The 57,671-nt window shown below is 39.1% G+C and carries 56 protein-coding genes, 1 other RNA gene, 1 pseudogene and 2 other annotated features (1 of these 60 running past the window's edge); of the genes and pseudogenes, 5 read left to right on the top strand and 53 right to left on the bottom strand.

Features of this window, described 5'->3' with window-relative positions:
- The 4 genes in view from CHI06_RS18445 to CHI06_RS18430 are tightly spaced (at most 23 nt apart) and all read right to left on the bottom strand, a layout consistent with a single transcriptional unit that may run on beyond the window.
- Nucleotides 1-838, bottom strand: the 5' portion of a protein-coding gene (locus CHI06_RS18445; RefSeq protein WP_095250088.1) for a bifunctional cystathionine gamma-lyase/homocysteine desulfhydrase. The gene continues 296 nt to the left of window position 1, outside the view; 838 of the gene's 1,134 nt are visible here — the first part of the coding sequence; the start codon lies at nt 836-838; the stop codon falls past the left edge of the window.
- Nucleotides 839-1,762 (bottom strand): PLP-dependent cysteine synthase family protein, encoded by a 924-nt coding sequence (locus CHI06_RS18440; RefSeq protein WP_095250098.1) that lies wholly within the window; start codon nt 1,760-1,762, stop codon nt 839-841.
- 23 nt (nt 1,763-1,785) lie between these two features.
- Complete coding sequence (gene mtnN / locus CHI06_RS18435) at nt 1,786-2,481, bottom strand: 5'-methylthioadenosine/S-adenosylhomocysteine nucleosidase (RefSeq protein WP_095250087.1); 696 nt, start codon at nt 2,479-2,481, stop codon at nt 1,786-1,788.
- 16 nt (nt 2,482-2,497) lie between these two features.
- Nucleotides 2,498-3,136, bottom strand: a complete 639-nt coding sequence (locus CHI06_RS18430) for a class I SAM-dependent methyltransferase (RefSeq protein ID WP_095250086.1) — start codon at nt 3,134-3,136, stop codon at nt 2,498-2,500.
- 139 nt (nt 3,137-3,275) lie between these two features.
- On the opposite strand from CHI06_RS18430, the gene CHI06_RS18425 reads away from it, so the two are divergent.
- On the top strand, nt 3,276-3,485 hold the full coding sequence (locus CHI06_RS18425; protein WP_179292681.1) for a DUF2536 family protein: 210 nt from the start codon (nt 3,276-3,278) through the stop codon (nt 3,483-3,485).
- A 25-nt stretch (nt 3,486-3,510) separates the two neighbouring features.
- On the opposite strand, the gene CHI06_RS18420 is transcribed toward CHI06_RS18425, so the two are convergent.
- From CHI06_RS18420 to cymR, 21 genes are all read right to left on the bottom strand, one after another.
- Entirely contained in the window at nt 3,511-4,176 is a 666-nt protein-coding gene (locus CHI06_RS18420) for a YrrS family protein (protein WP_095250085.1), read from the bottom strand.
- A gap of 111 nt (nt 4,177-4,287) precedes the next feature.
- Nucleotides 4,288-6,048 (bottom strand): peptidoglycan D,D-transpeptidase FtsI family protein, encoded by a 1,761-nt coding sequence (locus tag CHI06_RS18415; RefSeq protein ID WP_095250084.1) that lies wholly within the window; start codon nt 6,046-6,048, stop codon nt 4,288-4,290.
- Nucleotides 6,049-6,115: 67 nt separating this feature from the next.
- Nucleotides 6,116-6,592 carry a transcription elongation factor GreA gene (gene greA, locus CHI06_RS18410; RefSeq protein WP_095250083.1) on the bottom strand — a complete coding sequence of 159 codons (477 nt, stop codon included), beginning with the start codon at nt 6,590-6,592 and terminating at the stop codon, nt 6,116-6,118.
- 161 nt (nt 6,593-6,753) lie between these two features.
- A complete protein-coding gene (udk, locus tag CHI06_RS18405) occupies nt 6,754-7,389 on the bottom strand; it encodes a uridine kinase (protein WP_095250082.1) in 636 nt (211 codons plus the stop codon).
- Nucleotide 7,390: 1 nt separating this feature from the next.
- On the bottom strand, nt 7,391-8,662 hold the full coding sequence (locus tag CHI06_RS18400; protein WP_095250081.1) for a peptidase U32 family protein: 1,272 nt from the start codon (nt 8,660-8,662) through the stop codon (nt 7,391-7,393).
- A gap of 17 nt (nt 8,663-8,679) precedes the next feature.
- Entirely contained in the window at nt 8,680-9,609 is a 930-nt protein-coding gene (locus CHI06_RS18395) for a peptidase U32 family protein (protein ID WP_095250080.1), read from the bottom strand.
- A gap of 5 nt (nt 9,610-9,614) precedes the next feature.
- Nucleotides 9,615-10,256 carry an O-methyltransferase gene (locus CHI06_RS18390; RefSeq protein ID WP_095250079.1) on the bottom strand — a complete coding sequence of 214 codons (642 nt, stop codon included), beginning with the start codon at nt 10,254-10,256 and terminating at the stop codon, nt 9,615-9,617.
- Nucleotides 10,257-10,422: 166 nt separating this feature from the next.
- A complete protein-coding gene (mltG, locus tag CHI06_RS18385) occupies nt 10,423-11,559 on the bottom strand; it encodes an endolytic transglycosylase MltG (protein ID WP_095250078.1) in 1,137 nt (378 codons plus the stop codon).
- 191 nt (nt 11,560-11,750) lie between these two features.
- Nucleotides 11,751-12,041 carry a DUF1292 domain-containing protein gene (locus CHI06_RS18380; RefSeq protein ID WP_063251383.1) on the bottom strand — a complete coding sequence of 97 codons (291 nt, stop codon included), beginning with the start codon at nt 12,039-12,041 and terminating at the stop codon, nt 11,751-11,753.
- A 12-nt stretch (nt 12,042-12,053) separates the two neighbouring features.
- Entirely contained in the window at nt 12,054-12,470 is a 417-nt protein-coding gene (gene ruvX, locus CHI06_RS18375) for a Holliday junction resolvase RuvX (RefSeq protein WP_095250077.1), read from the bottom strand.
- Nucleotides 12,471-12,473: 3 nt separating this feature from the next.
- A complete protein-coding gene (locus CHI06_RS18370) occupies nt 12,474-12,740 on the bottom strand; it encodes an IreB family regulatory phosphoprotein (RefSeq protein ID WP_095250076.1) in 267 nt (88 codons plus the stop codon).
- A gap of 226 nt (nt 12,741-12,966) precedes the next feature.
- Nucleotides 12,967-15,600, bottom strand: a complete 2,634-nt coding sequence (gene alaS / locus CHI06_RS18365; RefSeq protein WP_095250075.1) for an alanine--tRNA ligase — start codon at nt 15,598-15,600, stop codon at nt 12,967-12,969.
- Between the two features lie 187 nt (nt 15,601-15,787).
- Nucleotides 15,788-16,004, bottom strand: a binding site (T-box leader).
- A gap of 45 nt (nt 16,005-16,049) precedes the next feature.
- The gene (locus CHI06_RS18360) at nt 16,050-17,135 is read right to left on the bottom strand and encodes an AI-2E family transporter (RefSeq protein WP_095250074.1); all 1,086 of its coding nucleotides are present in this window, start codon (nt 17,133-17,135) and stop codon (nt 16,050-16,052) included.
- Between the two features lie 96 nt (nt 17,136-17,231).
- Nucleotides 17,232-17,366: a YrzQ family protein gene (locus CHI06_RS18355; protein WP_095250073.1), complete on the bottom strand. Its 135-nt coding sequence runs from the start codon at nt 17,364-17,366 to the stop codon at nt 17,232-17,234.
- An 82-nt stretch (nt 17,367-17,448) separates the two neighbouring features.
- Entirely contained in the window at nt 17,449-17,640 is a 192-nt protein-coding gene (locus tag CHI06_RS18350; protein WP_045517826.1) for a hypothetical protein, read from the bottom strand.
- Between the two features lie 12 nt (nt 17,641-17,652).
- Entirely contained in the window at nt 17,653-18,168 is a 516-nt protein-coding gene (locus CHI06_RS18345) for a PRC-barrel domain-containing protein (RefSeq protein ID WP_306453821.1), read from the bottom strand.
- The gene (recD2, locus tag CHI06_RS18340) at nt 18,161-20,575 is read right to left on the bottom strand and encodes an SF1B family DNA helicase RecD2 (protein ID WP_095250072.1); all 2,415 of its coding nucleotides are present in this window, start codon (nt 20,573-20,575) and stop codon (nt 18,161-18,163) included. The genes CHI06_RS18345 and recD2 overlap by 8 nt, the downstream gene beginning before the upstream one ends.
- A 33-nt stretch (nt 20,576-20,608) precedes the next feature.
- Nucleotides 20,609-21,262: a tetratricopeptide repeat protein gene (locus CHI06_RS18335; protein WP_095250071.1), complete on the bottom strand. Its 654-nt coding sequence runs from the start codon at nt 21,260-21,262 to the stop codon at nt 20,609-20,611.
- 303 nt (nt 21,263-21,565) lie between these two features.
- Nucleotides 21,566-22,684 (bottom strand): tRNA 2-thiouridine(34) synthase MnmA, encoded by a 1,119-nt coding sequence (gene mnmA, locus CHI06_RS18330; RefSeq protein WP_095250070.1) that lies wholly within the window; start codon nt 22,682-22,684, stop codon nt 21,566-21,568.
- A 40-nt stretch (nt 22,685-22,724) separates the two neighbouring features.
- Nucleotides 22,725-23,867, bottom strand: coding sequence for a cysteine desulfurase family protein (locus tag CHI06_RS18325; RefSeq protein ID WP_095250069.1), 1,143 nt, complete (start codon nt 23,865-23,867; stop codon nt 22,725-22,727).
- Between the two features lie 44 nt (nt 23,868-23,911).
- Nucleotides 23,912-24,331, bottom strand: a complete 420-nt coding sequence (gene cymR / locus CHI06_RS18320) for a cysteine metabolism transcriptional regulator CymR (protein ID WP_095250068.1) — start codon at nt 24,329-24,331, stop codon at nt 23,912-23,914.
- Between the two features lie 150 nt (nt 24,332-24,481).
- On the opposite strand from cymR, the gene CHI06_RS18315 reads away from it, so the two are divergent.
- Entirely contained in the window at nt 24,482-25,753 is a 1,272-nt protein-coding gene (locus CHI06_RS18315) for a replication-associated recombination protein A (RefSeq protein WP_095250067.1), read from the top strand.
- A gap of 30 nt (nt 25,754-25,783) precedes the next feature.
- On the opposite strand, the gene CHI06_RS18310 is transcribed toward CHI06_RS18315, so the two are convergent.
- From CHI06_RS18310 to CHI06_RS29880, 7 genes are all read right to left on the bottom strand, one after another.
- Nucleotides 25,784-26,734 carry an ABC transporter permease gene (locus tag CHI06_RS18310; RefSeq protein ID WP_095250066.1) on the bottom strand — a complete coding sequence of 317 codons (951 nt, stop codon included), beginning with the start codon at nt 26,732-26,734 and terminating at the stop codon, nt 25,784-25,786.
- The gene (locus CHI06_RS18305) at nt 26,727-27,653 is read right to left on the bottom strand and encodes an ABC transporter ATP-binding protein (protein WP_095250065.1); all 927 of its coding nucleotides are present in this window, start codon (nt 27,651-27,653) and stop codon (nt 26,727-26,729) included. The genes CHI06_RS18310 and CHI06_RS18305 overlap by 8 nt, the downstream gene beginning before the upstream one ends.
- Before the next feature lie 99 nt (nt 27,654-27,752).
- Nucleotides 27,753-28,520: a tRNA threonylcarbamoyladenosine dehydratase gene (locus CHI06_RS18300; protein WP_095250064.1), complete on the bottom strand. Its 768-nt coding sequence runs from the start codon at nt 28,518-28,520 to the stop codon at nt 27,753-27,755.
- Between the two features lie 158 nt (nt 28,521-28,678).
- Nucleotides 28,679-28,874: non-coding RNA, 6S RNA (ssrS, locus tag CHI06_RS18295), on the bottom strand.
- Between the two features lie 61 nt (nt 28,875-28,935).
- Nucleotides 28,936-30,714: an aspartate--tRNA ligase gene (gene aspS, locus CHI06_RS18290; protein WP_095250063.1), complete on the bottom strand. Its 1,779-nt coding sequence runs from the start codon at nt 30,712-30,714 to the stop codon at nt 28,936-28,938.
- A 14-nt stretch (nt 30,715-30,728) separates the two neighbouring features.
- Nucleotides 30,729-32,000 (bottom strand): histidine--tRNA ligase, encoded by a 1,272-nt coding sequence (gene hisS / locus CHI06_RS18285; RefSeq protein ID WP_095250062.1) that lies wholly within the window; start codon nt 31,998-32,000, stop codon nt 30,729-30,731.
- A gap of 80 nt (nt 32,001-32,080) precedes the next feature.
- Nucleotides 32,081-32,362: a binding site (T-box leader), on the bottom strand.
- A gap of 56 nt (nt 32,363-32,418) precedes the next feature.
- Nucleotides 32,419-32,595: a hypothetical protein gene (locus CHI06_RS29880; RefSeq protein ID WP_165978987.1), complete on the bottom strand. Its 177-nt coding sequence runs from the start codon at nt 32,593-32,595 to the stop codon at nt 32,419-32,421.
- A 167-nt stretch (nt 32,596-32,762) separates the two neighbouring features.
- Between CHI06_RS29880 and CHI06_RS18280 the strand changes: the two genes are divergently transcribed.
- Nucleotides 32,763-34,508: an SH3 domain-containing protein gene (locus tag CHI06_RS18280; RefSeq protein ID WP_095250061.1), complete on the top strand. Its 1,746-nt coding sequence runs from the start codon at nt 32,763-32,765 to the stop codon at nt 34,506-34,508.
- Nucleotides 34,509-34,545: 37 nt separating this feature from the next.
- Here the strand turns inward: CHI06_RS18280 and dtd are convergent, their stop codons facing one another.
- From dtd to CHI06_RS18250, 6 genes are all read right to left on the bottom strand, one after another.
- Nucleotides 34,546-34,989 carry a D-aminoacyl-tRNA deacylase gene (gene dtd, locus CHI06_RS18275; RefSeq protein WP_095250060.1) on the bottom strand — a complete coding sequence of 148 codons (444 nt, stop codon included), beginning with the start codon at nt 34,987-34,989 and terminating at the stop codon, nt 34,546-34,548.
- Nucleotides 34,990-35,002: 13 nt separating this feature from the next.
- Nucleotides 35,003-37,198: a RelA/SpoT family protein gene (locus CHI06_RS18270; RefSeq protein WP_095250059.1), complete on the bottom strand. Its 2,196-nt coding sequence runs from the start codon at nt 37,196-37,198 to the stop codon at nt 35,003-35,005.
- A gap of 333 nt (nt 37,199-37,531) precedes the next feature.
- The gene (locus tag CHI06_RS18265) at nt 37,532-38,044 is read right to left on the bottom strand and encodes an adenine phosphoribosyltransferase (RefSeq protein ID WP_095250058.1); all 513 of its coding nucleotides are present in this window, start codon (nt 38,042-38,044) and stop codon (nt 37,532-37,534) included.
- Nucleotides 38,044-40,398 (bottom strand): single-stranded-DNA-specific exonuclease RecJ, encoded by a 2,355-nt coding sequence (gene recJ / locus CHI06_RS18260; RefSeq protein WP_095250057.1) that lies wholly within the window; start codon nt 40,396-40,398, stop codon nt 38,044-38,046. The genes CHI06_RS18265 and recJ overlap by 1 nt, the downstream gene beginning before the upstream one ends.
- Nucleotides 40,399-40,512: 114 nt before the next feature.
- Nucleotides 40,513-42,777: a protein translocase subunit SecDF gene (secDF, locus tag CHI06_RS18255; RefSeq protein ID WP_095250056.1), complete on the bottom strand. Its 2,265-nt coding sequence runs from the start codon at nt 42,775-42,777 to the stop codon at nt 40,513-40,515.
- Between the two features lie 149 nt (nt 42,778-42,926).
- Nucleotides 42,927-43,223 carry a post-transcriptional regulator gene (locus CHI06_RS18250; protein WP_095250055.1) on the bottom strand — a complete coding sequence of 99 codons (297 nt, stop codon included), beginning with the start codon at nt 43,221-43,223 and terminating at the stop codon, nt 42,927-42,929.
- Between the two features lie 136 nt (nt 43,224-43,359).
- Between CHI06_RS18250 and spoVB the strand changes: the two genes are divergently transcribed.
- On the top strand, nt 43,360-44,910 hold the full coding sequence (gene spoVB, locus CHI06_RS18245; protein WP_095250054.1) for a stage V sporulation protein B: 1,551 nt from the start codon (nt 43,360-43,362) through the stop codon (nt 44,908-44,910).
- A gap of 36 nt (nt 44,911-44,946) precedes the next feature.
- Here the strand turns inward: spoVB and CHI06_RS18240 are convergent, their stop codons facing one another.
- On the bottom strand, nt 44,947-45,609 hold the full coding sequence (locus tag CHI06_RS18240; RefSeq protein ID WP_095250053.1) for a DUF421 domain-containing protein: 663 nt from the start codon (nt 45,607-45,609) through the stop codon (nt 44,947-44,949).
- A 166-nt stretch (nt 45,610-45,775) separates the two neighbouring features.
- Here CHI06_RS18240 and CHI06_RS18235 point away from each other — a divergent pair, with 166 nt between their 5' ends.
- Complete coding sequence (locus CHI06_RS18235) at nt 45,776-46,183, top strand: TIGR04086 family membrane protein (protein WP_179292680.1); 408 nt, start codon at nt 45,776-45,778, stop codon at nt 46,181-46,183.
- A gap of 35 nt (nt 46,184-46,218) precedes the next feature.
- On the opposite strand, the gene yajC is transcribed toward CHI06_RS18235, so the two are convergent.
- From yajC to CHI06_RS29875, 14 genes and pseudogenes are all read right to left on the bottom strand, one after another.
- On the bottom strand, nt 46,219-46,518 hold the full coding sequence (gene yajC, locus CHI06_RS18230; RefSeq protein WP_095250052.1) for a preprotein translocase subunit YajC: 300 nt from the start codon (nt 46,516-46,518) through the stop codon (nt 46,219-46,221).
- A gap of 30 nt (nt 46,519-46,548) precedes the next feature.
- The gene (gene tgt / locus CHI06_RS18225; protein ID WP_095250051.1) at nt 46,549-47,688 is read right to left on the bottom strand and encodes a tRNA guanosine(34) transglycosylase Tgt; all 1,140 of its coding nucleotides are present in this window, start codon (nt 47,686-47,688) and stop codon (nt 46,549-46,551) included.
- 39 nt (nt 47,689-47,727) lie between these two features.
- A complete protein-coding gene (queA, locus tag CHI06_RS18220; protein WP_095250050.1) occupies nt 47,728-48,756 on the bottom strand; it encodes a tRNA preQ1(34) S-adenosylmethionine ribosyltransferase-isomerase QueA in 1,029 nt (342 codons plus the stop codon).
- A gap of 25 nt (nt 48,757-48,781) precedes the next feature.
- The gene (gene ruvB, locus CHI06_RS18215; protein ID WP_095250049.1) at nt 48,782-49,783 is read right to left on the bottom strand and encodes a Holliday junction branch migration DNA helicase RuvB; all 1,002 of its coding nucleotides are present in this window, start codon (nt 49,781-49,783) and stop codon (nt 48,782-48,784) included.
- 11 nt (nt 49,784-49,794) lie between these two features.
- Nucleotides 49,795-50,403 carry a Holliday junction branch migration protein RuvA gene (gene ruvA, locus CHI06_RS18210; RefSeq protein ID WP_095250048.1) on the bottom strand — a complete coding sequence of 203 codons (609 nt, stop codon included), beginning with the start codon at nt 50,401-50,403 and terminating at the stop codon, nt 49,795-49,797.
- Nucleotides 50,404-50,511: 108 nt separating this feature from the next.
- Complete coding sequence (locus tag CHI06_RS18205) at nt 50,512-51,156, bottom strand: response regulator (RefSeq protein WP_095250047.1); 645 nt, start codon at nt 51,154-51,156, stop codon at nt 50,512-50,514.
- A gap of 12 nt (nt 51,157-51,168) precedes the next feature.
- A complete protein-coding gene (locus CHI06_RS18200) occupies nt 51,169-52,278 on the bottom strand; it encodes a GAF domain-containing sensor histidine kinase (protein WP_095250046.1) in 1,110 nt (369 codons plus the stop codon).
- Between the two features lie 93 nt (nt 52,279-52,371).
- Nucleotides 52,372-52,737: a VOC family protein gene (locus CHI06_RS18195; RefSeq protein WP_095250045.1), complete on the bottom strand. Its 366-nt coding sequence runs from the start codon at nt 52,735-52,737 to the stop codon at nt 52,372-52,374.
- Between the two features lie 12 nt (nt 52,738-52,749).
- Entirely contained in the window at nt 52,750-53,778 is a 1,029-nt protein-coding gene (locus CHI06_RS18190) for an S-adenosylmethionine:tRNA ribosyltransferase-isomerase (protein WP_095250044.1), read from the bottom strand.
- Entirely contained in the window at nt 53,778-54,500 is a 723-nt protein-coding gene (locus CHI06_RS18185) for an SDR family NAD(P)-dependent oxidoreductase (RefSeq protein ID WP_095250043.1), read from the bottom strand. The genes CHI06_RS18190 and CHI06_RS18185 overlap by 1 nt, the downstream gene beginning before the upstream one ends.
- 305 nt (nt 54,501-54,805) lie before the next feature.
- Nucleotides 54,806-55,357, bottom strand: a complete 552-nt coding sequence (locus tag CHI06_RS18180; RefSeq protein WP_095250042.1) for an intercompartmental signaling factor BofC — start codon at nt 55,355-55,357, stop codon at nt 54,806-54,808.
- Between the two features lie 133 nt (nt 55,358-55,490).
- Complete coding sequence (locus tag CHI06_RS18175) at nt 55,491-56,198, bottom strand: YhcN/YlaJ family sporulation lipoprotein (protein ID WP_095250041.1); 708 nt, start codon at nt 56,196-56,198, stop codon at nt 55,491-55,493.
- Between the two features lie 100 nt (nt 56,199-56,298).
- Nucleotides 56,299-57,291: an aminoglycoside phosphotransferase family protein gene (locus tag CHI06_RS18170; RefSeq protein ID WP_257009357.1), complete on the bottom strand. Its 993-nt coding sequence runs from the start codon at nt 57,289-57,291 to the stop codon at nt 56,299-56,301.
- Nucleotides 57,263-57,671, bottom strand: a pseudogene (locus CHI06_RS29875) (hypothetical protein); the annotation flags it as partial. The pseudogene CHI06_RS29875 and the gene CHI06_RS18170, both read right to left, overlap by 29 nt.

The raw sequence follows: 57,671 nt of genomic DNA, 5'->3' as shown, positions 1-57,671 counted from the left end.
GTGTTTCCAATCCAGGATAAAATACTTTTTGTACCTTAGTGTGTTCATGTAAGAAGTGAACAATTGCAGCGGTATTTTTCTCCGTTTCCTCCATACGAATACCTAATGTCTTAATCCCTCGTATTAATAACCATGAGTCCTGTGGCCCTAATACGCCTCCAGTCGAGTTCTGGACAAAATGAAGGTCTTCAGCAAGCTTCTTACTGTTAACTACAGCTAAGCCTGCTACGACATCACTATGGCCTCCTAAATATTTTGTAGCACTATGAAGAACAATATCAGCACCAAGCTCAATAGGATTTTGCCAATAAGGTGTTGAGAACGTATTATCAACAATTGTTAATAAACCATGTTCTTTCGCAAGATTTGCTACTGCTTCAATATCAGTAATCTTCAAAAGCGGGTTTGTGGGTGTTTCTAAATGAATTGCCCTAGTATTTGGTTTTATCGCACTGACAATCGTATTGAGATTACTAGTATCAACAAAAGTTGAATCAATACCTAAACGGTTTAATACTTTAGTCATGACACGAAAAGAGCCGCCATACACATCATCGGTTAAAATCACATGATCTCCACTGTTAAAAAGCATCATTACAGCTGTCATAGCAGCCATTCCGGAACCAAAGGCAAATCCTGCTTGACCACCCTCAAGATCCTTAATTAGCTCTTCAAGCGCAAATCGCGTTGGATTTCCTGTTCTTGAATATTCATAGCCTTTATGTCCGCCCACACCTTCTTGTTTATAGGTACTTACTTGATAAATGGGAAATGAAACTGCTCCTGTTGCCGGGTCGGTACTTATACCACCATGAATTAATTTTGTTTTTCTTTTCACCTAAATCCCCCCTTCAAAAATCTTCTTACTTAGATAGCGTTCACTTCCATCTGGGAATATAACGACAATATTCGCTCCAGCTTTAGCACTTTCTGCTTCCAACATGGCAGCCTTAAAGGCAGCACCGGATGAACTGCCAACCAATAATCCTTCTTTTGCTGCTAATTCTTTTACAAACCAAAATGCATCATCGTCAGAAATTGTATGAATGGCATCAAAATAGTCTGGGTCCATATAACCGGGAAGAAATTCCATACCAATTCCCTCAGTTTTATGGGGACCTGATTCACCACCATTTAAAATGGAGCCTTCTGGTTCGACAATAACAGTCTTTATGTCTATATTTTGGTCTTTTAAATAACGAGCTGTACCCATAAAGGTTCCGCCTGTACCTGCGCCTGCAACAAATGTACTTATTTTCCCATCCATTTGTTCCCATAGCTCAGGTCCTAATGTTTTATAATACGTTTCAGGATTTGCAGAATTGCTAAATTGCTGTGGACAATAAGATCCAGGAATTTCCTTAAGGAGAGCCTCTGCTTTCGCAATGGCTCCTTTCATCCCTTTTTCAGTAGGAGTATGAACAATTTTTGCTCCAAGAGCTTTCATTAATTCTTGTTTTTCTATACTGAATTTCTCTGGGACACATAAAATAACCTGCACGCCTTTGTTTAAGGCAGCAAGCGCTAATCCGATCCCTGTATTCCCGGCTGTCGGTTCAATAACCGTTCCTCCTTCTTGAAGCTTTCCACTCTCGAAAGCCTCCCGCAAAAGTTCTACACCGAGTCGATCCTTAACACTGCCGCCTGGATTCATGAATTCCAGTTTAGCAAAAATACGTACATCTTTTGGGAGAGGAAACTGTGAAATTTCTACAATAGGTGTATGTCCTATTAATTCATGGACATTTTTAAATATTCTCATCATCCCACCAGCCTTCTTGCCTACTACCCTAACGCCGCCACCATTTTCATAACCAGTGTAGCGGAATGGGTTGCGGCCTGGTCTATAAATTGATCAAATGAAGTTTCCGATTCTTTTCCTGCAATATCAGATAAAGATCGAATGATCACAAATGGAACACCAAATCGATGGGCAACTTGCGCAATTGCAGCTGCTTCCATTTCAACTGCCTGTAATTTTTCAAATTTAGAACGTACAAACTTCACACGTTCTGGATCCTCCATGAAAGAATCACCTGTAACAATTAACCCTTTAACAATTTGGAATTTACTTAGTTCCTTTGCGGCATTTTCTGCTATAGAAATTAACTTTTCATCAGCCAAAAATGCAGCAGGAAGCTGTGGTACCTGCCCATATTCATATCCGAAGGCAGTTACATCCACATCATGATGGCGGACTTCCGTAGAAATGACGGCATCCCCTACATTTAATTCTGGGTTAAAACCTCCAGCTGATCCTGTATTGATAATGCAGTCTGGTTTATATTTTTCAAGTAAAATGGTTGTCGACATCGCTGCATTTACCTTTCCAATTCCTGAGCGAAGCAAAATCACTTCTGCTCCATTCATTTGTCCAAGGGTAAACTCACATCCGGCTATTGTTTCTTGTGTTTGCCCCTCAATATTGTCTCTTAGTAATTTTACTTCTTCTTCCATTGCTCCAATGATGGCAATTTTCATGTCTAAAACCTCTCTCTTATTGTTTTTCTGCTTCCATTAACCAGACAAAATTATTGCAACGTTTAAACCTAACGATAAACCCACTTTTTTCCAAAATAGTTCTTAAGTTAGGAATGGTTGTATAATATTCTGTTTCCAGATCTTTTGCCAGATTATGAAAGCCTTCTGCTTTTGCTTCTACGATTGCATTATTATAATCTTTTCCTGATTCAAACATCGTATCCGCAAACACTATTCTACCACCTTTCGAAAGCAGCTTTCCATATTTGGCAATCGCTTCATCTTTTTCCTCATCGGTGAGGTGATGAAATGCATATGTTGAAACAATAGTATCAATATTTATTATTTCAGGAAAATGAAGAAAGTCACCCTCAAGAATTTTCACATTTGTACCAAGCTTTGCTTCTGCAATTCTCCTCATTGGAACAGACGGCTCAATTCCAGTTACATTCAAACCCTTTTCAAATAATATTTTTGTCAAGTTACCCGTTCCAACACCAAACTCTACCACATGCCCCATTGAACGTTCTTTGACAGCTTCTAATATTTGCTCATATCCCGCAAAAACCTCTTTATATTCTTGATTATGTCCGCTAACACTTTCATCATAGGAATCTGCCCATTGTTCAAAAACATCTAAAAATTCACGTCCCAAACTGGAAACCTCCAGACCTCAAACTTATAATTCCTATAAGTATACTATGAATTTATTTTAAAAATGTTATCGCATCTTCCATCTCTTATTGCTTTAAAAAAAATTAATTACTAAAATGTACATAGGGGAAAGGGTGATAATGTTGAATTTTCAAATTGACTTTATTGAGGATAAGGTAGAGTTCTTTGAAGCTACTGATCTTAAAGTTTTGGAAAAGAAAATTGAAGGAAAAATTGAGGAAAATAAAGCGATTCTCTTAGGGGTACATTCCGTCTCTCACCAAATGTATGTTACCGAGAAGGGGCAAACTTTCTATACCGCAGTTGTCCACTTTAAAAGAAAAAAATAGGATGGATAGCCCATCCTATTTTTTATTATTCAATGGCAGAAAGCTCTTCTACTTTAACTGGCTTCCAGCCTTCACCATCTACCCATTCAAGGTAGACATTGTATTTTTGTGTTTTATCCTTAGATGCAACGGTACTAAACGATCCAGTTCCAGATGCTTTATCCCGCCCTAACCAATATAAAGTCATATTACTTTCTTCCAACCCAGTTGCATATGAAATTGCCTTTCGCATTTCCTGCCAATCTACATGTGATTCATCATAAACTGGGGCATGTTCACCCGTTTGCACGGTACCTACAGGCTTCCAGGTAGGGTTCTCGATGGTTCTAACTACATTGGTAGTTCCATCTCCCTCGGTAATAACTGCCTGTGAGTCATCTTCCTGTTCAGGTGCTGAAGCTTCTTCACTCTCTTCATCAGCATTTTCCTCAGAATCTGTATCTCCCTCAGTTTCCCGGGCGGCGTCATTTTTTTCAGTATCTTTATCCTCTTTTTCTGAGGCTTGATTTGCTGTTGTTTTGGTATCTTCCTTTTTGGGTGCTGCTTTATCGTCACCTGATAAGAAGATCGTATAGGCTACAAAGAAAATGAGTGCTAGCACAATGACAATAAGACTATTTAAGATAATGTTCGTTTTCTTCCTTTTAGCTCGATAACCAGAACGTGAACCAGATTGGAAATCGTTACTCATATTAAAATCCCTCCAAATAGAAAAGCGAAAGCGCCGCTAAACAATTATTATGGCTGTCAACATTCTAACATGAATCGAAAAGAACGTGAAGGATTTTTCCTTAAGTTAATACTATTGTAATCCTTTGTCATATTCATATAACATTTTTACCATATCGGCAAATAATAAATTCACACCGCCTTCTGTATCGAGAACATCTAGATTAACGGCGACAAGCGCGTATTTAGGATTTTGATAGGGAAAATAGCCCGCAAACCACTTATTATGCAATTGTTTATCATTCTCATATTTCCCTGTCTCCGCGGTTCCTGATTTCCCTGCAACCTCATAGGGAAGGTCTTGAAACCATTTTCCAGTTCCATTCGGATTTACAACAACATCTCTTAATAATTTCTGAAGCTTCATTGCACTGTAAGGTGAAATGGTATCTCCAGATAATGCTTTATTATCGAAGGTAACCATCGTTGTACCATTTTTATACTCAATTTTCGAAGCAGTTCGTACCATTTCTTTTTTACCGCCTCTTGCGATTGTGGCCATCATATTGACTACAGCCAGCGGCGTTGCCCGAACCTCATGCTGACCAATCCCTGACATAGCTGCATAATTTTGGTCCTTCTTAGCCTCTTCTGTTAAAAACACCCTGCCTTTATCTTCATCGACAAGCTGTTTAAAATTATCAGTATGATAAACTTCACCCTGCCAGCCTACCTTACCTGTTAACGACAATTTCTCAGCATAATCCTCCAACATATTTTTATCTATTTTTTGAAGTTCCTTTGCTAGTTCTCCAAAGGTCCGATTACAGCTTCTCGCAAAGCTATCCGTAAAAGAGAGCATTCCATAATTATATTTGAGTTCAGGATCGCCATTAATTTTTTTGCTGCAATCAAATAACCTTGTTGGGCCATCCAGATTATTATCAATGGCAGCTGCTGCTACCACGGTTTTAAAGATGGAACCCATTATTTCTTGCTTTAGCATTCGGTTCGTAATCCCAGAGCCGCTATAAGGATCACTTTGATTGATAGCTGGACGTGAAACGGATGCTAGGACACTATTGGTTTGAATATCAAGGAGCACTAACCCGCCCTTATTTATTGCATGCTGGTCCACTAATTCCTCCGATTTCTGCTGTAAACTTTTATCAATCGTTGTTCTAACGTTTACTGGGTAAAAAGGATTAGCAGGATCTACATACTTTACATTAATTCCGAATAACGGTGCCCCGTCACCATCAACGTGATAGACAAGTTTGGACTTTCCTTCTGGAAGTAAAAATTCATCAAAACTTTCTTCTAGACCTGAAACACCAATAAGTGTCTTCTCAGAGAGATCCTTATTTGAATAACGTTTTTTTAATTCTTCAGCGTTTTCTCCCGTTAACCCAATTAATTGCTCTGCGAGTATTTCGGTGCGTTCAAATTTCTTTTCAATGGCAAATACACCGGGTATTTCAAGCTTATTAATTTTTTCCATTTGTGAAGGTGTTAATTCCAGTGGCTGTGGTTCTCCATATGCAAAAGGTTTATTTGCATCCTCTAAGGCGTTTTTTAAACTATTTTCTGAAATACCAGAAATAGTTGATACTGCTTCCATATCCCATTCCATATTTTTTAAAAAAGGGAAGAGGACAAGAACAGATACTTTCTTATGGGTAAGCAAATCTCCATTCCGATCAAGAAAATTACCGCGCCCGTTATCGATGACTAATTCCTGTGTTCTTTGTTTCACACTTTCTTCCAAAAGATTTACATTATGCTTCGAAAAAGTCTCCGTTTGAACCAACTGAATCTGAATTAATCGCCCAGTGAGAATCAATAACCCAGCTATACAAAGGACGAGTAATCCTTTAATTCGTCTACGTATCATAAAAAAACACCTCGTCAAAAGTTTTGACGAGGTGCTTCTATTTCAAACATAAAGTTAAAAAAATCAATTACTTAATAGAGACAATACGGACGCTCATTTCACCGCCTGGTGTTTGAACGGATACTTGATCGCCTACTTTTTTGCCGATTAGACTTCTAGCTATTGGAGAATCGTTTGAAATTTTTCCTTCAAACGGATCTGCCTCTGCACTGCCAACGATGGTATAAGTTTCTTCATCGCCATTAGGAAGTTCCACAAATGTAACTGACCTTCCTAAAGTAACCGAGTCGGTAACTGTGTCGCCTTCCACAATTATCTTTGCATTGCGAATCATATTTTCTAAAGTTGTTATACGACCTTCTACAAATGCTTGTTCTTCCTTCGCAGAATCGTATTCAGAGTTTTCAGATAAATCTCCGAAACTTCTTGCAATTTTAATTCTTTCTACAACTTCTTTTCGCTTTACCGATTTTAAATGTTCAAGCTCCTGGACTAGTTTGTCTTTACCCGCCTGTGTCATTGGAAATACTTTTTCGATCGCCAAAACTTCTCACTCCTTCTAGTCTTCACAATCCCCCATAGATTGTGTTTGATAATGTTATGTAGGTATCACATAAATACATAGGAGCGCGTCCTCTAAAAAGGGCGCGCAGCTTGTATTCATCCAATATGGATTCATTTGAACCTAATCTTTAGGCTATTGTTTCATAAAATTGACTTTTGTTCAAGAATTGTTTGAATTTTTGTGACCATTAAATCTATCGCCACATGATTTTGACCGCCTTCAGGGATAATGACATCCGCATATCTCTTAGTAGGTTCAATAAATTGATTGTGCATCGGACGAACCACATTCGTATATTGCTCAATAACTGAGTCCAATGTCCGCCCACGCTCTTTAATGTCACGTGACATCCTTCTGATAATTCGAATATCTGCATCTGTATCAACAAACAGCTTAATATCCATCAAATTACGTAACCGCTCATCTTCAAGAACAAGTATTCCTTCTAGTATAATAACATCTTTTGGTTCAACTTCAATGATTTCTTTCGAACGGGTATGAAGCGAATAATCATAAACTGGTTTGTCAATAGGCTCATAACGTAACAGCTTTTCAATATGTTCGATAAGCAAATCATTATCAAAAGCCAATGGATGGTCATAATTCGTCTTTAAGCGTTCCTCAAAGGGTAAATCACTTTGGTCTTTATAATAATAATCCTGTTGAAGCATGGTTATGGAATGACCTTTAAAGCTTTCATAAATTGCCTTTGTTACACTTGTTTTTCCTGAGCCGGAACCTCCGGCAACACCAATAACAACCGGTTTGCGCATCAACCTAGTTCTCCTTTCGCATCATGTTGTTAGGGTAAACCGGTTTGTCCAATTTAAATTGTACAATTTGAAGCGGATGTCTTGCTGCATCCAGTTCATTACCTTTTTCATCCCAAATTTTATCAATCACATGTGTAAAGTTTTGAATTTCCGGACCAAAGAATTCAACTTCCTGACCCGGTTTAAAGTGGTTTCGTTGTTGAAGTGTAACCATTTGCGTTTCTTCGTTGTAATCCAACACAAGACCGACAAATTCAAACTTTGTCTTGTTGCTATGATTACCAAACATTTGCTCTTTATACCCCGGAACACCTTCAAAAAACGCAGGTGCTGTTTCACGATTTGCACATTTGTCCAGCTCTTCTAACCACTCACGCTTAATGACGAAGTTGTCAGGGTCTGCACAATAGGCGTCAATTACTTTTCGATATACACTTACCACCGTTGCAATATAGTGAATCGACTTCATTCGGCCTTCAATTTTCAAGCTGTCAATTCCAAGCTCAATCATTTGAGGAATCGCTTGAATCAGGTTAAGGTCCTTTGGACTCATGGCAAATGGCGCATCATTCTCACCATAAAGAGGAACTTCAGTGTTGCTGCCTTCTAGTTGATATAAATCATAATCCCAACGGCAAGACTGACAGCAGCCGCCTCGGTTTGAATCCCTCGCGGTCATGTGATTACTTAATGTACAACGTCCAGAATAAGCAATACACATTGCTCCATGAATAAAGATTTCAATCTCAACATCGACTTTTTCTTTCATTTCTCTTATTTCTTCTGCACTCGTTTCACGTGCTAAAACGACACGCTCTGCACCGCTTTCCTTCCAGAACTGAGCTGTTTTCCAGTTTGAAATGGATTGCTGCGTGCTGATATGAATTTCAATTTCTGGTGCCAGCCTGCGGCATGTTTCAATAATCAATGGGTCTGCAACGATAATTCCAGCAATCCCAGTTTCCTTTAACCCAAGGATATAGTCTTCTAATCCATCAATATTTTCATTGTGAGCAAAAATATTTGTTGTAACATAGATTCTTGCCCCAAATTTTTTGGCGAATTCTACGCCTTCTTTCATTTCTTCAAATGTAAAGTTATCGGCGTTTGAACGTAAACCATATTCCTGACCGCCAATAAATACGGCATCAGCCCCATATTGAACAGCAATTTTTAATTTTTCAAGATTTCCTGCCGGCGCAAGGAGTTCCGGTTTTTTCACAATCACACGTTTTCCATCAATGATTTCAGAAACATTATCCTTAACTGTATTCATGAATGAACCCCTCCTTTTTAGTAAACTGTTTCTTTGAAAAAGAATCCTGTATCTAGTTTGCGATTTTCTGGCTGCACAGCCTTAATAGCTTCTAAAAGCTCGTCTTTTTTATCGTCGTATTGATCTGAGTCTTCAAAAAATAAGTCAATCGCTTCACGATATGCCTTTGTTACTGCAATAAGATAGTCAGAAGACTTTAAGATTCCATCAATTTTAAAGGAATCTACACCGGCTTCAAGCAATTCCTGCAGCTCGTCAATGATACAAATATCATTAGGACTCATAATGTGAGTGCCATTCTCATCTTCAAAGATTGGATATTTATTTTCTCTTTCTTTATCATGTATGAACATGTTTTTTTCCATTTTACGGTTTTCGATTTCCATTACTTTTCCTTGGTACTCATAATAGTTTCCAAGAAGTGAACGTTTCGATTGGAACATGCAGCTCATGCCATGGACCTGTACTTCTATTTCAACCTCAGCATTTTCTTTGATTTCTACAATTGAGTCCATATTAATTTCACGCGCTAGGACTGCTCTATTTGCACCCTTTTTCCCCCAATAGTTACATGAAAACCAATTTGTCCCAAGAGTTTCCGTACTCCAATGAAGCTTCATATCAGGGGCTGCCTCTCGTGCGGTCATTAAGACAGCAGGATCACCAAAAATAATTGCATCAGCATTTGCTTCTGCTGCAAATTTAATATAATCACTTAATTCATTCATTTTTTCATTATGAAAAATAGCATTCATGGCAACATAGACTTTTTTCTCTTTAGAATGTGCTAATTCTATTGCCTGCTTTACCTGTTCTCGGTTAAATTCACCCGCTAAGCGTAGTCCATATCTTTGTTCTCCAATAACAAACGCATCGGCACCAGCTTCTGCTAGTGGCAATATATCGTTAACTGACAGTGGAGTAACTAATAATTCCGTTCTTTTCATTTTAGTCACCTCTTCTTTTTACTAATAGCAATCCCATCACCAACAGGGAGAATGACTGAATGATAATCAGGGTGATTCATCAGCCAATGATTGAAGTTATCTATTTTCCTGACCAGATTACGAATCCTTTTTGATTCAATCTCTGATTGTGTAACAAGACCTTTAAATAAAACATTATCTGTTATGATGACGCCATCAACACTAAGGTATTTGGAATACATCTCAAAGAATTTTTGATATTGTCCTTTTGCAGCGTCCACAAAAATGGTGTCGTATGGGGCTTGTTCACGTACAAGTTCCTCAACCTCAAGGGCATCACCTTTAATCAATATAATCTGTTCGCCGTGCCTTGAACGCCCTATATATTCTTCTGCAGCCTGTATTCTTTCTAAATCTCGTTCTATCGTAACAATGCACGCATTTGGCAGAGCCTCGGCCATTCGTAAGGCAGAATAACCAATCGCAGTACCTACCTCAAGAATTTTTTTAGAGCCTTGAATTCTTAAAAATTGAAGCAATGCTTCAATTCCTACAAGCTCCATAATTGGTACCTTATTTTCTAATGCATAATTTTCCATTTCGGTAAACAATGGTTCACGTCCTGGAATCAGTTCCTCAATATAAGAATGCAGTTTATCATTCAACAAACTGCCATCACCTGCCTCTAGCTATTAAAAGCATTGTAACCAATATAATGCTCTTTAGACATGAAAAAATAGCGTTCAAAGAAACGCTATTGTCTGCTCATAAAACACTTGAACTATTTTAACATAATCAAGGAGGAAAGAAAACCATTTCCCCCTTGTGTTCTTATTAATTATTATTGGTAATGTGCTCTGCTTTTGCAGCGTTATGTTCCTCTAGAGTCTTTGTGAAAATAACATCCCCTCCTGCTGTAGCAAGGAAATATAAATACTTCGTTTCAGATGGATTTATTGCTGCCTCGATTGAATCTTTCCCTGCATTCGCAATTGGACCAGGAGGAAGTCCCTTATGTTTATAAGTATTATAAGGTGAATCTACTTCTAAATCCTCGTATAAGACTCTTTCCTTGTGTTTCCCTTGTGCATAAAGAACCGTTGGATCTGTTTGCAAAGGCATCTCTTGTTCTATTCGATTATAAAATACACTCGAGATATCTTTACGATCTGCTTTTTGCGTTGCCTCTTCCTCAATCAAGGAAGACATGGTCAACAACTGGTGTGCTGTAAACTCCTCTTCACTAAGTTCTGCTAAATATGGTGTAATCACTTTTCTAGTCTGTTCTAACATCGTAACAATCATTTCTTCTACAGTTGGATTTGGCTTGTAGAAAGGATAGGTTGCAGGAAACAAATAGCCCTCAAGAGGATATTTAATATTTGGATTCAGTATATCTGTTGTTAATAAATCAGGAAATTTCGCCATCATTTTTTGAATAAATGTTCGATCATTTAATTGATTAAACACTTCTTCTTCCGGTAAATTTACTGTCTTAGCAATGATTTGGGCGATTTCCTTTAACTGTTTACCTTCTGGAATGGTTAGCTGGAAAGCAGCCTTTTGCAATACTTTTCCGGTTTTCAGGCGATTAATAATTTCTGGTATCTCCATAGAAGGACTAAGTTCATATTCCCCAGCCATAAAACCAGCTTCATTTTTAAATTTCACATAGTATTTAAAGACTTTAGCATTTTTAATAATTCCGTTTGCTTCTAATTTCTCAGAAATCCCCGTTACGGATGACCCGATTGGGATTTCTACTTTTTTCTGAACTTTACTATCCTTGTCAACAGGCTGCAGTGCTGACTTGATGTAGAGATAACCCCCTCCGCCGATAAAGACGAGGATTAAAATAGCCACGATTGTAATAATTAAAACAATTCTACGAACAATTCTTGCTTCGCTTTGGTGCTCTAGCATTTTCTTTCGAATTACCTCTTTTTTCGAGTTTGTCTCTTCTGTTGACATCTAATTGCCCCTCCCATATAACCAGTGAAACATCTATCTTTCAAACTCTTTTTTTCTCAGTAAGAAATAGCGTATCAAATATTATTTCAGCATATTATGCGAAAAATGTCAATTTTTGATGAAGTTATGAAACGCTTCCACTATACATCAAAAAAAAAAGCGACCCCTCATCAGGACCGCTTTCTAAAGTATTATTCTTCGTCTTCTTGTTCGTCGTAGAAGGTATTGAGCATTTCTTCTACCATGTCCCATTCTTCTTCGGTTTCAATTGGAATTAATTCACCTTCGCCATCCTCATCATTAGGATTGAAGGCATAGGCATGAATCTCAGGACCCTCTTCATCGTCTTCCACTCCACCTACTTGTTGAAACAATACATAAGACTTGCCAAAATCCTCTGATTCAAATGTAAAAAGTACTTCACATAGTTGTTCATTACCTTTTTCATCTACAATTGTAATTTGATTTTCACCGTGTTCCATATCTTCACCTCATTAATTTTTGCTATCAAGATAGCCTTGTAATATCATCATGGCTGCCATTTTATCAATAACTTTTTTTCGCTTTTTCCGGCTGACATCCGCTTCAAGCAAAACCCGTTCTGCTGCCATCGTCGTTAAACGCTCGTCCCATAAAATGGTTGAAACTGAAAATTGATTTTCAATTTCCTCTGCGTATCGCTTGCTGGCTTCACCACGAGGTCCAATGGAACCATTCATATTCTTTGGCAGCCCAATAACAACTTGACTGATTCCATACTCTTTTATTAATTGACCAATTTCATCAAAACCAAACTTATTTTTTTCTTCGTCGATTTTGAGGGTTTTGAGGCCCTGTGCAGTCCAGCCAAGCTCATCGCTAATTGCAATCCCAACTGTCTTAGAGCCTACATCTAATCCCATAATCCGCATTTCTTAACCCTCACGTCGTTGATTTAAATAGGATTTAACCAATTCCTCAATAATTTCATCCCGTTCAAGTTTACGAATGATATTCCTAGCATCCCGATGACGGGGAATATAGGCAGGATCCCCGGACAGTAAATATCCGACGATTTGATTAATTGGGTTATACCCTTTTTCCTGCAGGGCCTCATAAACTTGAAGAAGAACATCATTTACATCATGTTCAAAAGGCTCTTCAGGAAAATTAAATCTCATCGTTTTATCAAATGAGCTCATCACTTGCACCTCGCATTTTTAGTAGAGGAGATAACTATACCGCGCCATGGCGCTGCCACTTTATAGTTTAGTGCTAGCTACAGTGCCTAGGGGCTCGGGGTCATAAGCCAATCCGACAAGAAGGTTAAAGAACAACCTTCTCACCGCTCGTCTTATGCCTGTCGCCACTGTGCAAGGCACTTCCGCTTTTCTAGTTACCACCATTTTACACTACTTTGTCTCATTATCAAATTGATTTCACCCATTCGTCTACGAATTGCAGGGCAGAGTCTAGTTTTTCTGGATCTTTTCCACCAGCTTGCGCCATATCAGGTCGGCCGCCGCCTCCCCCGCCGCAGCGTGTGGCAACTTCTTTGATTAATTTACCCGCATGGTATCCTTTGTCAATTAAATCCTTTGTGACAGCAGCGATTAAATTAACTTTCCCTTCATTTACACTTCCGAGAAGGATGACAGCTGATCCGACTTTTTGCTTCAAATCATCCGCCATATTACGCAAGTTGTTCAAATCAGACGCTTGGACCTTAGCAGCCAATACTGTAACACCGTCAATTACTTTTGCTTTCGATACAAGGCTGCCAGCTTCAATATTTCCTAATTTAGCTGCAAGTGATTCATTTTCACGCTGAAGTTGTTTGATTTCAGACATTAAGACTTCAATTCGATTAACAACTTCTTTAGGATTGGTTTTCAACTTATCTGCTGCATCCTTTAATAACCCGATTTGATCATTCATCAATTGGTAAGCTGACTCACCTGTAACGGCTTCAATTCTCCTTGTGCCAGCACCAATTCCACCTTCAGAAACGATTTTAAATAGACCAATCACAGATGTATTTGGAACATGACAGCCTCCGCAAAGCTCTAAGCTATAATCGCCTACTTTAACAACACGAACGATATCACCATACTTTTCACCGAAAAGAGCCATTGCACCCATTTCTTTTGCTTCAGCAATCGGTTTGAGACTAATATTTACTTCAATATTTCTCCAGATTTGCTCGTTAACAATTTTCTCAATTTCCTCGAGTTCTTCTGGCTTCACTTGACCAAAGTGCGAGAAATCAAATCGGAGACGATCTGGTTCCACGAGTGAACCTGCTTGGTTTACATGTGTTCCGAGTACATCCTTTAATGCTTGATGAAGCAAGTGGGTAGCCGTATGATTTTTGATAATTTGCACTCGATTATCTTGATTCACACTTGCTGTCACTTTTGCATTAGTTTTTAATATTCCTGACTCTACCACAGCTTTATGAAGATTTTGACCATTTGGCGCTTTTTGTACGTCCTTTACAGCAACGGCAACACCTTCTGCATAAATCATTCCACGGTCTGCAATCTGCCCGCCGCTCTCTGCGTAGAATGGTGTTACATCAAGAATTAATTGAATCTCGTCACCACTAAATGCTTCCTCAATCAATTCACCATTTTTAATGATTGCCACAACCGTAGAGCTTGTTTGAAGCTGGTCGTATCCAACAAATTCACTTTCTACCTTAATGTCTCCAAGTACACCGCCTTGAACCTGCATACTATCTACATCCTGGCGAGCCGCACGAGCACGTTCTCGCTGTAATTCCATTTCTATTTCAAAACCAGCGTGGTCTACCTTCATTCCCTCTTCTTCTGCATACTCCTCGGTTAATTCAACGGGAAAACCATAAGTGTCATACAGTCGGAAAATATCACTTCCAGAAATCGTATCGCTGCCTTTTTCCTTTTCTTTTTTGATTACATTGCCTAATATGGATAAGCCTTCATGCAAAGTTTCATGGAAGCGTTCTTCTTCATTTTTAATCACTTTCTGGATAAAATCAGTCTTGTCTTTTACCTCTGGGTAGAAATCATTCATGATTTCCCCTACCACTGGGACAAGTTCATACATAAAAGGACGATTGATATTAATTTGTTTTGCATAGCGGACTGCCCGGCGAAGTAAGCGTCGTAATACATACCCGCGTCCTTCGTTTGATGGCAATGCTCCATCACCCACAGCAAAGGCAACTGTACGAATGTGGTCGGCAACTACTTTAAATGCAGTATCCTTTTCTTTATCCTCGCCATATTTCACACCGGAAATCTCTTCGGTTGCTCTGATAATGGGGATAAACAAATCAGTGTCAAAGTTAGTTGGTACATTTTGGACAACGGAAGCCATTCTTTCTAAGCCCATGCCTGTATCAATATTTTTCTTTGGCAGCGGTGTATACGTACCGTCCGGATTATGATTAAACTGAGAAAACACCAGATTCCAAACCTCTAAATAGCGCTCGTTCTCGCCGCCTGGATATAATTCTGGATCTGTAGGGTCATCCCCATACTCTGGACCGCGGTCATAGAAGATTTCGGTATTCGGACCACTTGGGCCTTCACCAATATCCCAGAAGTTCCCTTCAAGACGAATGATTCGTTCCTCTGGTATCCCAATTTTCTTATTCCAAAGCTCAAATGCTTCGTGGTCCTCTGGGTGAATCGTAACGGAAAGAAGTTTAGGATCCCAGCCGATCCATTTTTTATCTGTTAAAAACTCCCATGCCCACTCAATAGCTTCCTCTTTAAAATATTCTCCAATGGAAAAGTTGCCGAGCATTTCGAAAAAAGTATGATGGCGTGCTGTTTTCCCAACGTTTTCGATATCATTGGTGCGGATTGATTTTTGAGCATTTGTAATTCTTGGATTCGCTGGAATAACACGGCCATCGAAGTATTTTTTTAATGTAGCTACACCACTATTAATCCATAATAATGTTGGATCTTCATGAGGAACAAGCGACGCACTAGGTTCAACAGTATGCCCTTTCTCCTGGAAAAAATCTAAATACATTTTACGAATTTCTGAACCAGTCAAGTATTTCATATTTAGTAAACCTCCTTTAATTTGAAAGCATAAGCGCCTTGGTCAGCCCCGACAAGCAAAAGTTCTTCGGCAAGAAAAGTTCGCTTTTTGACTTTTATTGTCGAAGGTTTTTTGACCTCGAGAGGCTAGGCGCTGACGCTGACGCTAGATATAATTTAAAAAAGAACACAAAAAAGCCCTCATCCCTAACAGGGACGAGAGCTAACTCGCGGTACCACCCTGATTATGAACACAAAAGCTTTGGTGTTCATCTCTCAAATAATGCCTTAACGCGGCAAGAACGGCAGTGGTTAGCTGCACTCCGGACTAGCTTCTGTTATCCTTCATCTAGAGCTTCTCACAGCCAAGGAAGCTCCTCTCTTAAAGATGGACTACAACATACTAAGGTCCTTCAACATGTTAATCCAAAATATTCTATAAAGGGATTATAGCCACACAAAAAACGTTTGTCAATCTGATGGCGCGGGTTCCTTTACTTTTTCGTGCATGAAATGATTTTTAGCATGAATAATGCTTACTTTAAGGACAACAAGAACAGGTACAGCAACAATCATTCCAAGGATTCCGCCTATTTCACCACCTGCCGTTAAAGCAATCATAATCATTAATGGGTGCATATGCAGACTTTTTCCCACAATATAGGGAGACAATATATTTCCTTCTAAAAATTGCAGTCCAAAAACGATGACGATGGTTATAAGCACTAATTTAACGGATCCCGTGGCAGCGATAATGACGGCTGGAACAGCCCCAATAATTGGACCAAAATAGGGGATTACATTTGTGACCCCAATAATCATACCTAAAAGTAGAGGATATTTTAAATGGAAAATCCAAAATAATATCGAGGAAAGACTTCCGATAATAAGACAAACAAAAAGCTGTCCTCTAATGTAGCTACCAAGTGATTCATCGATATCCTTAAGAAATCGTGTTCCTTTTCTGCGCCATTTTTTAGGTGTTATATACCATACTGCTCTTTTAATGAGACCGAAATCCTTTAACATATAAAAAGCAATAAAAGGGATAAGCATGATGGCAAAAGCAAACTTCAAGAAGTTCAGCAGGGAATCAACGATAACGTTTAGTAGTGAATCTAATCTCTTTTCAAAACCAATGATCCCTTCATTGATTTGTTCTTGAAGCCCATCTGGCCATTCACGTGTATGCGATTGAAGTTCCTTTATCCAGTTTCGATATTGCTCTGCTAAGATGGGAGCACTTTCTGCAAGATCTCTAACTTGTGAAATAAATGCAGGAATTCCTTTGTAGAGAGCTAAGCCAATACCACCAAAAAACAGAAAATAAATCAGAAAAATCGCAATCCCGCGATGTAAGCCTTTTTCATGGAGTTTTTCAACAATAGGGTGGAGCAAATATGTAATAAATCCACCAATAAAAAAAGGCAGGATAATCACTATCGCCACTCTTACAATCGGTAACCAGACAAATCGAATTTTTAAAAATACGTAAAGGGCAATGAGTAAAAGAAGTAAAAAACCGATCCTATAAAACCATTTAACCCGAATTTCCACCGATACCAATGCCTCCTTATTACCATTATTCTTAGAGACAAATACCGGATTTATACATGAAGCAAAAATCCCCCTCTACATAGAGGGGGATTCATTTTAGAATAAAGCTCGTTTAACCTTTCTTGACATTCGTTTCATTTGACGGCCAGACATCATGTTGTTTCTCTGTGCAAGATTATAGGCTGCCATTCCAACTCCTAATGCAACAACGGAAGTCATCACTTTATTCATACGTCTCACCTCTTCTGTAGTTTGACAGTGCTCTTTTGTTTTGTGCTTACTGTCTACCTTCAGTACCTCAGTGTTTCCACTTTTAAATGGTGTAACGACGCTCTTCCTCTTCAAACAAGTCATCTAAGGAGCTTAGTGTACCATCTTCTTCGACTTGATGGGTATTGATAATACCTTTGGCAAGAGACAATTCAATAAAACAGCTCCAGCAATAATATTGGTTTATTCCGATTTTGCCGATATCCTTGCTCTGACAATTGGGACATTTGAACATGAAAAGAACACCTCACGTATGATTAACGTCTACGATGATGGCATCCTTTCCGATCGCAGGGGGCTTCTCGGAATGTATAATCTGTTTCCCATCTGTGATATCCGAAAAGAAACCATCCGTAATTTCGTACCCTACGATTGTGCCCAATTCTTCATGAAAATATACATCCTGTAACAATCCTAGTGACTCTCCGCTCTTAGAAATCATCATTTTTCCGTTTAGAGAGTGTTGATGGTTAAGGGTATATTCTGGAGTTGTTTTTAGTCTTTTAAGGCTGTCATCATCTTCAATCATGACCCCATCCCAGCCAAAAGATGCTACATCTCGAATGTCCAGAAAATAGGTTTGTTTGAAGAAAGCGCCTTTCTTGACCATAAGGCCTTTTACGACCCCTTCGTTTGTGATACACAAATCAGTAACTTCACCAATTTTTGCTCCTGTGCTGCATTCAAAGACTGGCTGTCCTTTCAATAAAGAAAATGTTCGCAGAGTGTCCCACCTCCTGTGAACATTTATAGTTTTAGTCATTTACCATGAAATCATAAGGTGTAAGGTTTTCCATGCCAATCATTGGGTTGACCTGCATTAATCTTTCTTCGGCTGATAGTCCTGGTTCATCTACAGTTTCTTCAACTTCCGGAGAATCCTTGACTGATATCATCTCCTGAAGCTTTTGGGATAATGTGGTTTGTCTGCTTAGTTCATCTGCCCTTTCCACACCCATCCTTAATGCTTCCTCTTCACCACAAAGGATTAGGGACTGTTTACTTCGTGTTATCGCTGTATAGATGAGATTCCTGCGTAACATTCGAAAATAGCTTCTTGTAATAGGAAGGATTACAATCGGGAATTCGCTTCCCTGAGATTTATGTACCGAACAACAATAGGCATGAGTAATTTGATTCAAGTCCTGTCTTGTATATTCAACTTCATTTCCTTCAAAGGAAACGTATACCATATCTTGTTTTTCCGTATTTTCTTTTGCATAGATAATGGATATAATTTCTCCAATATCTCCGTTAAAAACATTGCTTTCTGGTTGATTTACAAGCTGAAGGACCTTATCACCGATGCGGTATTTCACTTCCCCAAAGGCTATTTCCTTCCGAGTACCATCAGGGTTTGGATTAAAGATTTCTTGTAACAAGACATTTAAACGGTCAATCCCTGCAGGACCTCTGTACATGGGTGCCAGGATTTGTATATCCTTGGCTGAATAACCTTTACTTTTGGCATTAAGAGCAACCTTTTCAATCACTTGAGGAATCTGAGCCGTTGAACACTTAATAAACGAACGGTCAGGCTGCTTCATGGTAACATTCGCTGGTAAGTACCCCTTCTTGATATCATGAGCCAATTCAATAATTGAGGATCCTTCTGCCTGTCGATAAATATCTGTTAATCTAACGGTTGGGACAACCGTAGATCTCAATAAATCTTTTAGCACTTGACCTGGCCCCACAGAAGGAAGCTGATCTTCATCCCCTACTAGAATAACCTGAATGGTATCCGGCAGTGCTTTGAACAATTGATTTGCTAACCAGATATCAAGCATCGAGGTCTCATCAACAATCAGAATTTTCCCTTCAAGTTCAGAAACATCGTCACGATCCATTCCTTCTGATCCATTAAAACCAAGTAAACGGTGAATCGTCACAGCCGGCAGACCGGTGGATTCACTCATTCTTTTTGCTGCCCTTCCTGTCGGTGCTGCTAGTAAAAATGGAAAGGGTTCGCCCTTTTTATGATAATCTTTCGGCTCTAATGAGCAGCCATGCAATTCCGCATAAAGCTCAACAATCCCCTTAATGACAGTGGTTTTACCTGTTCCAGGACCCCCTGTTAAAATTAACATCGGAGACATTAAGGCCGTTTGAATCGCTTCTCTTTGGGTGGGTGCATACTGTACCTTTAGCCTTTCCTCAAGATTTCCTAATGCCAGCAAGAATTCCGATTCAGGAAATTGCTCCTTGTATTGTGTTTGTTCAAGGATTTTTTTTATATTTGTAACTAGTCCTTTTTCAGCAAAATACAACGAAGGCAAATAAACACACTTTTCCTCACCAACTATTTTTCCCTCTTCTTCGAGTTTCAAAATCTCTGTTGAAATATCAGTGTATTCAATCCGGTCACGTTTATTTTCTTCTAACAGATTCTTAACCTGTACCAGCAAATCCTCTAAATGAACATAGACATGCCCATTCTGCATGCTTTCATTTTCAAGTGAGTATAGACAAGCAGCTTTAATCCTGTCGGGATGGCTCCCAGAAATACCCAGTTGATAACCCAATTCGTCTGCCCGTCCAAAACCGATTCCCTCGATATCCTCAACAAGCTTATAAGGGTTCTTTTGGATAATATCGAGGGTTTCATCCTTATAGGTTTGATACATTCTCATGGAAAGCTGCGGTCCAAAGCCATATTGATTTAAAGCGACCATCACTTGCTCTAGACCCTGGTGCTCCATCAACGTATCATATAGCATTTTCGCCTTATCAGGAGGAAGCTTTGGGACAGAATCAAGTAAGGAGGGCTGATTTAGAATTTTTGAAATCGCATCTTCTCCTAATGATTCAACGATGTTTTCTGCTGTTTTCTTCCCAATCCCTTTGAACATCTCACTTGATAAATATGCTGCCACGCCTTGTTTGGTTTGCGGAATATCCTTTCGAAAATGCTTTGTTTGGAATTGCATGCCAAACTTCGGATGATCCTTAAACTCACCAAAGAAAATATAGGTTTCCTGCTCGTGAATCTTTGGAAAATAACCGGTGATTACCGCTTCCTTGTCATCATATTCATGATTCGTTTCTTCTACACGAATTCTTAAAACGGTGTAAAGATTTTGCTCATTATGAAAGATGGTCACAAGGTGTTTACCTTTTACGAACTTTCCTTGCTCTGCAAATAAATCAAGTGAGCTTTGCTTATCCATGGGGGGCTTCCTCCTTTCTATTTTTTTATGGATTTATCTTGCTGATTCAATCAACTTTTTCGCGTGTCCTGCTAACAGATGGTCCGGCTGAATCTCAAGGGCTTTATCGAACATGGCCAGCGCTTTGTCTGCTTTCTCTTTAAAAGCATAAGACACACCTAGGTTATATAGAGCATCCGTATGTTCAGCATCTAATTCAATGCATCTTTCGAGTTGAACAATGGCCTCATCAATTAATTCTAGCTGTGCAAGACATAAACCATATTGGAATCTTGCTTCCGCGTCCTCTTCATTTAGTTCGACACTTCTTTGTAAATAGGGCAGTGCAAATTTCCCCTGATCAAGCTGTACAAGGGTAAGACCGAGCATGAAATAATTATCGCTGGTATGAAGTCCTTTTTTCATTGCGGTTTCAAACATCTTTTTAGCTTGTTCAAATTTGTCGTTACTAAAATATATGGTACCAGCACTATAGTATGCGGCTGCAGTATTTTCATCTAATTGAATGGCCTTTTGGTAAAATTTCAACGCTTTCTCATCATCGCCAACAGCAGAAAGCACATTACCAAAATTTATGTAGGCAATCGGATCTTGCGGGTTTTCTTCGATGACCTCATTAAAAATCTTTGCTGCCTCTTCCCACTTGCCTTCTTGCATGTATTGAACACCTAATTGGTTTTTATCCATGTAAATATCACTCCGTTCTAATTTTAGAGTATACCATAAAACTATATATTTTCCGTACGTTTAGGGATATAGAGGACGATACCCTATTTAGTGTTTGGCTGGAATATTTTGTCTAATAGTACAAAACTCCATGAAAAAAGTCCAAAAGCAATGAAAAATAGTCCATAATTCATTAAAAAAAGTCCAAAAGCAATGAAAAATAGTCCATAACCCTATCAAAAAAGTACAAAGCTCAAAACCATTGAAAATTACCTAGTATTTATCATAAAAAAACCCCGATTCCAGCTGGAATCAGGGGTTTTTTTATCCTACATATGTTAAACGTTGTCCATTTTTATAAACTTCATCGATGGTACCGCCGCCAAGACATTCATCACCATTATAAAAAACAACAGCCTGTCCAGGGGTTACCGCACGGATGGGTTCATCAAAGATTACTTTGACTTTATTATCGTCCATAAGCTGTACCGTCACCTTATGGTCTTCCTGACGGTACCTGAATTTAGCCGTACATGTAAATTCTGCAGGCTTTTCTCGATTAGATACCCAGCTTACGTTATCAGCGATAATCGATTCAGAATACAGTTTTTCATTATGAAATCCTTGTCCGACGTAAAGGATATTTCTTTTTAAATCCTTGCCAATCGCAAACCATGCCTCACCTGAACCGCCGATTCCTAAGCCATGACGCTGACCAATTGTATAGTACATTAAGCCTTCATGCTTACCCTTAACCTCTCCATCCATCGTTTCCATGTTTCCTGGCTGAGCTGGAAGGTACTGACCAAGGAACTCCTTAAAGTTACGTTCTCCAATAAAGCAGATTCCCGTGCTATCCTTTTTCGTTGCAGTTGCTAGATTTGCTTCTTTCGCAATTTCACGAACTCTTGGCTTTTCTAAATTACCTATTGGAAACATAACTTTACTTAGCTGCTCTTGATTCAATTGATTTAAGAAATACGTTTGGTCTTTATTTTCATCTTTACCGCGGAGCATTTTGTACTCTCCGTCTCGATATTCAACTTGAGCATAATGTCCCGTTGCCAGATAATCAGCACCTAAGTTCACTGCATGCTCAAGAAAGGCTTTGAATTTAATTTCTTTATTACACATTACATCAGGGTTTGGCGTTCTTCCCGCCTTATATTCTTCTAGGAAATAGGTAAATACCTTGTCCCAGTATTGTTTCTCAAAGTTTACTGCGTAATAAGGTATACCAATTTGGTTGCAGACACGAATGACATCATTGTAATCCTCCGTTGCCGTACAGAATCCAGTATCGTCGGTATCATCCCAGTTTTTCATAAAGATTCCGATGACATCGTAGCCTTGCTGTTTTAACAACAATGCTGCGACTGAGGAGTCAACCCCTCCTGACATACCGACCACCACTCGAATATCCTTTGGTTCTCTTTTTTCCATTATTCTCACCTCTCTTACCTTAAAAAACTCACTCATTTATTTATTTTTTCAGACGTGACACAATTCTTGCCGTTTCTTCAGCAGCCTTGATGATTTGTTCTTCTGTTGTGTTAAAACCAAAGCTGAAACGGATAGAATTAATCAACACATCTGATTCTTTACCAAACATGGCAACCAGGACATGTGAAGGTTCAATAGAACCCGCCGTGCAGGCAGATCCACTCGATACAGCTATCCCAGCTAAATCAAGATTCACCAGCATTGCTTCCACGTTCGTTCCCGGAAAGCTTAAGTTTAATACATGAGGCATGGAAGTTTCAAGCAATCCGTTTATGGAAAACTTTACATTATGTTCAGTCAAGTGTTCGATAAAGGTTTTTTTAAATCCTTGATAATTTTCCCGTTTCGCAGAGCGTTCTTGTGCTGCGACTATTGCCGCTTCTTGAAAACCGACAATGGCTGCAACATTTTCCGTACCAGCTCGTCTTTTTCGTTCCTGCTCACCGCCAAAGGCACGAGGAACTAACTTGACCTTTTCACGTACAAAAAGGAAACCCGTTCCCTTCGGGCCATTAATCTTATGAGCAGATACAGACAATAAATCGACATTCAGTTCATCCACATTGATTTCTTCGATTCCATAAGCCTGGACAGCATCTGTGTGAAACAATGCCTGATGAGATTTGAGAAGTTCTCCAATTTCGTTTATAGGCTGAATGGTTCCCACTTCATTATTTCCGTACATGATTGAAACCAATATAGTATCTTCCCTTAATTCCCTGCTAAACTCATTAAGAGAAATTATCCCTGTTTCATCCACTGGTAAATACGTTACTTCAAAGCCTATTTTTTCTAATCGTTGGCAGGCATGAAGCACTGCATGGTGTTCAACTTGAGTCGTTATGATGTGCTTACCTTTATGCTGATAGCTCTCAGCAACACCAAATAAAGCCATATTATCAGCTTCTGTCCCGCCGCTTGTAAAAATAATCTCATTTTCCTTTGCGCCAATACTCTTAGCCAAGGTTTCTCGTGCCAAGTCTAAATAATGTCGTGCTTCTCTTCCGAAAGAATGAATACTTGATGGATTACCAAAGTTATGGCTCATAACCTCCATCATCTTTTCAATTACCCTTGGGTGCATCGGAGTAGTAGCAGCATGGTCGAGATAGATTTTTTCCATTATTCCACCTTCAATCAAAATAATTCTCTATTCTACTTTTAACATTAAATGTAAAACATATAACCGTCTGTCTCTGTATCGTTGCTATGACTAGCTAAATCCTCAAGAGTAGTATTGTCGAGAACAGATTTAATGGCATCACGAATACGGATCCACAGCTCACGCTGCGCCGGCTCCTCATCTTCGATTCCTTCCACAAGTGTAATGGGTCCTTCAAGTACACGAATGACATCACCAGCAGTAATTTTAGAAGGAACATCAGCAAGAATATATCCACCATAAGCACCTCGGATGCTTTTTACTAATCCTGCATTTCTTAGTGGAGCAATAAGCTGTTCTAGATAATGTTCAGATAATTGGTTTGCTTGAGCAATTGATTTAAGAGAAGTTGGCCCCTCTCCTTGATTTTTCGCTAGTTCTATCATTATTGTCAATCCATATCGTCCTTTTGTTGAAATTCTCATTTAATACACCTCTATTATTTTATTCATTATTAAATACACAGTAATTTGATAGGCATTAGCAATTATATCATATTGTACTTTATTATGCTTTTCCATCCCGAAAATGGTAGAGTTAAAGGGAACTCATTTATTTAGTTGGAGAGATGGATTATGCAGCAAAAGCCGCTAGCATTTCGAATGCGCCCTAGAACAATTGAAGAAGTCGTTGGACAGCAGCATCTAGTGGCAGATGATAAAATTATTGCCCGAATGGTGAAGGCTAAACAGCTGACATCGATGATTTTATATGGACCGCCAGGAATAGGTAAAACCTCGATTGCCAGCGCGATTGCTGGAAGTACCAAATATGCCTTCCGTACTCTTAACGCTGTCACCAGCAATAAAAAGGACATGGAAATAGTCGCAGCAGAGGCGAAAATGTCCGGAAAAGTCATGCTGCTTCTGGATGAAGTCCACAGACTCGATAAAGGAAAACAGGATTTCCTATTACCATTTTTAGAAAATGGTATGATAACACTTATTGGTGCAACTACGAGTAATCCTTATCATGCTATTAATCCTGCGATTCGCAGCAGATGTCAAATTTTCGAACTCAAACCGTTAACCCCAGATGAGGTGAAACTTGCCTTAATACGTGCAATTGAGGACGAAGAACGCGGTTTCGGAAAGCTGCAGATAGATATTACGGAAGAAGCCTTAACTCATTTTGCCACCGCATCCAATGGAGATGTCCGCAGCTCCCTGAATGCCCTAGAATTAGCTGTTCTATCAACCGACAAGGATGACGAGGAAGCTATCCATATCGATTTAAAAAGTGCAGAAGAATGCATGCAAAAGAAAAGCTATGGCTCGGATAAAGACGGAGATGGGCACTATGATGTGCTTTCAGCATTCCAGAAATCAATTCGCGGAAGTGATGTAAATGCAGCTTTGCATTACCTTGGGAGATTAATTGAAGCCGGAGATCTGCAAAGTATTAGCAGAAGATTACTTGTTATTGCCTATGAAGATGTTGGTCTAGCAAGTCCACAGGCAGGTGCACGCACATTGGCCTCCATTGAAACCTCTGAAAGAATTGGTTTTCCCGAAGCTAGAATACCCCTGGCTAACGCTGTCATTGAATTATGTTTGTCGCCTAAATCCAATTCAGCCGTGATTGCAATTAGTGAGGCCCTTGCTGATATCCAAAAAGGAAACATCGGGGAAGTGCCAGATCATTTACGTGACGCTCACTATAAAGGCGCAAAAGAGCTGGGAAGAGGAATTGGCTACTTATATCCACATGACTATGAATCTGGCTGGGTTCCGCAGCAATACCTGCCGAACAAATTAAAAAACAAACAATACTACCACCCCAAGAAAACCGGGAAATTTGAACAAGCAATGGCAATGGTATATGAAAAATTATTACGAAAAAAATAACCTCTGGGGGATTCCCAGAGGTTTTGTATTTTAAGCAGCAACATCTCTCTTATTGAATACATAAAAAGCCAAAAATTGAAAAATCACGAAGTAGATAATAAGGATGATAATCGAGAATGACATCGTCATCCCCTCAAGCAGCGGGGTTCCCTCGATATACTGCATTAGATTGGTATTGGCAAAGAGAATGTATTTTGCCCAATCAAACTTCATTGAAATAAGAGCGGTGAACTGACTGCCCGTAAACATTAAAAATAATGATAATCCAATAGCAAGCGAACTGTTTCGGAAGACAGATGAAATCATGAAGGCCATTGTAGTCAACATAATCATATCGATCGAGCCTAATCCATAGTAAATGATTAAGTAAACGATAATGTGCTGCTCGGTTACTTTACCATTGAAATAATTCAAATACGGCAGTGTTTGTTCTGGGAATCCGAAAAGAATAGCGCCAAGAATGGCTGAAAAACCAAATAAGATTCCAATCATCAACAAAGCAAACAACAAGACAGTTAGATATTTCGACAGTAATATTTTACTTCGATTGATTGGACGAATTAGCAGCAGCTTAATCGTTCCCCAATTAAATTCACTTGCAACAATTCCTGCAGACACTACTATCGTAAACAAACCGGCTAAAAGAATAAGCTCTGAACTGTCTTTTACAAAAGACCAGACATTATACTTTTCTCTAAAAGGAATATCATGCGCTAACCTGTATTCATTGATAGCAATTTGTTTCTTATAGAAATCCTGCTCCAATTTTATTGGACTAGATTCTAGTTGGCTTTTCAGTGCTTCATTTTCCTGTTGCAATACTGGTTTCCAATCTTCCGTGACATTAGGTTCTTCTTCAACTAGGTTATACTTCATAAAAACACCTGTAATAGAGACAATCACTACTAGTATCCCAATCATTACATAGGTTCCTGGTCTTCTAAAAATCTTCATTAATTCATTACGAATTAAATTAATCATGATCGATAGCCCCCTTATCTGCTGTCACTTCAAGGAAGCGGTCCTCTAATGTTTTGGAAACTTCTCTAATCCCAAACACTTGAATTTCTTCTTCAACGAACGCCTTTACCATTGCAGGTACTTCATTTTTTGCTAGTTCCATGGTAATACCGTTCCGTGAATGGGTTACTAAGATAGTAGGGAAGTTGTTTTTCAGAAAGGTCAAAGCTTTTTCACTAGGAATAACCTCGAACTCAAAACTCGCGCTAGTCCCGTGTACAAATTCTTGTATCAATTGAACATCAATGAGACTACCATTTTGAATAATACCAATACGGTCACACATCATTTCCATTTCTGAAAGAATATGGCTCGATACTATCACCGCCATATTTCTCTCCCTTGCAAGGCGGCGTATGTAATCACGGATTTCTCTTATGCCTGCAGGATCCAGTCCGTTTGTCGGTTCATCCAGAATCAATACTTTAGGATCATGCAAAAGACATTGAGCCAAACCTAGTCGTTGCCGCATGCCTAGGGAATAGGTCTTCACTTTATCATGAATTCTATCCGTTAAGCCCACAAGCTTTACAGTTTCATCAATCTTTTCCTTGGATATTCCTTTTACCATCCGCGCATAATGAATGAGGTTTTGGTAGCCGCTTAGAAACTTGTACATTTCCGGATTTTCAACGATGGCTCCAACATGTCTTACCGCATCTTCAAATTTTGATTTGATACTATAACCATCGATTGTGATATCACCTGAGGTAATATCCATTAATCCGACAATCATTCGAATCGTGGTTGTTTTACCCGCTCCATTGGGGCCAAGAAATCCGAAGACTTCTCCTTTATTTACTTCGAAACTGATATTATCTATTATCGTTCGTCCTTTAATTACTTTGGTAACATCTTTTAATACTACAATTGATTCCAAAAAACCTCCCCCTCTCTTTATCAAGTTTAACGCATAATAGGTAAATTTAACATTTTTATAAAAAAATAGCCCCGACCTTTTACCTTCGGGGCTAGCTAATTATTTTTCGTCAGATACTCTTGTAATTTTGATGTCGGCTAACAGCTCTCGAACCACATAGCTTGCCATAATCAACCCGCAAGCAGAAGGAACGAAGGCATTTGAGGATGGCGGCATTTGTGCCTTTCGAATAGGAGCATTCTCATTCCCCACCTCTTTTTTGACATCCTCACGAATAACAATCGGGCTTTCATCAGAAAAGACTACCGGAATGCCTTTATGGATTCTTTCCTTGCGGAGCTTCGTACGGATTACCTTAGCGATTGGATCTGTATGTGTTTTAGAAATATCAGCAATTTTGAAGCGAGTTGGGTCCATTTTGTTGGCTGCACCCATGCTCGAGATGATGGGTATATTTCTTTTTAGACACTCTTTCATGAGATGAATTTTATAAATAATGGTATCAGAAGCATCAACGACAAAATCTAAACCATGGTTAAAAAATTCTTCATACGTCTCCTCTGTATAAAACATTTTTAAGGCGATAACTTCACAATCAGGATTAATATCTTTAATACGTTCTTTCATCAGTTCAGCTTTTTCTTGTCCAATTGTTGATAACAAGGCGATAAGCTGACGGTTGACATTGGTAATATCAACTGTATCTTTATCAACTAGTATAAGCTTTCCAACTCCAGAACGAGCAAGAGCTTCAGCAGCAAATGAGCCTACACCGCCAATGCCTAGTACAGCAACTGTACTGTTCTTCATGATATCTAGGCCTTCTTTGCCAATGGCAAGTTCATTACGAGAAAATTGATGCAGCATGTGGATCCTCCAGAAATTAAATTAGACTTATCTATATCTTTAACACTAAAAAAATATAACATACTCCTCTATAAATTCAAGTATTTCTATAGGAATTCGAAAATGATAAGCAACAAAAATAAAAATAGCCCCCTGCTTATGCAGGAGACTATTTTTATAAGGGTCCCAATGGTGCCGTCGCGCTTGTTCCTTCTTTTGATCCCGCCACTCTCGCAGGTGGGTGTCTTGTTCCAAGTTTATGTAAGTCCCTTTAACCGTATAGGTTGAGGCTTTTACGCTGCTTGAAGACTTCAGACTCCCGAAGAAATAATGTTGGTCAAAAGTTAGGTAATACAACGAACATTTCAGGACACTTATTTGATTGACTTTATAATACCATAGATTAAAAAACCATTCAAGGGATTATGAAAGCGTTTTATTCATTTTTATTGGTAACATTTAGTGACAAGTGAAGTTCTTTTAATTGGGCTTCTGAAACTTCACCTGGTGCATTGGTTAACAAGTCTGCGGCGCTTGCCGTTTTTGGAAAAGCAATGGTATCACGCAGGTTCGTACTGCCTGACAGCAGCATAACCAAACGGTCCAAACCAAGAGCAATCCCGCCATGTGGCGGCGTACCGTATTCGAAAGCATTTAACAAGAAACCAAATTGTTCTTGAGACTCTTCAGGAGTAAAACCAAGAACTTTAAACATTTTTTCTTGAACAGAACGCTCAAAAATTCTCAGTGAACCGCCTCCGAGCTCATAACCATTCAATACCAGATCATAGGCCTGTGCACGAACTCTAGCAGGGTCTGTATCTAAGTAAGGCAAGTCTTCTCTTACCGGCATCGTGAATGGATGATGGGCCGCATAGTAACGTCCTTCTTCTTCACCATACTCAAGAAGCGGCCAATCTGTAATCCATAAAAAGTTAAACTTACTTTGGTCGATTAACCCTAATTCTTTTCCAAGCTTAGAGCGGAGTGCACCTAAAGCGTCAGCAACGACATTTTTCTTGTCGGCAACGAATAATAGTAAGTCACCCTCTTTAGCATTTAAAACCGTTGTTAACGCTTGGGAATCCTCTTCAACAAAGAACTTTGCAATCGGACCTTTTAATCCCTCTGCGTCTACTTTCAGCCAAGCTAGACCTTTTGCACCATAAACCCCTACAAATTCTGTTAGGGCATCAATATCCTTACGTGAGTATTTCTCAGCCCCGCCTTTCACATTAATGGCTTTTACTTGACCGCCATTAGCAACAGCAGCTGCAAATACTTTAAAGCCTGAATCTTTAACAACCTCAGAAAGATCAACTAGTTCAAGGCCAAAACGAGTATCTGGTTTATCTGAACCAAAACGGCTCATCGCTTCATCATAGGTCATTCGTGGAAACGGAGCAGGAATTTCAAGTCCTTTTACTTCCTTCATCAGCCCAGTCATCATTTTTTCCATTAAGCCCAAGATATCTTCTTGACCAAGGAAACTTGTTTCAATATCAATTTGTGTAAACTCCGGCTGACGGTCAGCACGTAAGTCTTCATCACGGAAACAGCGTGCAATTTGATAATAACGCTCAATCCCGCCAAGCATTAATAGCTGCTTGAATAACTGTGGTGATTGTGGAAGTGCATAGAACTCACCAGGATGTACACGGCTTGGAACGAGATAGTCACGTGCACCTTCAGGAGTACTTTTGGTTAAAATCGGTGTTTCAATATCTAGGAATCCTTCAGAGTCAAGGAAATCTCTGATTTGCTTTGTCACTTGATGACGCATTTTTAATGTTTCAAAAATCACCGGACGACGGAAATCTAAATAGCGGTATTTAAGACGAATATCCTCTGATGCATCCGTTTTATCTGTAATGGTAAACGGCGGTGTTTTCGCTTCGTTAATAATCGTTACCATTTCAGCTTGAACTTCAATTTTGCCAGTTTTTAAATTTGGGTTAATCGTTCCTTCCTCACGGGCAATTACCGTTCCCTGTATATCTAGAACATACTCACTACGAATCTTTTCCGCAGTTTGCAGTGCTTCTTTCGATAAATCCGGATTGAAAACAACCTGGACAATACCTGTACGATCGCGTAAATCGATAAAAATTAATCCACCTAGGTCCCGGCGTTTTGCTACCCAGCCTTTAAGTGTTACTTTCTCACCAATTGCAGACTCTGGTACATCGCCACAAAAATACGTTCTCCCATACATGAAGATCCTCTCCTCTATCTCTTAAGTTCTTGAAAATATTCCACAAATCGTGTTAACTCTATTTCTTCTTGCTCGCCTGTAGCCATATTTTTAAGGTTAATTTTATTGTTAGTAAGCTCGTCGTCACCGAGAACGGCAACATATTTTGCATTCAGTCGGTCAGCTGCTTTAAATTGTGCTTTGATTTTTCGATTTAAATAATCTCTTTCTGCGGAAACACCTGCAAGGCGCAGCTTCTGTAGAAGCCCTACTGTATAATCCTTTGCTTCTTCACCAAGGGAAGCGATATAGCAATCAATACCTTGATTGATTTCAAGCTCAATTCCTTCAGCATTTAGTGCTGCAAGGAAACGTTCAATACTCATGGCAAAACCAATTCCCGGGGTTTCTGGTCCGCCCATTTCTTCGGCCAATCCGTTATAACGACCCCCGCCGCATAAAGTGGTAATAGCTCCAAAGCCCTCTGCGTCACTCATTATTTCAAAAGCAGTGTGATTATAATAATCCAAACCGCGAACTAGGTTGGGATCGACTACAAACGCAATATCCAATTGTGTTAAATACTTCTGTAACTTTTCAAAATATGCCTTCGATTCATCATTTAGATAATCAATAATCGACGGTGCAGATTTCATTAATTCATGATTGTGATCCTGTTTGCAATCGAGAATCCGCAATGGATTTTTCTCCAGACGGTTTTGACAATCGTGGCAAAACTCCCCGATTCTCGGCTGAAAGTGATTCACTAGCGCATTGCGGTGAGCGGTTCTGCTCTCCTTATCTCCAAGACTATTGATCACAAGCTTTAACTTTTTCAAACCCATTTCCTTGTATAAATTGATTGCAAGTGAAATGACTTCTGCATCAATTGCAGGATCGTTACTGCCTAATGCTTCGATACCAAATTGAACAAACTGACGGAACCGTCCTGCCTGTGGGCGTTCGTATCGAAACATGGGTCCCATATAGTAAAGCTTAACGGGCTGATTTGGATAACCAAACATTTTTTTCTCAACAAACGCCCTTACCACTGCTGCCGTTCCTTCTGGTCTTAACGTAAGGCTGCGGCCGCCGCGATCATCAAATGAGTACATTTCTTTCTGTACAATATCAGTAGTATCACCTACACCTCTTGCAAATAGATCTGTATGTTCAAAGATTGGAGTCCGAATTTCTTGATATTGATATTTCTCACAAAGCTCTCTCGCTTTTGCTTCAATCAGCTGCCACTTTTCTACCTCTCCAGGTAGAATATCCTGTGTGCCTCTTGGAATGCTAATAGACATAGCAGATTCCTCCTTACCGTTTCTAATTTATGTAAAACCTTTATAAAAACAAAAAACTCCCGTCCCTTGTATAAATAAATACAAGGGACGAGAGTTATAATCCCGCGGTGCCACCCTAGTTGAAGGCATAAACAATCTATGCACTTCCTCTTTTACAGTTAACGCCTGCTCACGTTCTTCTCCTACTAAAGGCGGAATTCATTCCGACAGAGGCGGAAGTATTCCGACTAAAGGAACCTTTTTCAGAGAGAAGCCTAAGGAGTGTTCATTCATTAAGAATCATGTAGAAATGCTTTCAGCCCAGGGCATTTCCTCTCTTGTCATGTTTAACCTTAATTACTATGCTCCATCATTGGTTATCGCCATGTTTATTATTTATATAATAATACGGAGCATTGAATCCAATGTCAAGAAGGATTTAGGATCTCTCCAAATGTTTTTTCAACTTTCTAACATCGCCAATCGTTAGTCCAAATTCGGAGGCAAGCTCAAACGTAGTATTATTTTGTTCTCTTTGAATAAAATCATGAAAATCCACTCCAAAAAGCCTGCTGTCAACTGATTGGATACTATTTGACTTATCGCTCGATCTCATCCCTCAATCACCTCTTTATCATCACTATAGTTTCTATTATTTCCATTCCTATAAAAAACTTTCATGAAAGACAAGTTTTTCGCCAAAAAGGCGAAATTTAGCAAATAAGGAATGATTTTCACTCTGCTTTACGATAAAATTATAGATATTGTGAAGGGAGAGAGAGGATGATAAAGAGATTTATACTATTAGTAGTATGTTTCACATTAGTTTTTGCTGTATTCCTCCCACAGGACATAGGTGTGGCAGCAAACAGGACGGTCACCATTGCTGAGAGTACGGTTAACATCCGTAATGGTCCAGGCCTAAGCTATCAGCTTGTGAAGCAAGGAAAAAAGGGCGAAAAATTTACGATTATTAAAGAAAAAGATGATTGGATCCAAATTCAGCTTTCAACTGCGAAGACAGGCTGGATTGCCAACTGGGTTGTAACTAAATCCTCTAATGGAACAACCACTAGCAGCTCTAGTAATTCAAAAAATATGAGTGCTACAGCCAATACCAATCAATTACGAGTGCGCTCCGGCCCTGGAACCAGCTTCCGTATCACAGGCTATTTAAATAAAGGACAAGCTGTCAGCGTTCTTGATGAGAATGAAAACTGGTTAAAAATCTCTGCATCTTTTGGTGAAGGCTGGGTTGCAAGAGAATTCATGGATTTAAAAAGTAATAGCACTAATTCGAAAGAAGATAATAATAATAATAATAATAAATCCATCGATAAAGGTATTGTTACAGATACATTGAATATTCGAGATGAGCCTTCTACCAAAGGAAGTATTATTGGCAAACTATCAAAGGGGACAACAGTTAGTATTTATTCAAAAAAGAATAATTGGCTGGAAATTAAATACTCTGGCCAAAGTGCATGGGTAAGTAGTGAATTTGTTCAAATAGGGACTCAAAGTCAGCCATCTAAAACTACTGGAATAATTGGGAAGGTAACAGCCAGCTCTCTTAGTGTCCGTGACGGTTCTTCCTTAAATTCAAAGATTATTGGTTCCGTTTCAAAAGGACAAGAGTTTGCCATTCTTGATGAGGTAAATAATTGGATCAAAATCGAATATAAATCAGGAAAAACAGGCTGGGCAGCAGGCTGGTATTTTAATAAAGATAAAGAAAAATCGAGCAAAATTGCCAAAGATAGCAAAGTAACAATCCTACATAATGGTACCAATATCAGAAAGGATCCCACCGTACAATCCACTGTTCTACAGCGAGTAAATGAAGGTGAGTCCTTTCACATAATAAGTGTCGAAAATGATTGGTATGAAATTAAATTGTCGAATGGTAGTAATGGATATATTGCAGGCTGGCTTGTAACTACCAATGGCACAGGTCCGGGTATTGATAAACAAGGGTCAGAAGGTTATCTAAAGTACAAAACCATTGTCATTGATCCCGGTCATGGCGGAGTTGACAATGGGGCAACAGGATCGAGTGGAACCCTTGAGAAAGAATTAACACTAAGGACTGCCCAACTTTTATCTGATAAGTTAAAAGCGGCTGGCGCAAATGTATTTCTTACAAGAAGTAACGATTCGTATCTTCCGCTGCCATCAAGGGTAAGACTCGCGAGTATCCATCAGGCAGATGCCTTTCTCAGCCTACATTATGATAGTAACCTGGATCGAAGCGTCCGGGGAATGACAGGCTACTACTATCATTCCTATCAAAAAAAACTCGCAGAATATGTTTATAACTCAACCAATTCGCAAACAAAATTAAAAAGCCGCGGGGTCCGCTCGGGTGATTATCATGTCGTTCGTGAAAATCAAAGACAAGCAGTCCTTATGGAGCTGGGGTACCTAAGTAATTCAGCTGAAGAAATGACGCTGACCTCCGGTCAATTCCAAGAAAATGCAGCCACCGGTATTTATAACGGATTAGCTAGATATTTTAAAGAAAAATAAAAAAATGCTTGGCAGCTATTAAAGTGCCAAGCATTTTTTATCCTTTACTCTCAACAATTAGTGTAACGGGGCCGTCATTGATTAATTCAACATCCATCATCGCTCCAAAGATCCCTGTTTCAACCTTGATACCTTTTTCACGTAATAAACCATTGAATACTTCATAGAGCTGAATCGCCTGTTCCGGTCTTGCGGCTTCCATGAAATTAGGCCGTCTTCCTTTGCGGCAATACCCATACAAAGTGAATTGAGAGACAGAAAGGATTTCACCGCCAACTTCTAATAAAGATAAATTCATCTTTCCAGCGTCATCTTCAAAAATCCGTAGATTAACGATTTTTTCCGCTAAGAAGGCAGCGTCCTCCTCTTTATCTTGATGTGTGACACCTACAAGGAGGACAAGTCCTTTAGAAATCTGACCTGTTATTTCTCCATCTACAGTTACCTTTGCATTTTTACTGCGCTGCACCACTACTCGCATTTCAAAAAACTCCTTAATTCATAATCCGGCGAACGGAATAGATATCTGGTATCTGTTTGATTCGCTCAACAACCCGTTGCAAATGGCTGACATTATGAATGGCAATAGACATGATAATCGTTGCCATCTTATTGCGGTCAGATCGGCCAGAAACAGCTGAAATATTGGTTTTTGTCTCGTTTACCGCCTGCAGGACCTCATTCAAAAGACCACGGCGGTCATAACCACTAATTTCAATATCAACATTATACTCTTTCCGGTCATTTAAGGAGGATTCCCACTCAACAGGTATTAACCTGGTTTGCGCATCATTAGAGTCAATATTGGTACAATCAGCTCGGTGAACAGAAACACCGCGGCCCTTCGTAATGAAGCCGACAATTTCGTCACCTGGGACAGGATTGCAGCATCTTGACAAGCGGATTAACAAATTATCAATCCCAGCAACACGAACACCGGATTCCCTCTTTTTCGTTGAAGGGAAAGCCTTCATATCAGAAATGGCATTGGTAATGGTTGCCGATTGCTCCTGATCTCGCTTTTTCCGCCATTTTTCAGTTAAGCGGTTAGCTACCTGCAATGCGGTTACACCATTATAGCCGACAGCTGCATACATATCGTCTTCATTGGCAAAATTAAACTTTTCGGCTACCTTCTTCAAATTATCTGCAGTTAAGATCTCTTTTAAATCAAATTCCATCCCGCGAATTTCTTTTTCAACAAGCTCTTTTCCCTTATCGACATTTTCATCCCGACGCTGTTTCTTAAAGAATGCACGAATCTTATTTTTAGCCTGTGATGTTTGCGCAAGCTTTAACCAGTCTTGGCTTGGTCCATAAGAGTGCTTAGAGGTAAGAATTTCGATAATGTCACCTGTCTTAAGCCGATAATCCAGCGTAACCATTTTACCGTTTACTTTTGCCCCAATCGTCTTATTGCCAATTTCAGAATGAATTCGATAAGCAAAATCAATCGGAACAGAACCAGACGGTAATTCAATTACATCACCTTTTGGAGTGAACACAAATACCATATCGGAGAATAAATCAATTTTTAGTGACTCCATAAATTCTTCTGCATTGGCAGTGTCATTTTGGAATTCAAGGATTTCTCTAAACCATGTTAATTTTTGTTCGTAAGAAGTTGTATCACTAAGTGCTTTCCCTTCTTTATACGCCCAGTGGGCTGCAATACCGAATTCTGCAATTCGGTGCATTTCAGACGTGCGAATTTGAACCTCTAGTGGATCGCCTTTAGGACCAATGACCGTTGTGTGAAGGGATTGATACATATTAGGCTTCGGCATAGCAATATAGTCCTTAAAACGCCCAGGCATTGGCTTCCAGCACGTGTGAATGATTCCTAGCACGGCGTAGCAATCCTTAATACTATTCACTACAATTCGAACGGCAAGTAAATCATAGATCTCACTAAACTGTTTATTTTGCTGAACCATTTTCCGGTATATGCTATAGATATGTTTAGGTCTTCCATTAAGCTCCGCATTAATGGACACTTCCTTCATTCTGTCACGAACCTCGTCCATAACATCGACTAAGTATTGCTCCCGTTCTGCCCGCTTCTTTTTCATCAAGTTTACGATACGGTAATATTGTTGTGGATTTAAGTATCTTAAGGCAGTATCTTCCAACTCCCACTTAATCTTAGAAATACCAAGACGATGGGCCAAAGGTGCAAAGATTTCAAGTGTTTCATTTGAAATCCGACGCTGCTTCTCAACAGGAAGGTGCTTAAGCGTTCTCATATTATGCAAACGATCAGCAAGCTTAATCAAAATAACGCGGATATCCTGGGCCATTGCCACAAACATTTTTCTGTGGTTCTCTGCCTGTTGTTCCTCGTGTGATTTATATTTAATTTTCCCTAATTTCGTAACTCCGTCGACAAGCATGGCCACTTCGTCATTAAATTCATTCTCGATGTCCAATAAGGTGACATCAGTGTCTTCAACAACGTCATGAAGAAAACCAGCAGCAACCGTTTCAGGATCCATCTCCAGGTCCGCAAGAATTCCAGCAACCTGAATGGGATGGATAATGTAAGGCTCTCCCGACTTTCTATATTGTTCACGATGAGAATGTTTTGCGAATTCGTACGCTCTTTTTACAAATTCACAATGCTCCTCGTTTAAATATGCCCTCGTCTTGTCGATGACTTGTTCGGCAGTTAGCACTTGATCGTTCGCCATAAAATCACCTTATTTTTCGTCTCATTTTTTATTAAGGCTCTTTTCTTAAAAGAGCTTGCAATCTTAATTCCAAGCACAAAATAGTTTGTTCCACGTTAAAATCGGCTTTAGGATTTTAACATCTATTTTACAAAACAAACCTATATTATTAAATGTTTTACTATCTTAACTAGTTACTAATGAATGTTACTATTATCGAAAAAAAATACACAGATGTAAAGGGTTTGATACCTATTTTACTGTATTTTGCGAAAAAAGTGTCGAAATATGATAAAAATAATATTTCTCCTCTTATAACAAGAGAGCACTCAGTTACGAGTGCCCTCATTACTATTAATAATTCATCAATGTCATGATGTCATACCCTTCAAGCTTTTTACGGCCTTCGAGGTAGGTTAATTCTACGAGAAAAGCAATTCCAGCAACCACACCGCCAAGCTGCTCAACTAATTGAATGGTTGCATCAATCGTTCCACCTGTCGCTAACAGATCATCCGTAATCAAAACTCGTTGCCCAGGCTGAATCGCGTCCTTATGAATGGTTAGAACATCACTTCCATATTCCAATCCATAGCTAACTTTCACTGTATCACGCGGAAGTTTGCCTTCCTTACGAACGGGTGCAAAGCCAATACCAAGGGCATAGGATACAGGGCAGCCAATAATAAACCCTCTTGCCTCTGGACCAACGATTAAATCTATTTGTTTATCTTTTGCATATTCAACAATTTGGTCCGTTGCATACTTATATGCTTCTCCATCGTTCATTAATGGAGTAATATCTTTGAATGTAATTCCTGGTTTCGGATAATCCGGTACGATTGCGATAAATTGCTTTAAGTCCATTACTTTATTGCCTCCTCAATTTGAACCGATTCCTCAATAACCTCATCAAACCAGCTTTTTAATTGCTGAAAGGATGAAAATAATAAATCTCTTTCAAGTGCATATTGAGACTGTTTTGTTTGGTAGGTAATTGAGTCAGTTAGGTCACGCTTTTGTGATTGTTTATTCAAAGTAATAAATCCATTGTTTATTGTAACAAAATCTAGTTCAGAAAACACCTTTGACATAAAGGTTATCGTTTCTGTCGACCAGCCGCGGTGCTTGGCAATTTCGTCCCCATGTCGCCCTAAATCAATCGGACCTTTTTTTAATAACAAACCATAAAACCATTTAAAATGGTCTCTTGTTGGCAGAGTACTGAAGAAATCACTCGATTCTTTATGGAAATAGGCATAAATCCGCGCAGGGTGCCTTCCATTAAATAAGTGACAAAGGATGTCCTTTGATGGCGGAAGGTCAACGAGTACCACATTGGCTTGATGGGAGTCGAAGGCTTTCGCATCGGTTTCATTTTGAATCAGTATTGCCTCACTCGTTAAAGCCGAATCCATTTTTTCAAGCTGTTCTTTGTTAAAAATAATATATGTCCGTTTTTCCTTCGGGATGGTATTCACCATCGAGTGAATCCGTTTGACCCCGCGATGATCGAATAATTGCCATGATTCAACGGCAACATCCTGGATAAAAATTTGTGGTTTACGGATATTATTCCACTCATTGATAGCTAATTCACCTATTATAGAAATTTTTGAAGCTGGTGAAATATGGTCCACTAACTGTCCGAGTCCGAACCCAATCCCATCTAGGTTAGCACCATTATCATTTACCAATACTTTCAAATGATTTTGTTCAGAACCAATCTTTCTCATCGTGGATACTTGGACATTACTAATTAAGACCTTCGGCTTCGGGTTGTCCATTCCAAATGGAGCAAGAAGATTTAATTCATCCAATGAGGATAAGTTAATTTCTTCCACATTTATTTGATGATCGAGTAAAGTAATTGGAACAAAATCTTCTTTTGTTAACTGTTCATTAGCCAAAAGATTTAATCTTTGACGAAGATCTGAAACATTTTCTAGCTTTAGCGTCATTCCAGCAGCCATAGGATGTCCGCCAAAATGTGGAAGGATATCACGGCATGTTGATAGATTTTTAAATAAATCAAAACCTGCAATACTTCGAGCTGAACCCTTGGCCAAACCTTTTTCAGGGTCAAAACTAAGGACAATTGTCGGACGGTAGTACTTTTCAACTAATCTAGAAGCAACGATGCCAATTACACCAGCATTCCAGCCTTCTTTACCAATCACGAGTACTGAATTCGAATCAATAGGATAGTTTCTTTCAACCTCTTCAATGGCCTCAAGTGTAATAGAGTTGACAATTGACTGCCTTGTTTTATTTAAATCGTCCATTTCTTGTGCTAAGTTTTCCGCTTCAAGAGGGTCATCTGTAAGCAAAAGGTCTACAGCCATATCAGCATTTTCTAATCTGCCGACAGCATTGATTCTTGGCGCTAGCGTAAAGCCGATAGTTTCTTCGTTAATGTTCTGTTGATCTACACCTGCTACTTTTAAAATAGCTCTTAGACCTTTATTTTTAGTAACTTTAAGCTTTTCCAAACCTTTTTTGGCAATAAGACGATTTTCGTCTTTTAACGAAACCAAATCTGCGATGGTACCAATAACAGCAATTTCGAGTAAATGCTCTGGAAGTTCTCCATAAAGGGCATGAGCTAATTTAAAGGCCACACCTACCCCAGCAAGTTCACGAAAAGGATAAATACTATCTGGAAGTTTAGGATGAATAATCGCCAATGCTTCCGGTAAAACGGGACCAGGTTCATGGTGATCCGTGATAATTAAGTCAATACCAAGTTCCTTTGCAATACCTGCTTCGTGTATAGCAGAAATACCTGTATCTACAGTAATAATTAATTTTATTCCAGATTCAGCTGCACTTCGAAAGGCTGGTTCATTCGGACCATATCCTTCCGTAAAACGATTGGGTATATAAAATTGGACATTAGCCCCCAGATCCTTGAGCGTAAGCATTAATACGGTCGTACTGCTCACACCATCCGCATCATAATCTCCAAATATTAATATAGGTTCTTGATTTTCTATTGCCTGCCGAATTCTGTTTACGGCTGTTTCCATGCCTTTTAATAGATAAGGGTCATGAAATTGCTCTTTTCCATATAAAAAATACCGTGCAGAATCAACGGTATTTAATCCGCGGTTGATAAGCAGCGACGCAACAAGTGGCGTAATTTTCAATTCATTTTCGAGAGTTTTTACTAGTTGTTGATCAGATTTACGAACAATCCATCTAGTTTTCGACTTTAACATGCGTTCACCCCTCAGACTTTACTATTATACAGGAGCAATGTTTAGCTTTCAATCATTGATATTTTCCACTTGAATAAAAATAAACCGCAGAGTTATCTGCGGTTCTTAATAGGATTATACCTGCGGTTCATCCGAGTATTTTTTCTTTTCTTTTACGGTCTTAATGGTACCTTTCTTCTTAAGTTCTTTTGCTTTAAGAACTACCCAAAGATTGGTTGCAATAAAGATGGAAGAGTAAACCCCAGTGATTAATCCAACTAGTAATGCGATATTGAAATTACGGATCGATTCACTGCCAAAGATTATCATTGCCACAACTGTAATTAAAACGGTTAAAACTGTATTAACTGAACGAGTTAATGTTTGTCGAACACTTACATTTACAACATCCGCTATATCCTCAAAGGTTTTAAGTCGTTTCTTCTTCGTTAAGTTTTCACGCATCCTGTCGAAGGTAACAATCGTATCATTAATAGAATAACCGATAATTGTTAAGACAGCGGCGATAAAGGTTAAATCTACTTCTAAGCGCGTAATACTAAAAAAGGCAACCATAAAGAATGCATCGTGAAGTAGAGAAGCAATTGCTGCAACTGCCATTGCAAATTCAAAACGGACTGTTACATAGATAATGATTCCGATTGAGGCAATGATTAAGGCGATAATTCCATTTTTCGCCAACTCCTTACCTACCGTCGGAGAAACCGTACTAACACTTGGATCAGTACCAAATTCATCATGAAAAGCAGATTTCAACTTTGCGATTTCATCCTTCGATAAAACTCCGATCATTCGTGCAGATGCAACTTCATTGTTTTCTCCTGAAAGAGTAATATCATCGAGTTTGATACCCTGCTTGTCAAAAGCAGCTTCAACCATTTCTGTTGTTAATGGTTTATCAGATAAGACTTCAATCCGTGTTCCACTTGAAAAATCGATGGACAGATTCAGGCGGAAAACAAGAACTAACACTAAGCCCAAAGCAATAAGAGCACCGGAAACAATGAAAAATAATTTTCTAATCTTTACAAAATCATATCGATCCCATCTAGTCGGGAGGTCAAGCGTATCAAAATTTTCACTTATATCCTTGATAGCTGATTTTTTTACACCGAACCAGCCTGCCTTTTTGTTTAAGAAACCGCTGTTTACCCACAAACCTAATAATAGGCGGGAACCAAACACTGCTGTAATAAAGCTCAGTAAAATACTCACCAATAGCATGGTGGCAAATCCTTTTATCGAGCTTGTCCCTAAGTAGAATAGAACCGCAGCTGTTAAAATCGTTGTTAAGTTTGAGTCAAGAATGGAGGTAAAAGCACCCTTACTACCGGCTTGGAAGGCTGATTTAATTGATTTACCCACCTTAATCTCTTCTCTAATTCGTTCATTGGTGATAATGTTGGCATCGACTGCCATCCCGACCCCTAAAATAAGGGCGGCAATTCCCGGTAAGGTTAGTACCCCATTCATCCAATCAAAAACTAATAAAACAAGATAAATATAGATCGATAGTGTAACGGTTGCGATGAATCCAGGAAAGCGATAATAAACTAACATAAATAAATAAATGATAGCGATCCCAATAATACCAGCTAGTATGGTTTCGTTTAACGCCTGTTCACCGAATTTAGCTCCAACGGAAGTGGAGTATACTTCGGTTAGCTTTACAGGAAGTGCTCCAGCATTTAATAGTGATGCAAGCTCTTGTGCTTCCTCAGCTGTAAAGCTTCCCACAATTGAAACTGTATTTTGGTTGAAAATTTCTCTTACGGTTGGAGCGGATAAAAACTTTGGATCTTCTTTTGTGATTTCTGTTTTAAAGGAATCTTTTCCTTCTTCAAAATCAAGCCAAATGACTAGATAATTATTCGGTGTCATTTTTACAATTTCTTCAGTAACTTTTTTGAATGTATCAGCACTCTTTAACTTCAATGAAACGCTCGGTGCTCCATTTTCATCAAAAGTCTGGCTCGCACCATTCTCCGCTAAATCCGCTCCGTCCATCATCACGCGGTCATTAGCATCACGGAAAGTAAGATTCGCTTGTGTAGATAGAATCTCCCGCGCTTCATTTTGATCGGTTACTCCAGCAAGCTGGACACGAATCCGATTTTCTCCTTCAATTTGAATATTCGGTTCACTAACACCAAGGACATTAATCCGTCTATCTAGTGCCTCAGCCGTACTTGCTAACGTTTCTTTGTTAATCTCCTGACCTTTTTTTGCTGGTGTAACTTCATATAAAACCTCGAAACCGCCTTGAAGGTCCAAACCTAGTTTAATGTCTTTTAAAATACCTGTTGCTGTTACACCCATTGTACTTCCTAATAGTATAACTACTAATAGGAAAGCGATAATTCTACTGCGCTTAACCATTACGTATTGTTCCTCCTTAGGGCTTAAAGCCAAAGCACTACAACGAAAAGCCTATATAAAAATAATAAAAAGTCATTGCTTTCATTATGAAATAGTTTATAAATAGTGTCAATTTAAACTAGATAAGTCACAAAAAAAATATTGTGTTTTTATTTTAATAATTCTTTCATTTCATTTTCATCTTCTAGATTAAAATCATGGTTCTTATACGTTTGAATAGTCGTAAAGCTGATGTAATCACTTACCTTCACCGAAAGGATATCATCAATAATTTCATAAATTCTAATTTCCTCTTTAATCTTCTTCCATTTCTTTCTTGTTAGAAAATCCCAAAGTCCACTTTCTGAAACTTCTTTGTAACCAAGCAGGCGAAATTCTTCCAGCTTGCTTATTAATGCTGGTTCAACCTGAGTGCGAAAATGATTGTAAGCGTGGTTTTTCTCCAATGATGTTGCCCCCTCTGGACATTTAAGTCTCTATCTTAACTTGAAAATAAAAAACACCTTGTCATGCTTTGTCCACCCTTATGCATATAGATTAATTGTATATGAATTCTTCTTTTTTGAGAAGGTGGGAAGTAGTATGTCGAAGTTTTTAAAAGGGACCTTTATCCTATTAATAGCGGGATTAATTACGAGAGTGCTTGGATTTATTAACAGAATTGTCATAGCTCGAAGTATTGGTGAAGAAGGGGTCGGCCTCTATATGATGGCTTTTCCCACCTTTATCCTTGTTGTGACCTTAACACAAATGGGACTGCCTGTCGCCATTTCAAAAAATATTGCTGAAGCAGAAGCAAGAGGAAATCACCAAGAAATAAAAAAAATTCTTGTGGTTTCTCTGGCTATAACTATCTCGCTTTCACTTATCTTTACACCAGCTCTCATTTTGTTAGCACCAATTCTGTCTACCACACTCTTTACGGATCCAAGAACGTTTTATCCTTTAATCGCGATCGCACCCGTTGTACCTGTTATCGCCGTCTCCTCTGTTTTAAGAGGGTATTTCCAGGGCAGACAAAACATGCGTCCTTCAGCTATCTCACAGATTTTAGAACAGCTTGTGAGAATTACCTTAATTGCCGTTATGACTAAAGCATTTCTGCCTTACGGGATTGAATATGCTGCGGCCGCGGCAATGGTAGCTGCCATCGTTGGAGAAGTTGCATCATTACTCTATTTATTGACTGCCTTTAAATTAAAAAAACGATTTAAGCTAAGAAAGAATTTTTTCCAATTTGTCCATTCCGGAAAGAAAACCTTCAAAGATTTAATGGAAATCGCCTTACCGACAATGGGAAGCAGAATGATTGGGTCAGTATCGTGGTTTTTTGAACCGATAGTAGTTGCCCATAGCTTAGCACTTGCTGGTGTTGTGGCTATTGAAGCTACTAAACAATACGGATCTCTGACTGGTTTTGCTATGCCATTATTAATGCTGCCTTCGTTTGTTACTTATTCATTAGCCACCTCTCTTGTCCCAGCTATTAGCGAAGCCAATTCACAAAATAACCATCAGTTGATTGAACATCGCTTGCAGCAGGCATTACGTTTTGCTTTTTTAAGCGGCGGTTTGTCCGTTATTGTTCTTTACGTGCTGGCAGACCCATTGATGGAGCTCATGTATGGTTCAACAAAAGGTTCATACTTTATTCGCATCATGGCACCATTCTTTTTATTTTATTATTATCAGGGTCCTCTTCAAGCAGTATTACAAGCACTTAACCTAGCTAGAGCAGCCATGATCAATAGTTTAATTGGAGCTGTTATCAAAACAGCCGTCATCTTTCTACTTGCTTCACAGCCTGCCTTCGGAATAACTGGAGTGGCATTGGGTATTATTGTGGGTTTCGTGTTAGTAACAATGCTGCATTTTGCCACTGTTCTAAAGAAAATCTCTTTTAGCTTTCACATACGAGATTACCTAAAAGGAGCCATCATTATGGGCATCTCTGCTTGGATTGGCTATTGGTTATTTCATCACATTCTTCTTGGTGAGCATTTAGCCATAAGAGTATTGTCGGCCACTTTTGAAATGAGCTTCATCTACATTTTCCTATTAATACTTGCTGGCCTAATAAAAAAAGAAGAACTCAGAAGAATACCAATCATTCGTAATTTAATTCCGACCTGATAGGGAATGGAAAAGACACGCAGATAGCGTGTCTTCTTACTCTTCGTCCATAATATCAACAAAGAACTTGCCATTTTCAAAACTGCAAAAGGATATTTTTCTAACATCGCGATATCCCATTTTCTTTAATTCCTGGCGAAGCCATAGATTGGTTTTATTAATGCGGGTTAAATTTTCTTCTTCAATATTGCCATCAATGATTAATGGGATGGTAATATCCCCATCCTTAGGCTTCCCGTCACTATTATTCATTCTTTCGATAACAGATAAACTACCTGATGATTCCAAAATGGCAAACTCAACATCTGCAATGCTTCTGATGTCCTTTTCCCTTAATTGGGTTAGTAAGTCATCAAAGTTGTAGCGTTGTTTCCTCATTGCACCTTCATCAATTTTTCCCCGGTTTATGATGATCGTTGGTTTTCCATCGACGAGATCACGAAACTTTTTACTTTTTAATGAAACCATTGCCAATGTAATTTGTATGAACATTAATAAAACCATTGGAATGACTGTATGAATCAAAGGGTCTTCGATTTCATCAATAGAAGCAACTGCCATCTCACCAATCATGATAAATACAACAAGATCCAAGATACTTAACTCGCCAATTTCCCTTTTTCCCATCAGGCGAAAAATAATCAAAATAAGTACATAAAAAAACACTGTCCTAAACGCTATCGCAATATATTCTTCCACTACTCCCGCCCCTTTTTTTGCATTCTACTATATTGTTCTCAAAGATAGCTTATTCATTAAGGAATTATCTCCCAATTTTCACGAAAGTTTTTATTCTATTTTTTTAACCGCTGAATATGCTTGTACTAGGAAAGAATCTGTTTTTCTTGATTCTAAGAAAGGTAACATGAAGGGGGAGAGTCAAATCGAATCAAAAAGCTTTGGTACATCTATTTTGTACGGGTTAATTTTTATTTTCTTATTTGCGATTGTCAGCAGCCTCATTTTCGCATCTATTCTTAGATTTACTTCTGTTCGGGAAGTCTCACTTCAATACATTGTAACCGCCGTTTCCTTTATTGGACTATTTGGAGGAGGTTTTCTCTCTGGTGGAAAGCGGAAGCAAAAGGGCTGGCTAATCGGTGGGTTAACAGGCTTAATTTACAGCTTTATTGTCTTTTTGTTCCAATATTTAGGATTTGACCGCCTGTTTGATGTTGAACAGGTTATCTACCATGTTTGCTATACGTTAATTGCCATGATGGGTGGAATACTAGGGGTAAATATAGCAACAAACAACTCGAGAACAGCATAGAAAAAGGAAGCCAAAATGGCTTCCTTTTTTCTATCTTACTTCTCTAAAGAAACTTCTGCTGTTGTAGAAGTTTTTGCAGATTCCGTTACTTCGCGAATTGCATTACGGTCATATGTTAGACGGCTGCCGTCTCCACATTTGATCACGACTTTGCTTTCATCAATTGAATCGACAAAACCATGTAAACCGCCAATCGTGACAATTTTATCACCTTTTTTCAATTCGTTTTGCATTTGAGCAACTGCTTTAGTACGTTTTTGCTGCGGACGAATTAGTAGGAAATAAAATAATACAAACATTAATATTAATGGAATGATTGAACCAAGTCCTTGCATGTTGTTTCCCTCCTTTCACTCTAGCATCTATTAGAAATTTTTCGCGTTCGGTTTGTTAAAACCATAACGTTCAAAAAACTCTTCTCGGAAATCACCAAGCCGGTCCTCTCGGATAGCTTGTCTGACCTTCTCCATTAATCTTAACAGAAAATATAGGTTATGATAAGATGTTAATCTAATTCCGAAGGTTTCATCACATTTAATTAAGTGGCGAATATATGCCCTGCTGTAATTTCGGCATGTGTAACAATCACACTCTGGATCAAGTGGACCGAAATCCTTTGCAAATTTTGCGTTTTTCACCACTAGACGACCAGTGCTCGTCATCAATGTTCCATTTCTTGCTATTCGTGTTGGCAGGACACAGTCAAACATATCAATCCCACGAATCGCTCCATCAATCAAGGAATCCGGTGACCCAACTCCCATTAGATATCGTGGTTTTTCTGTAGGTAATAATGGTGTAGTGAATTCAAGTACACGATTCATAACATCCTTTGGCTCACCAACTGACAATCCACCTACTGCATATCCTGGAAAATCAAGAGAAACAAGGTCTTTCGCACTTTGTTTACGAAGCTCCTCATATTCTCCACCTTGAACAATTCCAAAAAGACCTTGATCATTTGGTCTTTGATGAGCATTTAAACAGCGCTCAGCCCAACGAGAAGTTCTCTCTACTGATTTTTGCATGTATTCATAGGTAGCTGGGAACGGCGGACATTCATCAAATGCCATCATAATATCAGAACCAAGGTCATTTTGAATTTCCATTGCTTTTTCAGGTGATAAAAATAATTTTTCACCGCTCATATGGTTACGGAAATGTACACCTTCTTCTTCAATTTTTCGGAATTCACTCAAACTGAAAACCTGAAAGCCGCCAGAATCCGTTAAAATCGCCCGGTCCCAGTTCATAAACTTATGAAGACCGCCAGCCTCCTTAATAATTTCATTCCCTGGACGAAGCCATAAGTGATAGGTATTACTTAAAATAATACCAGCACCCATTTCTTTTAAGTCCTCTGGAGACATCGTTTTTACGGTTGCAAGTGTTCCTACCGGCATAAATGCAGGAGTGTCAAAAGAACCATGCGGTGTATGTACCCTTCCTAAACGGGCACCCGTTTGCTTACATGTTTTGATAAATTCATATCGAATCGCAGTCAAATATATTTCTCCTTTTTCGGGTTAATAAAAATGATTAACCTAGATGATGAGCATTGCGTCGCCAAAGCTGAAAAAGCGATAGTGTTCATTTACAGCAGTTGTATAGGCATGCAATATATTTTCTCTCCCCGCTAACGCACTAACAAGCATGATCAACGTTGATTTTGGCAAGTGGAAATTCGTAATCATTCCATCAATAGCCTTAAATTCGTACCCAGGATAGATAAAAATATTTGTCCATCCGCTGCTTTCAATAAAGGAACCATTGTTTTCGGAAGCGATGGTTTCAAGTGTCCGGGTCGATGTGGTTCCAACGGTAATAATTCTCCCGCCATTTTGACGCACTTCATTGAGCAATCGTGCTGTTCCTTCCGTAATCATATAAAATTCGGAGTGCATATCATGCTCTAGGACATCATCCACACTTACAGGTCTAAACGTCCCAAGTCCAACATGAAGCGTAATAAACGCAACATGAACCCCTTTTTCTCTTACTTCATTCAGCAGCTCTTCAGTAAAATGAAGCCCAGCTGTTGGGGCAGCGGCAGAACCCGGCTCACGAGCAAACACCGTTTGATATCGGTCTCTGTCTTCAAGCTGTTCTTTAATATAAGGCGGTAATGGCATTTCTCCTAATTGATTCAAAATCTCGTAAAAGATACCTTCATAATGAAACTCCAATACCCGCCCGCCATGCTCAGAGCTTCCTGTACAAACCGCGGTAAGTAATCCATCACCAAAATCAATTTCTGTACCTTCTTTAATACGCTTGGCTGGCTTCACAAGTGTTTCCCATTGATCTCCCTCAAGCTGCTTTAGCAGTAATACTTCAATTTTGGCCCCAGTATCCTTTTTCACACCAAAAAGGCGTGCAGGAAGTACCTTTGTATCGTTTAAGACAAGGCAATCCCCTTCACGCAAATATTCACTAATATTTTTAAAAATTTCATGCTTTATAACGCATGTTTCCTTATTCACTACCATTAACCTGCTATCCGCCCGGTTTTGAAGCGGAACTTGTGCAATCAGCTCTTCAGGCAAATGAAAATCAAATAAATCTACCTTCATAAAATACATCCCTACTTATCAAAAATTACTGTTTTGGCGGCTCCATGCCGAAATGGCGATAGACTAATTCTGTTACCATTCTACCTCTTGGTGTCCTTTGTAAAAAGCCAATTTGCAGTAAATACGGTTCATAAACATCTTCAATCGTTTCAGATTCTTCTCCTATAGATGCTGCAATCGTATCAAGCCCCACAGGTCCACCTCGGAATCTTTCAATAATTCCTTTAAGGAGCTTATGGTCAATATGGTCTAGGCCGAGTTTATCTACCTGCAAAAGCTCTAATGACTCCCGAGCCAAGTCGATATCAATTTCACCATTACCTTTTACCTGCGCGAAGTCTCTTACCCTGCGAAGTAAACGGTTAGCAATCCTAGGGGTTCCCCTCGCTCTTCTGGCAATCTCGGAAGCAGACTGTTCGTCTATTTTCGTTTCAAATAAATCTGCTGTTCGTAAAACAATATTTTTCAACTGGTCTTCCTTATAATACTCGAGTCTGCTTAAAATTCCAAATCGATCGCGCAGCGGAGCGGATAAAGAGCCAGCCCTCGTTGTAGCACCGACAAGCGTAAACGGCGGAAGATCCAGTCGTACTGAACGGGCACTTGGTCCTTTTCCAATGACGATATCCAGACAAAAATCCTCCATAGCCGGATAAAGCACCTCTTCAATCTGTCTTGGCAGCCGGTGGATTTCATCAATAAACAAAACGTCACCGGGTTCGAGTGCGGTAAGAATCGCTGCTAAATCACCAGGTCTTTCTATGGCAGGACCTGAGGTTGTCCGGATGTTTACACCCATTTCATTGGCAATAATAACGGCAAGAGTCGTCTTCCCTAAACCAGGAGGCCCGTAAAGCAGAACATGGTCCAATGTTTCCTTGCGGAGTCTTGCCGCCTCAATGAAAATCTCTAGACTTTTTTTCACTTGATCTTGACCAATGTATTGTTTTAACGTTTGCGGCCTGAGGCTTTGTTCTAAGGAGATTTCGCTCTGGTCTGCTTCACTAGAAATAATTCTCTCATCCATGAATAATCACCTTATTTTAAAAGCCGCTGCAGGGCTTTTTTAATATACTGGTCGGTTGACAGCTGTTCTTTTCTTAACTCTGGTGAAATCTTTTTCACTTCTTTGTCAGAGTAGCCAAGGGCTTTTAATGCAAGAACTGCCTCTTCAAAAGCGGTATTAGTCGATTGTTGTGTTGCGAATTTATCGGCATTAAATAAATTCGGGAAATAATCCGGAACAATATCCTGTAATTTTCCTTTTAAATCAAGGATCATTTGTCTTGCTGTTTTCTTGCCGACCCCTGGGAACTTGACTAAGAAGCTCTCATCTTCATTTTCGATAGCTGAAACGACCTGCTGTACCTCACCCGAAGCCAAGATGGCCAGCGCACCCTTTGGTCCAATTCCTGAAACATTTAATAATTTCGTAAACAGCTTTTTTTCTTCTCTAGACTCGAAACCATATAAAGCCATTAGATCCTCACGGACGTAGTGATATGTATAGACAGTAACATTAGTATTCATTTTACCAGAATAAATAAACGGATTCGGCGTTGAAATTTGGAAACCTATTCCATTATTCTCGATTACAATATACTCAGGACCTACAAACTCAACGGTTCCTTTAATAAATTCGTACACTCGCTTTCTCTCCCTCAGCGTTTCATGTATTCTCCATTCTATCATATAAATTTAAAGGAATAGAAAAAGAAGTCTACGAAGGAAAGAATAAAAATATTCTGTATTTTTTTACTCCACTAGTTGATTCTTAACAGCAAATAGAGCAGCTTGGGTTCGGTCTGCTAATTCAAGTTTGGATAAAAGATTAGAAACGTGAGTTTTCACGGTTTTTTCCGTAATGAATAGGGAGGAGGCGATTTCCTTATTGCTCTTTCCTCTAGCAATTTCTCTGAGAACATCCATTTCTCTCTTTGTTAATTCAGAAATTAACTTGTTATCATCTTTCTTGTCTTTATTCGATAAATTGGCAAGTAAATGTGAAGTGGCTTTTGGATGAAGCTGATTTTCACCATTGATGATTTTTTTAATACAGAGGATCAATTCATCAGGCTCGATGTCTTTTAACTGGTAGCCGGAGGCACCTGCTTCTAAGGCTGGAATAACTTGATCCTGGTCAGAAAAACTCGTCAGCATCATAATTTTTATTTCCGGCATTTCTGTTTTAATTATTTTCGTTGCTTGTATTCCATCCATTTCCGGCATAATCAGATCCATAAGGATAAGGTCTGGTTTTAATGTTCTTGCTAATTCAACCGCTTCTTTACCATTGCCCGCTTCGCCTATAATTTCAATATCACGTTGTGTTTTTAGAAAAAATGCTAATCCCCTTCTGACCACATGATGGTCATCTGCGATCATAATCCGAATCCCCATTGTTACTCCTCCCTAAATTGGAATTTTTATGTTAATCTCCGTTCCGCTTCCCGGTTCACTATTTATTTGAAACGTACCATTTAACGCCTCTGCTCGTGCCTTCATATTCTTTAATCCAAACGATGGCAGTTCAAAACTCTCATCGTAAAAGAAACCACAACCCTGATCTTGAATATTCATTGTTACAGAATCACTGCTTCTATTTAAAACTAAAGAAACATGTGTTGATTGTGAATGCTTTTTACAATTGCCCAGCGCTTCCTGGCCAATTCTCCACAAAGCTTCCTCTATTTTCTCAGGAAAGCTTGAGATTCCTGTTAGCTTTGCGTGAATACTTAACCCGAGCATCTCAGCATAGCTTTTTAATGCAATAATGATTCCATTTTCAAGTCCCTGCGGTTTTAACTGCCAAATGAGCGCTCTCATTTCACCAAGTGCTTCCTGAGAGAGATCTTGAATATAGGCAAAGGTTTGTTTAACCTCTTCGTTTTCAGTCATTTCTCTTCCTGCCCTTGCAGTCAAACTTAGTGAAAATAGTAATTGGTTAACGGAGTCATGCAAATCCCGTGCAAGTCGATTTCGCTCGGAAATGAGAGCTGTCTCCTGCTCTCTTTGCGTTAAGTTTATTCTTTTTAGAGAGGTTCCTATTTGAAAGGCAACAGCTTCAAGAAGTGCTAGTTCATCTTTTTGAAAATGTGTTTTATAAGGAGACCCGACATTTAATAATCCAAATCGTTCATTACCTGCCCTTAATGGGACAGTAGCATGATGGGTCAGACCACCTGTATCTCCAGCTTTTTCGAGGATTACATTCTCAATTCGCTGACATTCTATAATGTTAACCGCCTTGTTCAATTTACCGTTGTTATACCGACTGACACACCAGCAATCACCCTTACACATTCTTTGATTATCTTGTTGTGCCAATGGTTCAGGTAAAGACTCTTCGGCGGCCAGTTGATGCTGCCCTTTTTCATCTATTAGAAAAATCCAACCTGTCTGCAGTCCGGTTAGGTGCAAAAGTTTGCTTAATACCCCCGCTAAAACAGTCTTGGAATCTACTCCTTCGTTCAGAAGTTCAGCAATTTCCTTTAAAATGCCGATTTCTTCATTTCTAGACATGCTTTCACCCCGGCAATCTCTTAATCTATTGATTAAATCATAGTCGTATAACAAGCATCGTGGCAAGCAAGAAACAGGGAGAAAGCTGATAAATTAATGGTCAGTTTTCTCCCTAATCTGTAAAAATTCAATTATCTCATTGTCAGGCCCTTCATAAAAGACGGTTTCCCAGCCATTGTTTAACTTGTAGGGACCTTCTAATGCTGAAATAGCATGTTCGTTAAATTTCCTGATTATCTCTTGCACATTTTCGACTTCTAAACAGATGTGAATACCCTGAGAGACCTTTTGTTGTCCTCCAGAAATCAGTTCAAGCCTGAAGCCATTATTTGCTAAAAAAACAATATTCTCTTCATTAAAGTAAAGTCGATCCGTTTCATGGAGACCCAGATACTTTCGATAGAAAGTTATTGATGTCTCCAAGTCCTTTACTTCAATTGCAAAATGGTGAAAACGCATGGCCAGCCCCCATTATAATATTAGATTCATATCCCCAAACTCATGCCATAGGTATTGCTGTTCAATTGCTTCTTCATAAGCACTCCATAATAAATCCTGTGGAACGAACGCAGTAAGCATGTCAAGGTGACTAGCCTTTGGTTCATGGAAACCTGTAATAATTCCATCAACCATTTTCAGTGGGAAACTTTGATTAATATAAAGATTGGTCACACCATAGAGCTCGCCAGTGTCTCCTGCACTCTCTAGTGCTCTTACCACGGTTGTTCCCACCGCAATTACCCTTCCACCGGCAGCTTTTGTCATGTGGATTTTTTCAATCGTTTTTTCAGACAGATGATACTCTTCGTAATTATCAGTTGGTGATGGTTCATAATCGTCATCTAATAAATAGCTTAGTCCGGTATGAAGCTGAATAAAATCAAACTCTATTCCCTTCCGCTGAAGGTTGAATAACAACTCCCAGCTGAAGGCTCTTCCCGCTGATGGCATTTCAACGGAACCAGGCTGGCTTGCAAAAACCGTTTGATAATAATCCAGCTCCCATTTCTTATGGATATATTCGTAGCGAACTGGTTCCCCAAGTGCATAAATACTATTAAATAGGTCTGTTCCCTTTTTTGAGAAAAGAATTGTCTTTAATGGTGATTCTTTTCTTATATCGATGACAACTGCGGTCAAATCTGGCGAAAAATGCAGGATATCACCCAAATTAACCTCATCTGTCACAATTAACACATCCCAAATCTCCTCATTACGCCGTCTTGCCAGCCTAATTTCAACTTCTGGATGGATTTGCTTTGTATTTCTAATCAATCCGGCTTGTAGTATTGCAGGAACAGTTCTGCTGGTGTTCATGACAACTAGGTCACCCGGCTTTAGATAATCAGCAAGTCTGAAAAATTGGTCATGCCTAACATTGCCAGTTTGCTTATTTAAAACCATCATTTTCACATGATCTCTTCTTATGCCACGTCTTTCAGGGGGATGAGTAGCATTTAACTCAGAAGGTAAATAGAAATCAAATGCGGTTGCTGCCATTATAAACCCTCCCCTGTAAACTCTTGAGCCTCAAATCTCTGCCCTGTAGTTCCATCTGACTTATCAGAAGCTAAATACAAGAACACGTTGACGACGTCTTCAGGCTTTGCAAGTGGATAATCACAGTCAGGAACCGCTAATTGATGCATGTCAGTATCCATTTCACCAGGATCAACCATGTTTACCTTAAGGTTCGTTTCGCTAAGCTCATCTGCCCAGGTTTCGGTGAGTCCCTCAACAGCAAATTTAGAAATACCGTATGCTCCCCAGCCTGCATATCCAACATGGCCCGCTTCAGAGGTAACATTAATGATGGAGCCTTGATTACGCTGCAGCATTCCTGGAATCACTCTTCTTGTTACGAGGAATGGCGAGATGGAATTGACCCGTAAGACTTCAGCAAAATCCTCTTCAGGATAGTCGAGCAACAGCGGCATTGGACTTGGCCCGATAATCGAAGCATTGTTTATGAGAACATCAATTTGACCAAATGCTTCCTCCGTCATTGCGACAAACCGTTCCACATCCCTTGTTAGTGAAATATCTGCTGTAACCGCGAGCACCTCCGCACCCAGTGCTTCAGCTTCATTTTTCACTTCAATTAACCCTTTCGATGATCGAGCACAGATAGCAAGTCGAGCTCCTTCCTTTGCAAACGCAAGAGATAATGCCCTTCCTAAACCTTTTGATGCACCCGTAATCATAACCACTTTATTTTTCATTATTAATCGCTCCTTTAAGTGTTTAACTTGATGTCTTAAGCTTAAAGGATTTTGGAAATTCCTCCCTCAGAAAAAAGCTTGAACTTTATCTACAACTTTAGGATGAGAAAATTCGTGATGCTGGGTTTCATGAAGTCCAAAATCTTTTGAGGACATGCGAAAACGAGCCTCATGAAACTTTCATAAAGCCCAAATTCTTTTGAGGACATGTGAAAATGAGCCTCATGATGCGTTCATGAAGCCCAAATACTTTTGAGGACATGAGAAAATGGTACTAATGACCACATCCTAATCCAGTTATATAATTATTCTTGCTTCGAATATGGTTTAAAGGTTTCTAGAACTTCTACAAACCGGTCTTTTGTTTTTATCGGAATGCCGTGAATTAGCTCTTCTTGTTTTCTGCTTTCAAGCTTCTTTACATCTATCTGAAAAAAGGATTGGATGATTCGTGATCGGTCAGGACGGCCATTAAAAATGGTTAACACGCCATCCTCGGTAATGCCGAAATAACCATTCGCTTTAAGTAATGGAGAAATGTCATCCATTTGTTTTCTAAAAACCATGGTTGTTGCATCCATTTCAACTAACTGCCATTGGTCATACTTAGCCCAAAAGTTTTCAATGGACCAGTAAGAATCATGGACTACTTCTTCACTTATTTCTCCATCAAGATAGATTCTTTCCAAAATAATCGTCAACTGCTGAGGTTCCGTCTTTTGCTGATCTTGATGGTTTTCCACTTTTTCGGCAGAGCCAGTTAACATCATTCCTGGCAGCTTTCCGATAGACATGAAGAGAACAACCGCAACAAAGGCTAAACCAGGCCGATACTGTGTTACCCAATTGAACCTCATGCATAATCACCTCTTAATATTAGAGATTTAATTGAATTTCACTACTAGTTTAGCCTTAATTTCCCTTTTTATCCTTTTTAGAAAAAATCAAAAGAGGCAAAGCCAATTTCCAGCTTTGCCTCTCTTACAACTATCAATTATGCTTACGGCTATTAGGTTCTAATCGCTGGGAATCATTGTTTCTGTTACCATCACGCCCAAGTGCTCCATCATCTATAATAACTTGAACTGATTTGCCGTTGACCATAGGCTTAACTGCGTTTTGTATAGCTCTTTTTGTTTCTTCAGCTCGTTTGTTATTGTTTAATTTAACAGAAACCATAACAGAATTACCATACAGAACGGAACGGATCTCACGAACATTTTCAATGTTGGCCACTTTACTTTTAATTCTTTCAGTTATTCGGTCTTGAGTTTCAGGTTTCGTTGTTGTTTTTGTGTTTCCCAGTCTTTGGTTCGTATGACCATGATAATTCACATCACTGGTGCTAAATTCATTGTCTCTTTGAAAGAAATTATGGTCATGGTTTGCGAGCGGTTTTGTCGGGTTTGGTGGATTTCCGTTTTCATCTCTATCCCGAAATTGCTTTCTTCGCTCTTCATTATTTGCTTGATTTTCAATTCCAAGATTATGGTCCATTAATTCAGTGAACGGACCATCATTATCCCCAGGCATTCCATTGGAGCCATTTTTATGATTTTCATTCGAATAGTAACCCACTGGCTGCCCCATATTTTTGTGATCTTTGTCCATAGCAGCACGGTCATCATTTGCGCAACCTGACAGCCCAACAGCTAGCAGGGCGGACAGAGGAATTATCCACTGTTTCAAATTATACAAACGAAAAACCCCCTCTACGATGCGTGAGCATAAAGAATATGCTCACGTTTAGGTTGTGTGTTTATAGGGGGTTTCATTCTGCCATAATCGACCATGAAAGTTATTTTGTCAGCATTTTTAATGTATCAATGAATTTTTTACGCGCGTAGTACTGACCAACCGTTAAATTCATAATTTGATTATACTTATGTTGTTCTCGATATGACCCTTCACGAATGAGCCGGTTCCATTCACGGAAAATATCTGCAGGATAAGCTAATGCGTACAAAAATGCTTTCTCGTTCAGTAAGGGTTGAAATTGTGAAAAATGAGAAAGTCGTTCAAATGACCAATCTAGACTGGGAAGAATTCGATTAGCATATTGTAAATAATCCAGTGAGGGTGGGCCAATACTAATTAAATCAAAATCAATGAGATGTAATAAACCTTTTGAATCACGTAAGAAATTATGATGGGCAACATCTCCATGAAGAATACAAAAAGGTTCATTAACAAACAGGGAGCGGTCTGTTTCCATCCCATTTAGTGACCAATTAGCCCAATCCACCAATTCTGCTAAGATTTTTTCATTAATAAAGTATTTTAAAGTTGTTAAATTTGAGGAAAAAATTGTTTCTCTATCTCTCCATTTTTCAACAATAATCCCTTTAGCTATTAACGTTCGATATCGTGATTCAAAGGACGACGTTACCAGATGGAATTGTTCTAGTAGTTCAAGTCCCTCCTGCCGGTTTTTTTGTGATTGAAATGAAAAAGGCGTTTTATTCGGTGGAATGTATTCCATACACCCAAAGTAAGTACCCTCGAAAAATAATGGATCTTTGATTTCAGGATGGACAAATAGATAGGTTTTTGCAAATCCTTCTTTTCTAAGGGTTGAAGTAAAAGCCTCTTGGAGCCGAAGGCGTTTATTCGTATGAAAACCTTTAAGCATATAGGTATTTTTTTCAGTTTTTATTAAGATAACACTTTTTCTATAAGGCACCATTTCAACGATAGGTTCTTTAAATTGGGAGCGTAAATAAGAGAGGAGACGAATGAAATAATCATCGTCTCCTTTTTGTTTAAAAGTCATACTCATTGCTTTCATCATCGTATCGCATCATTCCGTCCATTGGACCCATTCCATAAGGGTTCATATACGGAGGCTGCGCTACATTTGCTGGACCTGTATATGGTGCGCTATAAATAGGAGGTGTTGGCGGCACAAATGGTTGCTGCGGCATTACAAGTGGTTTTGGTCCACCACAGCCACAATCACCACCTGCTCCCATTGGTAATCCCCCTTGAGCAGGATATTGTTGCTGCATCGCTGGCATTTGACCGCCGGCAAAAGGCATTCCCATATCTGGTGATTCAAAATCTTGAGCTCCCATTACTAGAGGTGATGAACCCATTTGTGGGTAACCGTAAGGCATTTGACCATATGGTGCACCCATTCCTGGTTGACCGAAATCTGGTCCCATTGGTCCC

Origin of the sequence: Bacillus sp. 7884-1, from assembly GCF_002272245.1 — a bacterium.
Classification (GTDB): domain Bacteria; phylum Bacillota; class Bacilli; order Bacillales; family Cytobacillaceae; genus Neobacillus.
Note: the sequence above shows the minus strand (reverse complement) of the source record. Positions and strands in the feature narration are given on the sequence as shown.

What these genes read in the sequence shown, in the direction of transcription:
- cymR (WP_095250068.1), bottom strand. Translation starts at nt 24,331, where the DNA reads ATGAGAATTTCAACAAAAGGACGATATGGATTGACAATAATGATAGAA.
- CHI06_RS18415 (WP_095250084.1), bottom strand. Translation starts at nt 6,048, where the DNA reads ATGATACGTAGACGAATTAAAGGATTACTCGTCCTTTGTATAGCTGGG.
- hisS (WP_095250062.1), bottom strand. Translation starts at nt 32,000, where the DNA reads ATGTCTATTAGCATTCCAAGAGGCACACAGGATATTCTACCTGGAGAG.
- CHI06_RS18335 (WP_095250071.1), bottom strand. Translation starts at nt 21,262, where the DNA reads ATGGATAAAAACCAATTAGGTGTTCAATACATGCAAGAAGGCAAGTGG.
- CHI06_RS18180 (WP_095250042.1), bottom strand. Translation starts at nt 55,357, where the DNA reads ATGAGGTTCAATTGGGTAACACAGTATCGGCCTGGTTTAGCCTTTGTT.
- CHI06_RS18195 (WP_095250045.1), bottom strand. Translation starts at nt 52,737, where the DNA reads ATGCGTTTTCACCATTTTGCAATTGAAGTAAAGGACTTGGAGACATCA.
- ruvB (WP_095250049.1), bottom strand. Translation starts at nt 49,783, where the DNA reads ATGGATGAGAGAATTATTTCTAGTGAAGCAGACCAGAGCGAAATCTCC.
- ruvX (WP_095250077.1), bottom strand. Translation starts at nt 12,470, where the DNA reads ATGCGGATTATGGGATTAGATGTAGGCTCTAAGACAGTTGGGATTGCA.
- CHI06_RS18355 (WP_095250073.1), bottom strand. Translation starts at nt 17,366, where the DNA reads ATGAATAAAGTGATGACTTCCGTTGTTGCATTAGGAGTTGGAATGGCA.
- CHI06_RS18395 (WP_095250080.1), bottom strand. Translation starts at nt 9,609, where the DNA reads ATGAAAAGAACGGAATTATTAGTTACTCCACTGTCAGTTAACGATATA.
- mltG (WP_095250078.1), bottom strand. Translation starts at nt 11,559, where the DNA reads ATGTCAACAGAAGAGACAAACTCGAAAAAAGAGGTAATTCGAAAGAAA.
- CHI06_RS18380 (WP_063251383.1), bottom strand. Translation starts at nt 12,041, where the DNA reads ATGGAACACGGTGAAAATCAAATTACAATTGTAGATGAAAAAGGTAAT.
- CHI06_RS18440 (WP_095250098.1), bottom strand. Translation starts at nt 1,762, where the DNA reads ATGAGAATATTTAAAAATGTCCATGAATTAATAGGACATACACCTATT.
- CHI06_RS18170 (WP_257009357.1), bottom strand. Translation starts at nt 57,291, where the DNA reads ATGATGAAAGCAATGAGTATGACTTTTAAACAAAAAGGAGACGATGAT.
- queA (WP_095250050.1), bottom strand. Translation starts at nt 48,756, where the DNA reads ATGAAGGTAGATTTATTTGATTTTCATTTGCCTGAAGAGCTGATTGCA.
- secDF (WP_095250056.1), bottom strand. Translation starts at nt 42,777, where the DNA reads ATGGTTAAGCGCAGTAGAATTATCGCTTTCCTATTAGTAGTTATACTA.
- CHI06_RS18205 (WP_095250047.1), bottom strand. Translation starts at nt 51,156, where the DNA reads ATGGGGATTCGGATTATGATCGCAGATGACCATCATGTGGTCAGAAGG.
- aspS (WP_095250063.1), bottom strand. Translation starts at nt 30,714, where the DNA reads ATGTATGGGAGAACGTATTTTTGTGGCGATGTACCAGAGTCTGCAATT.
- CHI06_RS18420 (WP_095250085.1), bottom strand. Translation starts at nt 4,176, where the DNA reads ATGAGTAACGATTTCCAATCTGGTTCACGTTCTGGTTATCGAGCTAAA.
- dtd (WP_095250060.1), bottom strand. Translation starts at nt 34,989, where the DNA reads ATGCGAGTAGTGGTGCAGCGCAGTAAAAATGCAAAGGTAACTGTAGAT.
- CHI06_RS18235 (WP_179292680.1), top strand. Translation starts at nt 45,776, where the DNA reads ATGAAGGGGGAGAGTCAAATCGAATCAAAAAGCTTTGGTACATCTATT.
- CHI06_RS18190 (WP_095250044.1), bottom strand. Translation starts at nt 53,778, where the DNA reads ATGGCAGCAACCGCATTTGATTTCTATTTACCTTCTGAGTTAAATGCT.
- CHI06_RS18200 (WP_095250046.1), bottom strand. Translation starts at nt 52,278, where the DNA reads ATGTCTAGAAATGAAGAAATCGGCATTTTAAAGGAAATTGCTGAACTT.
- alaS (WP_095250075.1), bottom strand. Translation starts at nt 15,600, where the DNA reads ATGAAATACTTGACTGGTTCAGAAATTCGTAAAATGTATTTAGATTTT.
- mnmA (WP_095250070.1), bottom strand. Translation starts at nt 22,684, where the DNA reads ATGGAAAAAAGAGAACCAAAGGATATTCGAGTGGTGGTCGGTATGTCA.
- mtnN (WP_095250087.1), bottom strand. Translation starts at nt 2,481, where the DNA reads ATGAAAATTGCCATCATTGGAGCAATGGAAGAAGAAGTAAAATTACTA.
- CHI06_RS18265 (WP_095250058.1), bottom strand. Translation starts at nt 38,044, where the DNA reads ATGGACTTAAAGCAATTTATCGCAATCGTACCGGATTATCCGAAACCA.
- CHI06_RS29880 (WP_165978987.1), bottom strand. Translation starts at nt 32,595, where the DNA reads ATGAGATCGAGCGATAAGTCAAATAGTATCCAATCAGTTGACAGCAGG.
- recJ (WP_095250057.1), bottom strand. Translation starts at nt 40,398, where the DNA reads ATGTTAAAGTCGAAAACTAGATGGATTGTTCGTAAATCTGATCAACAA.
- CHI06_RS18185 (WP_095250043.1), bottom strand. Translation starts at nt 54,500, where the DNA reads ATGAAAAATAAAGTGGTTATGATTACGGGTGCATCAAAAGGTTTAGGA.
- CHI06_RS18270 (WP_095250059.1), bottom strand. Translation starts at nt 37,198, where the DNA reads ATGGCGAACGATCAAGTGCTAACTGCCGAACAAGTCATCGACAAGACG.
- CHI06_RS18345 (WP_306453821.1), bottom strand. Translation starts at nt 18,168, where the DNA reads ATGACTAAAACTATAAATGTTCACAGGAGGTGGGACACTCTGCGAACA.
- yajC (WP_095250052.1), bottom strand. Translation starts at nt 46,518, where the DNA reads ATGCAAGGACTTGGTTCAATCATTCCATTAATATTAATGTTTGTATTA.
- CHI06_RS18425 (WP_179292681.1), top strand. Translation starts at nt 3,276, where the DNA reads ATGTTGAATTTTCAAATTGACTTTATTGAGGATAAGGTAGAGTTCTTT.
- CHI06_RS18300 (WP_095250064.1), bottom strand. Translation starts at nt 28,520, where the DNA reads ATGCTGCATCAATTTTCTCGTAATGAACTTGCCATTGGCAAAGAAGGC.
- CHI06_RS18350 (WP_045517826.1), bottom strand. Translation starts at nt 17,640, where the DNA reads ATGTTCAAATGTCCCAATTGTCAGAGCAAGGATATCGGCAAAATCGGA.
- CHI06_RS18325 (WP_095250069.1), bottom strand. Translation starts at nt 23,867, where the DNA reads ATGGAAAAAATCTATCTCGACCATGCTGCTACTACTCCGATGCACCCA.
- CHI06_RS18400 (WP_095250081.1), bottom strand. Translation starts at nt 8,662, where the DNA reads ATGAATACAGTTAAGGATAATGTTTCTGAAATCATTGATGGAAAACGT.
- CHI06_RS18310 (WP_095250066.1), bottom strand. Translation starts at nt 26,734, where the DNA reads ATGATTAATTTAATTCGTAATGAATTAATGAAGATTTTTAGAAGACCA.
- CHI06_RS18280 (WP_095250061.1), top strand. Translation starts at nt 32,763, where the DNA reads ATGATAAAGAGATTTATACTATTAGTAGTATGTTTCACATTAGTTTTT.
- CHI06_RS18370 (WP_095250076.1), bottom strand. Translation starts at nt 12,740, where the DNA reads ATGAGCTCATTTGATAAAACGATGAGATTTAATTTTCCTGAAGAGCCT.
- recD2 (WP_095250072.1), bottom strand. Translation starts at nt 20,575, where the DNA reads ATGGATAAGCAAAGCTCACTTGATTTATTTGCAGAGCAAGGAAAGTTC.
- CHI06_RS18315 (WP_095250067.1), top strand. Translation starts at nt 24,482, where the DNA reads ATGCAGCAAAAGCCGCTAGCATTTCGAATGCGCCCTAGAACAATTGAA.
- spoVB (WP_095250054.1), top strand. Translation starts at nt 43,360, where the DNA reads ATGTCGAAGTTTTTAAAAGGGACCTTTATCCTATTAATAGCGGGATTA.